At 40.2% G+C, this 57671-nt stretch carries 51 protein-coding genes (2 of these 51 cut by a window edge); 28 read left to right on the top strand and 23 right to left on the bottom strand.

Annotation, left to right across the window (positions count from 1 at the left end; genetic code table 11):
• The 6 genes from ACTHN6_RS03525 to ACTHN6_RS03500 form a co-directional block, all read left to right on the top strand.
• Positions 1 to 702: the 3' portion of an exopolysaccharide biosynthesis polyprenyl glycosylphosphotransferase gene (locus ACTHN6_RS03525; RefSeq protein ID WP_440434330.1), read on the top strand. The gene continues 636 nt to the left of window position 1, outside the view; 702 of the gene's 1338 nt are visible here — the last part of the coding sequence; its start codon lies off the left edge, out of view; its stop codon occupies positions 700 to 702.
• A 195-nt stretch (positions 703 to 897) separates the two neighbouring features.
• Entirely contained in the window at positions 898 to 1362 is a 465-nt protein-coding gene (locus tag ACTHN6_RS03520) for a hypothetical protein (RefSeq protein ID WP_440434329.1), read from the top strand.
• Positions 1363 to 1364: 2 nt separating this feature from the next.
• Positions 1365 to 2171, top strand: coding sequence for a glycosyltransferase (locus tag ACTHN6_RS03515; RefSeq protein ID WP_440434328.1), 807 nt, complete (start codon positions 1365 to 1367; stop codon positions 2169 to 2171).
• Positions 2172 to 2246: 75 nt separating this feature from the next.
• Complete coding sequence (locus ACTHN6_RS03510) at positions 2247 to 3830, top strand: hypothetical protein (RefSeq protein ID WP_440434327.1); 1584 nt, start codon at positions 2247 to 2249, stop codon at positions 3828 to 3830.
• 10 nt (positions 3831 to 3840) lie between these two features.
• Positions 3841 to 5472: a hypothetical protein gene (locus tag ACTHN6_RS03505; protein WP_440434326.1), complete on the top strand. Its 1632-nt coding sequence runs from the start codon at positions 3841 to 3843 to the stop codon at positions 5470 to 5472.
• Between the two features lie 16 nt (positions 5473 to 5488).
• Positions 5489 to 5971: a YcxB family protein gene (locus ACTHN6_RS03500; protein ID WP_440434325.1), complete on the top strand. Its 483-nt coding sequence runs from the start codon at positions 5489 to 5491 to the stop codon at positions 5969 to 5971.
• Here the strand turns inward: ACTHN6_RS03500 and ACTHN6_RS03495 are convergent.
• A complete protein-coding gene (locus ACTHN6_RS03495; protein WP_440434324.1) occupies positions 5966 to 6394 on the bottom strand; it encodes a GNAT family N-acetyltransferase in 429 nt (142 codons plus the stop codon). The genes ACTHN6_RS03500 and ACTHN6_RS03495 overlap by 6 nt on opposite strands.
• A 160-nt stretch (positions 6395 to 6554) precedes the next feature.
• Between ACTHN6_RS03495 and ACTHN6_RS03490 the strand changes: the two genes are divergently transcribed.
• From ACTHN6_RS03490 to ACTHN6_RS03455, 8 genes are all read left to right on the top strand, one after another.
• Positions 6555 to 6791: an acyl carrier protein gene (locus ACTHN6_RS03490; RefSeq protein ID WP_090662606.1), complete on the top strand. Its 237-nt coding sequence runs from the start codon at positions 6555 to 6557 to the stop codon at positions 6789 to 6791.
• Positions 6792 to 6869: 78 nt separating this feature from the next.
• On the top strand, positions 6870 to 8126 hold the full coding sequence (gene fabF / locus ACTHN6_RS03485) for a beta-ketoacyl-ACP synthase II (protein ID WP_440434323.1): 1257 nt from the start codon (positions 6870 to 6872) through the stop codon (positions 8124 to 8126).
• A gap of 15 nt (positions 8127 to 8141) precedes the next feature.
• Positions 8142 to 8831, top strand: a complete 690-nt coding sequence (rnc, locus tag ACTHN6_RS03480; protein ID WP_440434322.1) for a ribonuclease III — start codon at positions 8142 to 8144, stop codon at positions 8829 to 8831.
• Positions 8832 to 8889: 58 nt separating this feature from the next.
• A complete protein-coding gene (locus ACTHN6_RS03475; protein WP_440434321.1) occupies positions 8890 to 9915 on the top strand; it encodes a hypothetical protein in 1026 nt (341 codons plus the stop codon).
• Positions 9916 to 10000: 85 nt separating this feature from the next.
• Positions 10001 to 10741, top strand: a complete 741-nt coding sequence (locus ACTHN6_RS03470) for a 3-keto-disaccharide hydrolase (RefSeq protein ID WP_440434320.1) — start codon at positions 10001 to 10003, stop codon at positions 10739 to 10741.
• Positions 10742 to 10855: 114 nt separating this feature from the next.
• Complete coding sequence (locus tag ACTHN6_RS03465; RefSeq protein WP_440434319.1) at positions 10856 to 11146, top strand: isoamylase early set domain-containing protein; 291 nt, start codon at positions 10856 to 10858, stop codon at positions 11144 to 11146.
• 117 nt (positions 11147 to 11263) lie between these two features.
• Positions 11264 to 12409 carry a glycoside hydrolase family 130 protein gene (locus tag ACTHN6_RS03460; RefSeq protein ID WP_440434318.1) on the top strand — a complete coding sequence of 382 codons (1146 nt, stop codon included), beginning with the start codon at positions 11264 to 11266 and terminating at the stop codon, positions 12407 to 12409.
• A 1-nt stretch (position 12410) separates the two neighbouring features.
• Positions 12411 to 13346 carry an aldose 1-epimerase gene (locus ACTHN6_RS03455; RefSeq protein ID WP_440434317.1) on the top strand — a complete coding sequence of 312 codons (936 nt, stop codon included), beginning with the start codon at positions 12411 to 12413 and terminating at the stop codon, positions 13344 to 13346.
• Here ACTHN6_RS03455 and ACTHN6_RS03450 read toward each other — a convergent pair.
• Positions 13333 to 13719: a RidA family protein gene (locus ACTHN6_RS03450; protein WP_440434316.1), complete on the bottom strand. Its 387-nt coding sequence runs from the start codon at positions 13717 to 13719 to the stop codon at positions 13333 to 13335. The two genes, ACTHN6_RS03455 and ACTHN6_RS03450, sit on opposite strands and share 14 nt — an antisense overlap.
• Positions 13720 to 13826: 107 nt before the next feature.
• Between ACTHN6_RS03450 and ACTHN6_RS03445 the strand changes: the two genes are divergently transcribed.
• The 4 genes from ACTHN6_RS03445 to ACTHN6_RS03430 all read left to right on the top strand — a co-directional run bounded on the left by ACTHN6_RS03445 (position 13827) and on the right by ACTHN6_RS03430 (position 17014).
• Entirely contained in the window at positions 13827 to 14456 is a 630-nt protein-coding gene (locus tag ACTHN6_RS03445; RefSeq protein WP_440434315.1) for a 3-hydroxyacyl-CoA dehydrogenase family protein, read from the top strand.
• Positions 14457 to 14465: 9 nt separating this feature from the next.
• Positions 14466 to 15143: a tRNA (adenosine(37)-N6)-threonylcarbamoyltransferase complex dimerization subunit type 1 TsaB gene (tsaB, locus tag ACTHN6_RS03440; RefSeq protein WP_440434314.1), complete on the top strand. Its 678-nt coding sequence runs from the start codon at positions 14466 to 14468 to the stop codon at positions 15141 to 15143.
• A 67-nt stretch (positions 15144 to 15210) separates the two neighbouring features.
• The gene (locus ACTHN6_RS03435; RefSeq protein WP_440434313.1) at positions 15211 to 15552 is read left to right on the top strand and encodes an ArsR/SmtB family transcription factor; all 342 of its coding nucleotides are present in this window, start codon (positions 15211 to 15213) and stop codon (positions 15550 to 15552) included.
• A 49-nt stretch (positions 15553 to 15601) separates the two neighbouring features.
• On the top strand, positions 15602 to 17014 hold the full coding sequence (locus tag ACTHN6_RS03430) for an MBL fold metallo-hydrolase (RefSeq protein ID WP_440434312.1): 1413 nt from the start codon (positions 15602 to 15604) through the stop codon (positions 17012 to 17014).
• A gap of 10 nt (positions 17015 to 17024) precedes the next feature.
• Here the strand turns inward: ACTHN6_RS03430 and ACTHN6_RS03425 are convergent, their stop codons facing one another.
• The gene (locus ACTHN6_RS03425; protein ID WP_440434311.1) at positions 17025 to 18368 is read right to left on the bottom strand and encodes a sensor histidine kinase; all 1344 of its coding nucleotides are present in this window, start codon (positions 18366 to 18368) and stop codon (positions 17025 to 17027) included.
• A gap of 123 nt (positions 18369 to 18491) precedes the next feature.
• On the opposite strand from ACTHN6_RS03425, the gene ACTHN6_RS03420 reads away from it, so the two are divergent.
• Complete coding sequence (locus ACTHN6_RS03420) at positions 18492 to 19043, top strand: YqgE/AlgH family protein (RefSeq protein ID WP_440434310.1); 552 nt, start codon at positions 18492 to 18494, stop codon at positions 19041 to 19043.
• Positions 19044 to 19125: 82 nt separating this feature from the next.
• Here the strand turns inward: ACTHN6_RS03420 and ACTHN6_RS03415 are convergent, their stop codons facing one another.
• Both ACTHN6_RS03415 and mqnC read right to left on the bottom strand, forming a co-directional pair.
• Complete coding sequence (locus ACTHN6_RS03415) at positions 19126 to 20487, bottom strand: NAD-dependent succinate-semialdehyde dehydrogenase (protein WP_440434309.1); 1362 nt, start codon at positions 20485 to 20487, stop codon at positions 19126 to 19128.
• 93 nt (positions 20488 to 20580) lie between these two features.
• Complete coding sequence (mqnC, locus tag ACTHN6_RS03410) at positions 20581 to 21705, bottom strand: cyclic dehypoxanthinyl futalosine synthase (RefSeq protein ID WP_440434308.1); 1125 nt, start codon at positions 21703 to 21705, stop codon at positions 20581 to 20583.
• 175 nt (positions 21706 to 21880) lie between these two features.
• Between mqnC and ACTHN6_RS03405 the strand changes: the two genes are divergently transcribed.
• Positions 21881 to 23128, top strand: a complete 1248-nt coding sequence (locus tag ACTHN6_RS03405; protein WP_440434307.1) for an aspartyl protease family protein — start codon at positions 21881 to 21883, stop codon at positions 23126 to 23128.
• A gap of 102 nt (positions 23129 to 23230) precedes the next feature.
• The gene (locus ACTHN6_RS03400) at positions 23231 to 24469 is read left to right on the top strand and encodes a M16 family metallopeptidase (RefSeq protein ID WP_440434306.1); all 1239 of its coding nucleotides are present in this window, start codon (positions 23231 to 23233) and stop codon (positions 24467 to 24469) included.
• Between the two features lie 119 nt (positions 24470 to 24588).
• Here the strand turns inward: ACTHN6_RS03400 and ACTHN6_RS03395 are convergent, their stop codons facing one another.
• The 10 genes from ACTHN6_RS03395 to ACTHN6_RS03350 all read right to left on the bottom strand — a co-directional run bounded on the left by ACTHN6_RS03395 (position 24589) and on the right by ACTHN6_RS03350 (position 41600).
• Complete coding sequence (locus ACTHN6_RS03395; RefSeq protein ID WP_440434305.1) at positions 24589 to 26136, bottom strand: magnesium chelatase; 1548 nt, start codon at positions 26134 to 26136, stop codon at positions 24589 to 24591.
• Between the two features lie 217 nt (positions 26137 to 26353).
• Positions 26354 to 27451: a vWA domain-containing protein gene (locus ACTHN6_RS03390; protein WP_440434304.1), complete on the bottom strand. Its 1098-nt coding sequence runs from the start codon at positions 27449 to 27451 to the stop codon at positions 26354 to 26356.
• Between the two features lie 111 nt (positions 27452 to 27562).
• Positions 27563 to 27877 carry a DUF3467 domain-containing protein gene (locus tag ACTHN6_RS03385; protein WP_440434303.1) on the bottom strand — a complete coding sequence of 105 codons (315 nt, stop codon included), beginning with the start codon at positions 27875 to 27877 and terminating at the stop codon, positions 27563 to 27565.
• Positions 27878 to 27888: 11 nt separating this feature from the next.
• Positions 27889 to 28740, bottom strand: a complete 852-nt coding sequence (locus tag ACTHN6_RS03380; RefSeq protein WP_440434302.1) for a DUF1735 domain-containing protein — start codon at positions 28738 to 28740, stop codon at positions 27889 to 27891.
• Between the two features lie 160 nt (positions 28741 to 28900).
• Positions 28901 to 29914, bottom strand: a complete 1014-nt coding sequence (locus ACTHN6_RS03375; protein ID WP_440434301.1) for a DUF1735 domain-containing protein — start codon at positions 29912 to 29914, stop codon at positions 28901 to 28903.
• Positions 29915 to 29960: 46 nt separating this feature from the next.
• Positions 29961 to 31538 carry a SusD/RagB family nutrient-binding outer membrane lipoprotein gene (locus tag ACTHN6_RS03370; protein WP_440434300.1) on the bottom strand — a complete coding sequence of 526 codons (1578 nt, stop codon included), beginning with the start codon at positions 31536 to 31538 and terminating at the stop codon, positions 29961 to 29963.
• Positions 31539 to 31586: 48 nt separating this feature from the next.
• On the bottom strand, positions 31587 to 34727 hold the full coding sequence (locus ACTHN6_RS03365; protein ID WP_440434299.1) for a SusC/RagA family TonB-linked outer membrane protein: 3141 nt from the start codon (positions 34725 to 34727) through the stop codon (positions 31587 to 31589).
• Between the two features lie 156 nt (positions 34728 to 34883).
• Entirely contained in the window at positions 34884 to 36839 is a 1956-nt protein-coding gene (locus ACTHN6_RS03360) for a T9SS type B sorting domain-containing protein (protein WP_440434298.1), read from the bottom strand.
• Positions 36840 to 36936: 97 nt separating this feature from the next.
• A complete protein-coding gene (locus ACTHN6_RS03355; RefSeq protein WP_440434297.1) occupies positions 36937 to 38355 on the bottom strand; it encodes a SusD/RagB family nutrient-binding outer membrane lipoprotein in 1419 nt (472 codons plus the stop codon).
• 23 nt (positions 38356 to 38378) lie between these two features.
• A complete protein-coding gene (locus tag ACTHN6_RS03350) occupies positions 38379 to 41600 on the bottom strand; it encodes a SusC/RagA family TonB-linked outer membrane protein (RefSeq protein WP_440434296.1) in 3222 nt (1073 codons plus the stop codon).
• Between the two features lie 989 nt (positions 41601 to 42589).
• On the opposite strand from ACTHN6_RS03350, the gene ACTHN6_RS03345 reads away from it, so the two are divergent.
• Both ACTHN6_RS03345 and ACTHN6_RS03340 read left to right on the top strand, forming a co-directional pair.
• Positions 42590 to 43027 (top strand): MauE/DoxX family redox-associated membrane protein, encoded by a 438-nt coding sequence (locus ACTHN6_RS03345; protein ID WP_440434295.1) that lies wholly within the window; start codon positions 42590 to 42592, stop codon positions 43025 to 43027.
• Positions 43028 to 43117: 90 nt separating this feature from the next.
• On the top strand, positions 43118 to 43381 hold the full coding sequence (locus tag ACTHN6_RS03340; protein WP_440434294.1) for a hypothetical protein: 264 nt from the start codon (positions 43118 to 43120) through the stop codon (positions 43379 to 43381).
• A 27-nt stretch (positions 43382 to 43408) separates the two neighbouring features.
• Here the strand turns inward: ACTHN6_RS03340 and ACTHN6_RS03335 are convergent, their stop codons facing one another.
• The 4 genes from ACTHN6_RS03335 to ACTHN6_RS03320 form a co-directional block, all read right to left on the bottom strand.
• Positions 43409 to 44782 (bottom strand): RagB/SusD family nutrient uptake outer membrane protein, encoded by a 1374-nt coding sequence (locus ACTHN6_RS03335; RefSeq protein WP_440434293.1) that lies wholly within the window; start codon positions 44780 to 44782, stop codon positions 43409 to 43411.
• Between the two features lie 15 nt (positions 44783 to 44797).
• Positions 44798 to 48022 (bottom strand): SusC/RagA family TonB-linked outer membrane protein, encoded by a 3225-nt coding sequence (locus ACTHN6_RS03330; protein WP_440434292.1) that lies wholly within the window; start codon positions 48020 to 48022, stop codon positions 44798 to 44800.
• Positions 48023 to 48080: 58 nt separating this feature from the next.
• On the bottom strand, positions 48081 to 49361 hold the full coding sequence (locus ACTHN6_RS03325) for a hypothetical protein (protein WP_440434291.1): 1281 nt from the start codon (positions 49359 to 49361) through the stop codon (positions 48081 to 48083).
• Positions 49362 to 50037: 676 nt separating this feature from the next.
• A complete protein-coding gene (locus tag ACTHN6_RS03320) occupies positions 50038 to 50358 on the bottom strand; it encodes a hypothetical protein (RefSeq protein WP_440434290.1) in 321 nt (106 codons plus the stop codon).
• A gap of 444 nt (positions 50359 to 50802) precedes the next feature.
• Between ACTHN6_RS03320 and ACTHN6_RS03315 the strand changes: the two genes are divergently transcribed.
• On the top strand, positions 50803 to 51072 hold the full coding sequence (locus tag ACTHN6_RS03315) for a hypothetical protein (RefSeq protein ID WP_440434289.1): 270 nt from the start codon (positions 50803 to 50805) through the stop codon (positions 51070 to 51072).
• 113 nt (positions 51073 to 51185) lie between these two features.
• Positions 51186 to 52727: an anti-phage dCTP deaminase gene (locus ACTHN6_RS03310; protein WP_440434288.1), complete on the top strand. Its 1542-nt coding sequence runs from the start codon at positions 51186 to 51188 to the stop codon at positions 52725 to 52727.
• Between the two features lie 176 nt (positions 52728 to 52903).
• Here ACTHN6_RS03310 and ACTHN6_RS03305 read toward each other — a convergent pair whose 3' ends face one another.
• The 4 genes from ACTHN6_RS03305 to ACTHN6_RS03290 are packed head-to-tail and all read right to left on the bottom strand — an operon-like array spanning position 52904 to position 55752.
• Complete coding sequence (locus ACTHN6_RS03305; RefSeq protein ID WP_440434287.1) at positions 52904 to 53230, bottom strand: DUF6527 family protein; 327 nt, start codon at positions 53228 to 53230, stop codon at positions 52904 to 52906.
• A complete protein-coding gene (locus ACTHN6_RS03300; RefSeq protein WP_440434286.1) occupies positions 53223 to 54608 on the bottom strand; it encodes a ThiF family adenylyltransferase in 1386 nt (461 codons plus the stop codon). The genes ACTHN6_RS03305 and ACTHN6_RS03300 overlap by 8 nt, the downstream gene beginning before the upstream one ends.
• A gap of 3 nt (positions 54609 to 54611) precedes the next feature.
• Positions 54612 to 55013, bottom strand: a complete 402-nt coding sequence (locus ACTHN6_RS03295; RefSeq protein WP_440434285.1) for an E2/UBC family protein — start codon at positions 55011 to 55013, stop codon at positions 54612 to 54614.
• Positions 55003 to 55752 (bottom strand): multiubiquitin domain-containing protein, encoded by a 750-nt coding sequence (locus ACTHN6_RS03290; protein WP_440434284.1) that lies wholly within the window; start codon positions 55750 to 55752, stop codon positions 55003 to 55005. The genes ACTHN6_RS03295 and ACTHN6_RS03290 overlap by 11 nt, the downstream gene beginning before the upstream one ends.
• Positions 55753 to 55838: 86 nt before the next feature.
• On the opposite strand from ACTHN6_RS03290, the gene ACTHN6_RS03285 reads away from it, so the two are divergent.
• From ACTHN6_RS03285 to ACTHN6_RS03275, 3 genes are all read left to right on the top strand, one after another.
• On the top strand, positions 55839 to 56516 hold the full coding sequence (locus tag ACTHN6_RS03285) for an RNA polymerase sigma factor (protein WP_440434283.1): 678 nt from the start codon (positions 55839 to 55841) through the stop codon (positions 56514 to 56516).
• Between the two features lie 25 nt (positions 56517 to 56541).
• The gene (locus ACTHN6_RS03280; protein WP_440434282.1) at positions 56542 to 57348 is read left to right on the top strand and encodes a hypothetical protein; all 807 of its coding nucleotides are present in this window, start codon (positions 56542 to 56544) and stop codon (positions 57346 to 57348) included.
• Between the two features lie 66 nt (positions 57349 to 57414).
• A protein-coding gene (locus ACTHN6_RS03275) for a hypothetical protein (protein ID WP_440434281.1) crosses the window boundary here: on the top strand, positions 57415 to 57671 show its start. The gene runs 553 nt beyond the window's last position; only the first 257 of its 810 coding nucleotides appear in the window; it begins with the start codon at positions 57415 to 57417; its stop codon lies off the right edge, out of view.

Here is a 57671-nt window from a genome sequence, read left to right as displayed (position 1 = left end):
GTTAATTTTATTGCGCCTGATAAAAGTTTTGAAAAGGGCGTTTATCATGTTAACTACATAGGCGGAATGCCTGTATTGGAACAATATAAAGAGCCCCTGAAATCTTTTTACAAACGGCTGCTTAAACGAACTTTTGATTTGCTTGTAAGTTCGCTCGTTATTGTTTTTGTGCTTTCATGGCTTATACCGCTGGTAAGCCTGTTAATTAAACTTGACAGTAAAGGGCCTGTTTTCTTTGCTCAGGTTCGGTCGGGGCGGGATAATCATCCTTTTACATGCCTTAAGTTCAGAAGCATGCATATAAATGAAGCTTCCAACTTTTGCCAGGCCACTAAAGAAGATAGCAGAGTAACAAGGATTGGCAGGTTTTTAAGAAAGACAAGCCTTGATGAATTCCCTCAATTCTTAAATGTATTTATGGACGATATGAGCATTGCAGGGCCCAGGCCGCACATGCTTTATCACACCGAACAATACAGCAACGCGGTAAATCATTATATGGTAAGACTTTATTTAAAACCCGGCTTAACGGGCTGGGCGCAGGTGAATGGATTCAGGGGTGAAATAAAAAATATACAATGCATGGAACAGCGTGTTGCACATGATATATGGTATATGGAAAACTGGAGCCTTTTGCTTGATATTAAAATTATGATTTTTACATTTATTGCTATTTTAAGAGGAGATAAAATGGCTTATTAAAATGCTTTCCAAAAAGCTTTTATCGTTGCCGGGAAAATATATTTCATACACCAACAATTTTTATACAGCCTTATAAGTTCTTAAAAAATTTTTATTCATTTGTATTCGTACCCATAGCAGAAACCGGCTAAAGAAATTACGGCAACCACAACGATTTCAACAAAGCCCTTGCTTGCTATAAAAGATTGCTTATCCATGAACTCAAAACTACTGCTCATTACAGGAAACTATTACCCTGAACCTACCGGCATTGGCCGTTATAACAGCGAAATGATTGACTGGTTAGCTGATAACGGCTTTGACTGCACCGTAATTTCTACCTATCCATATTATCCTTATTGGAAAGTGCAGGCCCCGTACAATAAGCGTAATAAAAGATTTACCAGGGAAATAAAAATTACAGCAGGTAATAATAAAATAACGGTTTATCGCTGCCCTCATTACACGCCGGCAAACCCCACCGGTGCAAAAAGAATGTTGTTTGATTTCACATTTTTTATTTCCGTCTTTTTTAAACTTATCGGCCTTGCCGGCAAAAAGTTTGAGTATGTAATGACGGTAGCCCCGCCGTTACCATTACTGCTTTGTATAAATCCATATCAAAAGCGAAATTGTTATACCATATACAGGACTTACAGGTGGATGCCGCAAAAGAGTTAGATATGATTTCGTCTAAAAAACTGCTCGGCATATTGTTTAAAATTGAAAGTTTCATTTTAAGGAAAGCCGACAGAATAAGCACCATCTCCTCCGGCATCCGTGAAAAGCTGCAAACAAAAACAAATAAAAAAATATACCTGTTTCCTAATTGGACTAATACAAACCATTTCTTTCCCATAAAAAATAATATAGTCTTAAAAAAAGCTTTTGGTTTAAAGGCTCATCTGCCCGTTATCCTGTATTCAGGTGCTATTGGAGAGAAACAAGGCCTCGAAAATGTATTATTGGTAGCAGAGAAGTTTAAGCAGGAACAAAAGGCGGCCCAGTTCATTATTTGCGGCACAGGCCCCTATAAAATGGAGCTGGAAGAGAAGGCTGCTGCAATAAAACTTGATAATATACTTTTCCTGCCACTGCAGCCGGAAGAAAAACTGAACGAATTTTTAAATATGGCAGATGTGCATCTTATAATACAAAAAGCCGGTGTGGCCAACCTTGTTATGCCGTCAAAGCTTGGTAACATTTGTTCTGTGGGCGGGCTTGTTGCGGTAACTGCGGAAGCAGGCTCAGCTTTATATAATACGGTTGTGAATAATAATCTTGGTCTTGTATGTTTGCCTGAAGACGTAACGGAATTAAAGAAATGCATTGAAAAAGCACTTGCAACAAATGATAATACGCTGCAAATAAATGCAAGAAGCTATGCAGAAAAACATCTCTGCCTTGATAAAATAATGCAGCAATATATAACCGAAGTTTTGGCCGTTACCCAATCCGTTTCTCAATTACAGTTATTGCTGGTAAAATAATTCAGCCTAAAATCACGTTTAAGTATTTATCATTTTTATAAGTACTTTTACCGCTTCAGCAAATCAGCCTTCTGAATGAGCAACACACAAAATGCTAACAAGCTGTTACTTTTATTCTGCCTTTTTTTGCTTTTGTCTGCTTTAAACTTAAACGCCCAGGCGCCGGTTTTACGCGTTACCAATGATTTTAACCAGCAATCTGTTTTATACAATACCGACACCTTTGCCCATACAGCCTGGAAGCCGGTTCTTTATACAGATTCCATGTATCAAAAAAGTAATCGCACATGGTTATACCGCAAGTTTTTTGAAGAGCATTTACTACAGGTACAACAGCCTGATTTTAATATTTTCGGCGATATCATTTTTGATGAGTTTGCAGGCGCTACCCAGCGTAAAATTCCAACATCAACCAGGAATGCCGATAAATCAGGATTTATCTATACCAATACAAGAGGCTTTCAATTAAGCGGGAATGTTGGTGATAAATTTTATTTCCAGACAGAGATTTATGAAAACCAGGCTAACTTTCCGGGCTACGTAGATAGCTTTATAAGAAAAAGCCGGGTGGTGCCGTTTGAAAACAGCTACAAAGGGTTTAACGATAAAGGTTTTGATTTCAGTTATTCATCTGCAAAACTTATTTACACGCCCGGCAAGCATGTGCTGTTTGATCTTGGCTATGGCAGAAATTTTATAGGCGATGGCTATCGCTCTTTATTGCTCAGTGATTATAATATTAATTATCCTTATTTCCGAACAGCTTTAACTTTTGGCAATTTTCAATATTCTGTGATGTACTCAGAATATATGGTTAATAAGGATAAGAACATTTATGCAGCCGGTTATCCACGTAAATGGGGGCAAACTTATTTGCTCGACTGGCATGCCACCAAAAATTTAAACATTGGCATTTTCAATGTAGTAGTTTCTTCAATGGAAAATGCAAACCGTGAAACTAAATTAGGTTTAACGCATTTTAGCCCTATTATTTTCGCCCATGCATCTGAATCGCCTTCAGGCTTAAAAAATAATGATATATATGGGTTGAACGTAAAATATACAATCGTGCCCACCGTTACAGCTTATGCCCAGTTTATGCTGGATAAAAGCGGCAGTGAAGACTGGGAGAAACGAAACGGTTTCCAGATAGGCGTTCGCGCAGGCAACCTGTTTAAGGTAGATAATTTAAATGCGCAAGTTGAATTTAATACCGTAAGGCCATACAGCTATGCATCAGACACAATTACCACAGCCTATACTCACAACGGCCAGTCACTCGCCCATCCGCTTGGCGCCAATTTTAAAGAAGGCCTTTTAGTGGCTGATTATACTTATAACAGATGGTATGCAAGACTTGAAACTATGGTGGCGCGTTACGGCAACGATTCATCTGCTTTAATTAATTATGGCCGCGATATTTTTAAGCCGCTTTACACACATACAACAAGCGATAACATTAAAACAGGCCAGGGCTTAAACACGAAACTTTTTTATGGCGACGTTCGGCTGGCTTATATTTTAAACAAAAAAACGAACCTTAGATTGGAAACCGGTGCTGTTTACAGGAAGGAATCCAATAAATTAAACAATTACAAAGACGTGTATTTTTATTTAGGCGTTCGTTTTACTTTCCGCAAGCTTATTTATGATTTTTAAATACAATGCTTTGAAAAAACTGCGGTATTTATCAATATGCTTTTTCGCTTTTTTGGGCACAGGCAGTTTATTGCATGCGCAGCAAATACCCTTGAATCAAAACGTTCAAAACAGGTTAAGCGAATTATTGATGGATGCAGATTCTTCTGTTTTCACAGGTTTCCGTTCTCAAAACTGGCTGGAGCTTGACCAGTTGAATATCATACATAAATCAACATTGCAGGACAGTGTTTTTGGCCTGGGATCAGCTTTAAAAGGAGATCTGCTGAATACCAACATGGTAAGAGCAGTTGGCCAAAACAGTGTTTTTACACTCGACCCATACCTGGATGCAGGCCTTGGTAAATCAAATGAAAAAAACGGCGTGCTGGTAAACTTTGCAGCCGGAGTAAACATGCAGGCCACCTTCAATAAAAAGCTGTCATTCAACCTTGGTGTAATTACCAATCTAAATGAATATCCTCAATACTTAGATAGCATTATCTATGCAAAATATAACCGGTTTGATCCTGCCTCTGGCAGGTATATTATCCCGGGAGAAAATTCCGCCAAACTTACAAAAGACAACAGGTTTAGCTATACCAATTTCAATTTCAATGTAACCTATACACCTAATAACCACCTTTTAATAGCCGGCGGTTATGGTAAAAATTTTATTGGGGATGGGTATAGAAGTTTATTGCTGTCTGATAACGCAAACAACTACCCTTATGTGCGTTTGCAGGCACGGTTATGGAAATTAACCTATAATGTTCTGTATAACCATTATACCAATAATTTCTGGTATGAAGTAGATGGAAGGCCGCAGCCTAAATACAGCACTATACACTATCTGGGCTTTAATACGAAAAAATTACAGATAGGTGTTTTTGATGAAGTTACCTGGGTTGCAAAGGATACCAATTTCAACAGGGGTTTTGATGTGCAATATCTTAACCCGATTATTTTTTTGCGGCCTGTGGAATTCACGCTTGGCTCTCCCGATAATGCAATGATGGGTTTTAATATAAAATACAAAATATATAAAAAAGGGTTTGTGTATGGCCAGGCGGCTTTGGATGATATTTTTATTAAAAAATCACTGGATAACCATTCTCAGTTCTACGGCAATAAATATGCTTTCCAGTTAGGTATATGGAATAAAGACATTTTTAATGTGCAGGGTTTATCGCACCGGCTGGAATGGAATAATGTAAGGCCTTACATTTACGGCCATGGTGTGGGCAATAATATCAGCTTAAACTACACGCATTTTTATCAATCGCTTACCACGCCTTTTGCAGCCAACTATAACGAAGTTATTTCGCTGTTTAATTATGCCAATAAACGCTGGTATGGCTCACTTGAAAATCTTTATACGGTGCGTGGCGAAAACCCCGGGGTTCCATACAATAATGGCGAAGATTTATGGGGAGGCGAAGAAAATATACCGCAATTCGGTACCAAGACAGGGCAGGGCATTAAAACAAAATATTCCTATAATCAACTTACTGCAGGTTACCTCATAAATCCTGCAAACAGGCTGGGCGTTCAGGCAAGTATTGCTTACCGCAGCAGGAAGTCTTCCATTGTAAACCAGTCCGAACTTTATTTTTCTTTTGGTATTAAAACCAGTCTTTACAATCTTTACCACGATTTCTAATAATCGTTTACAGCTAATGCATTTTAGTTTTTCGTACAACAAAAAGAAAGTGCTCCAGGCGCTGCGCTACCACTTTATTGCACAGCGGGAAATAAAGTTATTGTTCATTGTTATTATTCTGTTCGACATTATTTCCGGTGTATTATACTTTTCGGGGAAAATACATCCACAGCCATTTTTATTAGGTGCTTTTATTTGGTTTTTCTTTCTCATTTCTTTCTGGTTTTTAATGCCGGCTATTGTATATAAACGTTCGCTTACTTTTAAAGAAAGCTTTACCATCTACTTTCAATCCTCCTATATAGCCCTGGAAAATGATAAAGGAAGGGTGGAGTGGGAATGGAACAGGTTTAGCAATTATTTTGAAACACCTTATTTTTTTCATCTTTATTTTTCGCCAAAATCATTTTTTCTTGTTCCGAAGAATAATCTTGGGAGCGATGAAACATCCGGCGTGAGAACACTGCTGCAGGATAATATCAGGAAAGGAAAATCATAGGTTTTTTTCCATCAAATAATGCGGTATTGATACTTCAATAAATTCCTCGCTCATAATTATATATCCTAATTTTTCATAAAAACCAATGGCAGTTTTACGGGCATGCATAACCATCTTTTTATAACCCCTGTCCCGCGCTATGTTTTCAGCAAACTGCAAAATGGCACGGCCCACACCTTTGCCTTGCAATCCTGATAGCACAGCCATCTGGCGCAGGCGTAAAACGTTTGGTGCACTTTCTGTGAGAAGGCAGCAGCCTTCAAGTTTATCTTCATCAAAACATCCTATCAAAATATCACTTTCTTCTTCAGCCAGTTCATCATCACTAAAATTAAGGCCAAGTGGTTTACGTAAAAGTAATTGTCTCAGAGCAATCATTTGTTTATAATCATCAGAGCCATGATCAATCACTTTTATAGCCATACACTTTTTGTTTTAAGAAAGAAAGTTATACAAAATTTAATTTTATAACCTGGTATAAACGGCAGCAAAAGATGTTGAAATAAAACTAAAACAAAAATTATCGAAAAAATTTATTTTTAGGTAAAAATTATATTTTTGCCCCGTAACAAAACTTTTTAAAATGTCAGACATCGCTACCAGAGTTAAAAAGATTATAGTAGATAAATTAGGCGTTGAAGAAGCTGAAGTAACTAATGAAGCTTCATTTACGAATGATCTTGGAGCAGACTCTCTTGATACAGTTGAGTTAATTATGGAATTTGAGAAAGAATTCAATATTTCCATTCCTGATGAGCAGGCAGAGACAATTACAACTGTTGGCCAGGCTGTAACTTATCTGGAAGAACACGCAAAATAATTTTACTCGTTACTAAATTTAATGCGCCTGTTGTGTGTTTGCATAACAGGCGAATTTTTAGTTTTACCCCTCTAACAAATGCCAAAATACGATAGGATTGTAATAACCGGAATGGGCGCCTTAACTTCAATTGGCAATAATGTTAATGAATATTGGCAAGGCCTCATAAATGGTGTTTCAGGCGCTGACTATATTAATACTTTCGATACTTCAAAATTCAAAACGCAGTTTGCCTGCCAGGTTAAGAATTTTGATCCACTGAATTATATCGACAAAAAAGAAGCCCGGAAATTAGATCCTTATGCACAGCTGGCCATAGCCGCAGCAGACGAAGCGATGGCTGATGCCGGCCTTGAAACAGAAAATTACGATCCGGACCGTGGCGGTGTTATTTTCAGTAGCGGCATTGGCGGATTCCTTAGTTTCCAGGAAGAATGTATAAATTATGGCACTAATAACAGAACGCCGAGATTCTCTCCTTTCTTTATCCCCAAAATAATTTGTGATATAGGTGCAGGCCATATATCCATAAGATACAATTTGCGCGGGCCAAATTTTGCCGTAGTGAGTGCCTGCGCGTCTAGCAATAACGCCATGGTTGAGGGCTTATATCATTTACGGCTGAATAAAGCTGATTTCATCTTATGCGGCGGTTCTGAAATGGGTGTTTGCGAAGCGGCCTTGGGCGGTTTTAGCTCTATGAAAGCACTCAGCGAAAGAAACGATGATCCTAAAACCGCAAGCCGGCCCTATGATAAGGACAGGAATGGCTTTGTAATGGGCGAAGGCGCAGGCATCCTCGTGCTTGAACGCCTGGACCATGCCTTGAAAAGAGGCGCCAAAATTTATGCGGAATTAGCCGGGGGCGGCGCTTCTGCAGATGCCTACCACATTACCGCACCGCATCCCGAAGGTTTGGGTGCAAAAAAAGTAATGATATCTACATTGGATGATGCTGATATGTCGCCATCTGAAATTGACTATGTAAATACACATGGCACATCTACGCCGCTCGGCGATCTTGCTGAAGTAAAGGCCATACAAAATGTTTTTGGAGAATATATCAAAAGCATCAACATCAGCTCAACAAAATCTATGACCGGGCATTGCCTTGGCGCAGCCGGCGCCCTTGAAGCCATTGCCTGCATAAAAAGCATAAACGAAAGTATCGTACCGCCAACCATAAATCATTTTACAGACGACCCTGAATTTGATACCAATATAAATTTTACTTTTAACAAGCCGCAACGCAGAAAAATAAGGGCGGCTCTAAGTAATAATTTTGGCTTTGGAGGTCATAACGCCTGCGTTGTTTTTAAAGAATATATACCGTAATATTTGATACAATATTTGTTTAAATCAAGCAAAACAAGCCGCCTTGAAAAGCAGCTTAAAAACGTGCTTGGCATAAAGCCCGGTAACTATTTTTTGTACTACACAGCATTAAGCCACCGTTCTGTAAAGGAAAATGCCGATGAAAACAACGAAAGGCTTGAATTTTTAGGCGACGCTGTTTTAAGCGCCGTTGTTGCAGACTATCTCTTTAAACGTTATCCTTACAAAGGTGAAGGCTTTCTTACTGAAATGAGGAGTAAGATGGTAAACCGGCAGCAGTTAAATGATATTGCACTTAAAATGGGTATAAAAAAACTTACCCTTTATAATAAATTTGACAACTTTCTTAAAGGAAGCCAGATTTTTGGCAACACGCTCGAAGCCCTTGTGGGGGCAGTTTACTTGGATAAAGGCTATAAAAAAACCCAGCGCTGGATTATACGCCAGATTATTTTACCTTATGTTTTTATAGAAGACCTTGAGCAAATAGATATCAATCTTAAAAATAAGCTCATTGGCTGGGCCAGCAAAAACGGCAAAAAACTGGAGTTTGAAACTATACATGAAAAACTGGATGGCAACAGGCGTGTTTTTACCATTGCCGTGGTGCTGGATGGTAATGCTCTTTCCCAGGGAAAAGGTTATAATAAAAAAGACGCCAGCCAGTTGGCGGCCCAGGCAGCGATAGAGAAACTGGGGTTGTAGAACAGGTACTTTCGGGTTTTATGTATCTTCAGCCTCGTTTTTAATCAAAAAATACTCTATGAAAGCAATACTACCCGTATTCATTATATTATTGCTATTTATAACCTGCAACAAAAATTATCAGCCCCGGATAATTGATAATAACCAACCCGGCGGCGAAGATACATCCGGCGTGCCAATTGATACAATGCCCGGCATGTCATACGATACAGCTTCATCTATCCCTTTAAATGATCTTGGCAAAAACCTGTATATGGGTTATGTGGGAGGATTATATCCTAACGGTTTGAATGAACCAACGGGCCAGTATGCGCAGGATTTGCTGGAAGCCAGTAAAGCTATCATTCCCAGGGATGAAAACGGCAATCCTTCCAGCGATGGCTATATTGTATTTATTTCACTGGGCGCGAGCACCGGCGGTAAAAATATGACAGCGCTTATTGATAAAACGAAAGATAACCCCGCTGTAAATCCGAGACTTAAGATGATGAATGGCAATCAACCTGCAGGCAGGGCGCCGCTTTTTATTATTGCCGACAGCACATCAGACTATTGGACGCATGTGCTGGATATAATTAAGTTGCACAATTCAACTCCTAACCAGGTACAGGTAGTGTACCTGGAAACCGACGACAGTGTAACAGTAAGAAAATTTCCTGAAAGGCCTGATCTTATCAAACTTAAAATTGAAACCTGCATGCGCACAATGAAGGCAGTTTTCCCAAACTTAAAGGTTTTGTATGTTTTAGGGAGGCCGAGAACGTTTAATATTGGCCCCGCCTGGAATACCGAGCCTTCACCCTATTATTTTGGATGGGCCTGCAAATGGGCAATTGAAGACCAGATTAATGGGAAAGATAGCCTGAATTATACCGGTGAAAAACCATTAGCACCCATGATTACCTGGGGGTTTTACCAGTGGGCCGATTCGCTTCCCCGAAAAACCGATGGTTTTTATTGGACAAAGACTTTAAGCAGCGATGGCTTGCATGCCAATGGTGAAGGCCAGGATTCACTCTCAAGCCGTTTTCAGCAATTTTTGTTTAGCGATCCCTATGCAAGCTTATGGTATGCCCGCCATTAGCTGATAAAAGAAATGTTTGTTTGGCCTGTGTTATTGCTTTATTACTACTTTTAGGCCCGGCATCATTATCCTTTAAATATTTAACATGAAAAAACTCACCTTATTAATCATTGGCCTTTTTTCTGGCTTGGTTTTTACACAGGCTAAAGCCAATACATTATTCGTGCAAAAAGATACAGTAGCAAATAATGAATTAACCCCGCAGGAAAAGTCTGATGGATGGCAGTTGCTTTTTGATGGTAACACATTAACCGGGTGGAGAACATTTAAAAATAAACCGGGCGGCTGGAAAGCGCAGGATGGTATGCTTTGCAGTTTTACAGCAGATAACGGCAATGCTGACCTGATAACTGATGGCACTTACAAAAACTTTGAGCTGAGCATCGACTGGAAAATATCTCCCCAAGGCAACAGCGGCATCCTGTATCTTGTAACGGAGGATTATGACCAAACATTTTTAAGCGGCCCTGAATACCAGTTAATAGATGATGATAACTTTCCTGAAAAAATAGAAGAATGGCAAAAAACCGGTGCCAACTATGCCATGCAGCCACCTTCCATTAAAGCCGCCAATAAACCCGGCGAATGGAATACAACAAAAATTGTTGTCAAAAATGGTAATGTAGAACATTGGCTTAATGGCAAAAAAGTGGTGTCTTATACTTTGTGGAATGATGACTGGAAAAAAGAAAAAGCCACAGGCAAATGGAAAGATGCACCCGGTTACGGTGCTTCCAAAACGGGGCATATAGGGTTGCAATCGTCACATAGCAGCGTTGAATCCAGCGGCGTTTGTTTTAGAAATATCAAAATCAAACAGTTATAGTTTGGCTTGCTCTTATTAGGGTTTTATCAACAATCGTGTATAAAGTACATATTTTAATTTGGGTTACTTTTTCTTTGCAGCATTATTAACACTGAATCAAAAAAACATTTCAACATGGTACAAAAAACCTATTACAAAACAAAAGATTACTCCAAAGTAAAATTCACCGTAAATTTTGATAATGCAGAAACTGTTGAAATATTAGGTTTAAACGGAGACTGGCAAAATTCAGTTGTGATGAGCAAGAAAAAAGATGGCAGTTTTACCTGCGATGTTACCCTTCCCAAAAACACTTACCACGAATTTAAATACCTCGTAAACGACAATATCTGGTTAAACGAACCTGAGGCTGACGGTGAAAATCAAAACATTTTTGGCGGAAGCAACAGCGTAATCAACATCTAAAAAGAACCTCCGTTTTTTCTGCTTTACATTATTTATAGGTTTTCATACAGCGGCTTACGGCTTGAAAGAAATTTATTTGAATTAAGATTCCATTTCTTATTTCATTAATTTCAGCCTATGATATCTTTTATTAAAAAGCTGGCCTGTTGTTTTGCGCTGCCCGTTGCAATCTTTTTTACAGGCTGTAATTCCAATGAGAAAAAAAGCGGATCCGCTGAAGTAATTGACAGCACATGGCTGCTGCCGTTTAACAAATTAGATTCTGTGAATCCGGTAATGCAGCCCGGTGACCGCGTCTTTAATTGTCCCGTACAGCAAAAAGCAGTTAAATGGGAAGCAAAAAATGTTTTTAACCCGGCAGTTGCGGTTAAAGACGACACATTATTCATGTTATACAGGGCGCAGGACAGCGCCGGGTGTTCCCGCATCGGGCTGGCGAAAAGCATTGATGGCATTCATTTTTTGCGAAACGATGCACCTGTTTTATATCCTGAGAATGATGCTTATAAAAAATACGAATGGCCCGGTGGCTGCGAAGATCCACGCCTGGTGGAAGACAGTTCAGGCACTTATTATCTCACTTATACAGCTTATGATGGCAAAGTAGCCAGGCTGATGATTGCCACTTCAACAGACCTTGTGCACTGGACGAAACATGGCCCGGTTTTCAGCGATAGCGTGTATAAAAATATATGGTCTAAGTCAGGCTCCATCGTATCAGGTTATAGAAGCAATAAAATAACTGCCTCGAAAATTAATGGCTTGTATTATATGTACTGGGGTGATAAATATATATGGACCGCCACTTCAACCGATCTGATTCATTGGACACCTTTACAACAAACGCCTGATAAAAATTTAGATTCCATATATGCAGGCAATAATATTTCCACCTTACAGGTTGCCGTACCTGTGCGTAAACATACATTTGATTGCGACCTTGTTGAAAGCGGGCCGCCGGCCATGCTTACAAGCAAGGGTATATTGCTTATTTATAACAGCAGGAATATTCCCTCTATCGGAGATACCAGCCTGCCGGAAGGTACCTACACTGTTAGCCAGGTGCTGCTGGACAAAAACAATCCTTCCAAAATAATCGACCGGATGAATACGTATTTTTTAAAACCCGAGCAGCCATATGAATTTTCCGGTGAAGTAAATAATGTTTGCTTTGCCGAAGGCCTGGCTCTTTACAAAAACAACTGGTGGCTTTATTACGGAACAGCGGATTCAAAAATTGCAGTTGCACAAAAAAAGAATTGAAATGGCATTTAGTGTTGAGGTAAATAAAAACGGAATTTTCCCTGTTATTCTTTTAGCAAACAATGCAGAAAAAATAAGTGCAGAGATATATGCATTTGGAGCATTGCTTAACTGCTTTTCATTAAACGGCTTCAACGTTATTGATGGTTTTTCTTCGCCTGAAAATGCAAAAGAAGATATTACAAACGGGTTTAAGAGCGCCAGGCTCAGCCCTTTTGTTTGCCGGCTGGCTGGCAGTAAGTATAGTGTGAATGGGGAGCAATATACCATCAACAAATTCTCGTTAGGCGATGAAGCCATTCATGGTTTGCTGTACGATGCTGTTTTTACAATAACCGATTATGGCGCCGATGAAAATGCGGCTATTGTAACACTTCAATATGATTATACAAAAACAAACGAAGGATACCCGTTTAAATATTCCTGCATTGTTATTTACAGGCTTGAAAGCAAGGGCAAACTATCTGTCGAAACAATTGTACAAAACAACGCTGCTGACGCAATGCCGCTTTGCGATGGGTGGCATCCTTACTTTACATTAGGTTGTAAAGCAGATGAACTGCTGATGAAAATAAACAGCAACAGGATGCTTGAATTTAACAGCCGCCTGCTTCCAACAGGAAAAATGATTGCTTACGATAAATTTCAGCAACCTGAATTAATTGCAGGAATAAACCTCGACAATTGTTTCCTGTTAAATGAAAATGATTTACCGGCATGCACCTTGCGCAATAATGCTTCTGGTTTGCAGCTAACTATCCTGCCGGAAAAATCTTATCCTTACCTGCAGTTATACATACCGCCACACCGCAATAGCATTGCTGTAGAAAATTTAAGTGCCGCGCCGGATGCCTTTAATAATAAAATGGGCCTGGCAATGCTGGAGCCCGGGCAAATCACTTCTTATAAAACAACCTTTAAAATTATAATTGAATAACTGCGGTAATACTTATTTCTACATTTACATTTTTGGGCAATGTTTTAACGGCCACGGTTTCCCTTGCCGGGAAATCGCCATTAAAATAACCGGCATATATTTCGTTCACTTCGGAAAACAACCCCATATCGCTTAGAAAAATGCTCGTTTTAACCACATGCTGAAAGGTGAGATTGGCTTCTTTTAAAATAGCATCAATATTTGCTAAAACCTGCCGGGTTTCTTCAGCAATGCTGCCGGTAACCAGTTCGTTTGTTTGCGGATTTATAGCAACCTGTCCGCTTATAAATAAAAATCCGCCTGCCTTTACTGCCTGGCTGTAAGGCCCTATTGGCGCCGGCGCTTTTTCCGTTTGTACAATTTGTTTTGACATGCTTAATTGGTATTTAAGAACAGCAAATTTACCGTCAAAACATTTATGGGTTATATTCTTTAAACATCTCTGTTGGCTGCATAGTATTTTTGTTTTGAAATTAAGTTATGCTTATTGCTATCCGCGCTACTGCTGCACAGCAGAAAGAATTGATGGAAAAAGGCTTTCCGGAAAATATAACCGTGCAATGGATTGAACCAGGCGGCAGTTTTACCGGAGCTGTCGCAGATGCTTTTTTTGACCTGTGTTTTAATGATACAAACATTCCGGCAAATTCATTTACAGATAATACGCTGGTTTTTGTTCACGCCGTTAATTGTACCGGGCAGCAAATAAACAGGCCAAACTATGTAAGGCTGAATGCATGGCCTGGTTTTTTAAACCGTGCTGTTATTGAACTGGCATGCAGCCATGCGGGAATTATGCAGGAAGCGGAAACCGTGCTAAAAAAGCTCAACTGGCAATTTATTTGGGTTGAAGATGATTATGGATTGATTACAGCACGCATAATTGCCATGATTATTAATGAAGCTTATTTTGCCCTGGAAGAAAATGTAAGTACTAAACAACAAATTGATGTTGCTATGCGCCTTGGTACAAATTATCCTTACGGCCCGTTTGAATGGAGTGAAAAAATCGGGTTGAAAAATATTTATAATCTATTAAGCCGGCTTGCAGAAAAAGATGTGCGTTATACAATAGCCGCATCACTCGAACATGAATCTCAACAAACTTAAACATCCATTTTGGCTTTAATTCTAAGTATTAATACCGCATTTGAAACCGCCTCGGTTATCCTGAGCGCCGGAGAAGATATTTTGTTTGAAATACAGCATGCTTCCCAAAAAGACCATGCTTCTTTTTTAGAACCGGCCATTAAATCTGTTGCCAGCCAGGCAGGTATTGCCTTGAAAGACATTGACGCTGTTACGGTGGTAAACGGACCGGGCAGCTATACCGGTTTAAGGGTTGGCCTTTCATCAGCAAAAGCACTGTGTTATGCCCTGCAAAAACCACTTATTTTACTAAATACATTGGATGTAATGGCACTGGCACTAAAACTCCAGGCGCAGGTTACTGAAGAAAATATTTTGTATTGTCCAATGATTGATGCGCGCCGAATGGAGGTTTTTACCGCTTTATACGACAAAGAGCTCTCCTTAATAAAAAATTATTCTTCTGAAGTTTTAAGTGAAGTGTTTCTTACCGAAGAAATAAAAAGTGATTTTTTTCTGGTTATTGGTGGAAATGGAAGCGAAAAATTCAAAAAAATATCAAATTATAAAAAAATAATTGATGTAAATCCGCTTACTATTTCCAAACCATTGATAATTTTGGGTTATAAAGGCTGGTTAAAAAAGGCGTTTTCAAACGTGGCTTACAGCGAACCTTTTTATCTAAAACCTGTTTATTTTAAAAAATAATAACCTATATACGAAACAGGCACAATTTTTATAATAATTTTTCCCATATAATGTAATTAACCTCTTTATGAATGTTACACCCCAATTTCTTGTGATAACTGAAAAATCCACAGGTGAGGAATTAAGGCTGGATTTCCTAAGGCTAAAAAAGGCGGCCACCATTTTGCGCGCCTTAAATCATAAACTAAGACAGTTATTGGTAAAACTGATCGATGAAAATCAAAAAATAACTGTTACAGAAATTTATGTCAATCTGCGGCTTGAGCAGTCAGTTGTATCCCAGCACCTGGCCATTTTGCGCCGGGCAGGAATAGTATTAACGCAGCGGGAAGGAAAATTTATTTTTTATTCGCTTAACTATAAGCGCCTGAAAGAAATAAATGGTTTTATTGAACAACTGGTTAGTTAAACTTAAACGCCCTTTTTAAGACGGTTGTACCTTTGCGCAAATTGTATTTATGTACATTGAGCAATTATATACAAGTTGTTTAAGCGAAGCTGCGTACTATATTGAAAGCCAAGGTGAAGCGGCCATTGTTGATCCCATAAGGGATATCGAAGGTTATATGGCGCTCGCCAAACAAAGAAATGCCACTATAAAATATATTTTTGAAACGCATTTTCATGCAGACTTTGTAAGCGGCCACCTGGATTTAAGCAAAGCCACAGGCGCCCCGGTCATTTACGGCCCGAACACCAAAACAGCATTGCCTGTTCATATAGCAAAAGATGGTGAAACATTTACGCTCGGCAAAATACAGCTTGTAGTACTGCATACGCCTGGCCATACGCTGGAAAGTTCCTGCTATCTTTTAAAAGATGAGAATAATAAAGATTATGCAATTTTTACAGGCGACACTTTGTTTGTTGGCGATGTGGGCCGGCCCGATCTTGCGCAAAAAGATGAAAGCCTTACAGCCGACGACCTGGCCGGCATTATGTACGATAGCCTGCAGCAGAAAATCATGCCGCTGGCCGATGAAGTAATCATATACCCTGCGCATGGTGCAGGCAGCAGTTGCGGGAAGAATATAGGCCCGCAAACATCCAGCACAATTGGTAATGAAAAACAAAACAATTATGCTTTGCAGGCAAGCAATAAGGAGGAATTCATTAAAGCCGTAACTGAAGGCCTTTCCGCCCCGCCCCAATATTTTCCTGTCAATGCCAAAATAAACAAGGAAGGTTATGAAAGCATTGATGCTGTGCTTGAAAAAGCGTTGAAACCCTTGAGCGCTCACGAAGTAAAAACCCTGTTGAATAGTGATGATATACTCTTGCTTGATACCCGGCCAGCAGCTCAGTTTACCGCAGGCTTTATACCCGGTTCAATATTTATTGGCCTCGATGGCCGTTTTGCCGAGTGGGCAGGCAGTATTTTGCCCTTTGATAAAACACTGCTATTAATCACAGAGCCTGGTAAAGAAAAAGAAAGCGTGGTGCGGCTCACCCGCGTTGGTTTTAGCAGGTTTGCCGGTTATATGGATGGCGGTTTTGATGCATGGAAAGCTGCCGGGGAAGACATTGATATGGTGATTAATGTAGAGGCTGATGAACTGGCAATGGATATACCCTTTGATGAAAAGTTAGTGGTAATAGACGTGAGAAGGGAAACCGAATTTGCCGACGGACATGTGAAAGATGCTGTAAACATTCCGCTGGACGGCCTTACCGACCCTGGAAGCATGGCTAATATTGAAGACGATCAAAACCTTTACCTGCATTGTGCAAGTGGTTTCAGGAGCGTTATTGCAGCTTCTTTATTTAAGAGGCAGGGCATTCATAACCTGTATAATGTGCTTGGCGGCTGGAATAAAATAAAGGAAGAAGAAAAAATTCAGACAGAAAAAGAAAAGAGCATATTGAATTAAAAACAGGTCGTTATGCTTCAGCAAGGTTAAGGGGAACTTCTATGGTAAAGATACTGCCTTTTCCAAGCGTGCTTTCCACTCGTATTTTGCCTTTGTGCGCATCTATAACGCTCTTAACATAACTCATTCCCAGGCCAAATCCCTTTACATTATGGATGTTGCCGGTATGTGCACGGTAAAATTTCTCAAATATCCTTTTAACGGTTTCCTTGCTCATTCCAATGCCATTATCCTGTACCTGTATAATAAAATGTTTAGCCGTTCTGTGGGTTACCAATTTAACCACCAGGTTTTCCTTTGAATATTTAATGGCATTATCAATCAGGTTCGAAAGGATATTGGTAAAATGCACTTCATCCACTGTTACCGTGTCATTAGCCGCATTCAGCAGCAGCTCTATTTTACCGTTTTTTTCCTGTAGTTGCAGTTGATAATTATCTGCAATCTGCGCTAATATTTCATGAATATGCACCGGAACAAGGTTAAGCCTGAATTCCTGTTTTTCCATTAAAGCAGCCTGCAGTATGGTTTCAACATGCTTATTCATTCTTTTATTTTCATCTTTTATAATATTGTTGAAATACTGCCATTTGGCTTTATCATTAATAACCTTGTCGTTCTTTAAAGCATCTACGGCAAGCGAAATAGTGGCAAGCGGCGTTTTAAATTCATGCGTCATATTATTAATAAAATCGCTCTTTATTTCACTCATTTTTTTCTGGTTAAGCATGGTTCTTACCGTAATGTAAAAAGCTGCAATTATGATTACCGTAAACAATACAGAAAAAACAATCATCCAGGTGAGCGACTGCCATACCTGCGATTTAAAATCGGGAATAATAATAAAGAGATGTTCGTTTGCCAGCAGGCCATCAAAGTTTGAACCGGATTCGGGTATAATCGGGATAACTCTTCTGCGAAAATGAGTGGTATCGGCAGATTCTTTATCAAAGTGTTCGCTCTGCATTTCGAGCACGAAATCATCTGAATTGGAAGTAACGGCAAATTCAAAACGCAGGTTCTCTAATCCCTCTTTATTAAAAGCCTTAACCAGTTTACTTTGTATATCGCCAATGGTATAGCGGTCAGAAATAGTCGGCATGCGGGAAATACTGAACGATAAATCATTTGGCAATAGCTGGAAGCCTGGCCGCCTGGCACCAAACTTCATACCGCCGCTCATTACATGCTTGCTTAAGTCTTCGGCCACATCAAGCCCTGCTTTATCAACCCTGTCAATAAAGCGTTCCTGCTGAATTAAAAGTTGATTTTTAAACCAGTTAATCTGTATTAAAATTATACCGATAAGCGATAAAGAAATTAATACGATGATGATAGGAAAAACTCTCTTCATTACTAAACAAAGATATTTGCTGTATCAGCCTGCTGAAAGTAGTAAATTATCTTTATCAGCAATTTAACTGATTAATTTTCTGTTTAGAAAACAAAGTTTAGCTTGTTTTAATTACATTCAATTATGGAAAGATTAGAGCCGGGAACAATATTAATAGCTGACCCTTTTTTAAAAGATCCGAATTTTTTACGAACAACAATATTTTTATGTGAGCACAGGGCAGAAGGAAGCTTTGGTTTTGTGCTTAACCGCCAACTGGATTATGTAATAGGCGACCTTATCAACGATCTCGAAGGCTGCAGCTTTCCCGTTTTTTATGGCGGCCCGGTACAGCAGGATACCATTCATTTTTTGCACCGCTGCCCCGGTTTAATTAGTGGCGGCGAAAAAGTTACCGGCGATATATTTTGGGGTGGCGAGTTTGATGAACTGGTGGAAATGCTGCAAATCGGCAGGCTGTCAAGAAATGATGTGCGCTTATTCCTGGGGTATAGCGGCTGGGCAGAAGGGCAATTGCAGGAGGAAATGAATCTAAAAACATGGCTGATAACTTCCGGCAATACCGAACTGGTTTTTGACACCGATGCTGATTCAGCCTGGAAACAGGCCTTAAAACAGTTGGGCGGCCAGTATGAACAACTAATAAATTATCCAATTGATCCGCAGCTTAATTAGTACAGCTTAAGTGCATTGGTTCACCACAAATCTCAGGCTATAAGTTGTGCGATGTTCATTACTCCTTATTCACCACTCACTACTAATCAGACACAGTTATCGTTTTCACATTTACAAACTCTATCATGCCGTGTTTGCTCAGTTCTCTCCCGTAGCCGGATTTTTTTACACCACCAAAAGGCAGTGCCGGCTCAGATTTTACCATTGAATTAATGAACACGGAACCGCTGTTTAATTTCTTTGACAGCATAACACCTCTTTCAAGATCTTGCGTCCAGATATTTCCACCCAGGCCATAGCGGGAACTGTTAGCCAGTGCAATGGCTTCCTCTTCATCCCTTACGCTTATTATGCTGAATAATGGCCCGAAAGTTTCTTCATCAAAAGCAGGCATGCCTGCTTGCACATTCAATAGTAAAGTGGGCTGATAATTGCAGCCGCTTCTCGTTCCGCCCAAAATAACTTCAGCACCTTTTGCAACGGACGCCTGTAATTGAGCCTGCAGCTTTTCGGCCAAATCCAATCTTGCCATAGGCCCGGTGGTAGTTGAAGTATCAAAAGGGTCGCCTTGTTTCAGTTTATTAATCTCCTGCTTCACGGCTTCTGTAAAATCATCTGCCACTTCATTCACCACCAGGAAACGTTTGGCGGCAATGCAGCTCTGACCGGCATTTTGCATGCGTGACGTAACTGCAACTGAGGCTGCCTTTTGCACATCGGCATCGGTCAAAACAATAAAGGCATCCGATCCGCCCAATTCCAAAACCGATTTTTTTATATGTGCAGAAGCAATAGATGCAACGCTGCTGCCGGCCTTTTCGCTGCCGGTTAAAGAAACCGCCTGCACGATATTGCTGGAAAGAATTTTTTCCGTCACATCCGTATCTGCAATTAAAGATTGAAAAACGCCCGGCTCTGCTCCCGCCTCTTCAAACAATTGCTGAATTGCCAGCGAGCAGCCGCAAACATTAGGCGAATGCTTAAGCAAGGCAACATTGCCGGCCATTAACGTGGGCGCAGCAAACCTGAATACCTGCCAAAGCGGAAAATTCCAGGGCATAATGGCGAATATGGCGCCAAGAGGCTGGTAAGTAACAAAGCTTTTTTTATACCCTGTTTTAACTATTTCGTCCTGCAAAAATTGTTGGGCATTTTCTGCATAATAATTACAACCCAAAGCGCATTTCTCCACTTCCGCTACAGCTTCCTTTACAACCTTGCCCATTTCATTGGTCATAAGTGTTGCAAGCTTTTCCTTCCTTTCCAGCAACAGCCCCGCAACATTCTTTAATATTTCGGCATGGTATTCAAATGGCTTGCCGCTCCAGTGCGGGAATATTTTTTCTGAAAGGGCCAATGCATTATCAATGGCTGCCTTATCCATTATTTTATATTCAGCTATTTCCGTTTGATTAAATGGAAAGATGGATTTAAATGATGTCATTTTTGCAAACAATTTTTTAAATCATCAATAATGAAAACAGATACAGTAGCATAGCTGTTATATGCAGTAGTTCATAACCAGACAATAACAATGCTAATAATCTATTACCTGCTCCACGATTGTTTCAGGCAATGCCCGCCATTCATATTGCTGGTTGCGCAACTGGGGTTCAAAACCAGCTTCTTTAATGGCTTCCTGCATGGTTTTGTAAGTAAATCGGTGCGGGGCGCCGGCGGCGCTTACCACATTTTCTTCAATCATGATGCTGCCGAAATCGTTGGCACCGGCGTGCAGGCATAGCTGCGCCGTTTGTTTGCCCACCGTTAACCAGCTTGCCTGTATATTTTTAATATTGGGCAACATAATACGGCTCATGGCAATCATTCTTATATATTCTTCCGCGGTGGTAAGGTTGTGCACACCGCGTATGCGTGCCAGCAGTGTGTCCACATCCTGAAAAGTCCATGGAATAAAGGCAAGAAATCCTTTGGCACTTTCCGGTTTCATGGCCTGCACCTCACGAATACGTGCCAGGTGAATAAACCGTTCTTCTATGGTTTCCACATGCCCAAACATCATGGTGGCGCTGGTGGTAACATTAAGTTCATGCGCCTCGTGCATGATGGCCAGCCATTCGTCTGCACCGCATTTGCCTTTGCTTATTAACCTTCTTACACGGTCAATCAAAATCTCAGCGCCGGCGCCGGGCAGGGAATCAAGTCCTGCATTTTTTAATTCAGTTAAAACTTCCCGGTGTGATTTTTTTGACAGCTTGCATATATGTGCCACTTCAGGCGGCCCCAAAGCATGCAATTTTATGGTGGGAAACTCCTGTTTAATCTGCCTGAAGGTATTTGTGTAAAAATCGAGTGATAAGCCGGGGTGATGGCCACCCTGCAGCAGCAATTGATCGCCGCCGTATTTTAATGTTTCCTGTATCTTTTTACGATACACAGGCATATCGGTTATATAGGCTTCCGCGTGACCGGGTATGCGGTAAAAATTACAGAATTTACAGTTAGCCACACATACATTGGTAGTGTTTACATTACGGTCTATCTGCCAGGTAACTTTACCATGCGGCACCTGCTTTTTACGCAGTTCATTGGCTACCTGCATTAGGTCGGTTAACGGTGCATGTTCAAAGAGGTAAACGCCTTCTTCAACACTTAGAAATTCAAAATCCAGGGCTTTTTGGTACAACGCTGCAACATTCATCTTTAGGAGATTGTCTTTTGTTAAACGATTGCTGTTTTAAATGCAACGGCAAAATTACTGAAGAATATGTTGTGCTGCCTAATGGTTTAAAACTAAACAAAAGCAGCTTTATATTTACATTAGAGGTTTGGATTTACCTTAAAGCTAACGTACTTTCATAACTGCAATAACACCAATGAACCATTATTACAGGAACAATACTAAACGATTGAAAAATGCCACAGGTTTTAAGCACAGCATAAAATTTATTTGTATCCTGATTCTTATTTTTTTAGGTAGCAAGCTCACAGCACAGGAAGAATTTGTACCGCCGCCGGCAAAAATCATCACCTCTTTCCCTTTTACACAATTAACCGGTGGTATTATTATTATACATGGCACATTAGACAGTTTGCAGGACACGCTGAATTTTGTGCTTGATACCGGCAGCGGCGGCATATCGCTCGATTCGGCCACCTGCGCTTATTATAATCTTAAGCTTGAACCAAGCGATCGTATTGTACGCGGCATTGCAGGCATGAAATATGTTTCATTTGCCAAAGATCACTCCCTAAACCTGCCCGGCCTTACAGTAAAAAGTCTTGATTTCCATATAAATGATTATGAAATTCTATCAAGCGCTTATGGTATGCATATAGATGGCATTGTCGGCTACAGTTTTTTCCGCCGCTATATTGTTAATATTGATTATGATGAACAATTGGTAAGAATTTTCACCGTAGGCACTTATAAATATCCCAGGGGCGGCCATCTTTTAAAACCTCAGTTCTCAACCCTGCCTATGCAAATGGCCAGTGTAAAAGATGCCAATAAAGTGTTTGCCAAATTTTATCTTGATACGGGAGCAGGCCTGTGTTTATTAATGAATGATGATTTTGCAAAAGACAGCGTTATTTTTAAGAAGAAAAGAAAGATGTTTTTATCGCAGGCCGAAGGCCTGGGCGGAAAAACAGATATGATGCTCTCCGTAGTAAAAGAAGTTAAAATAGGGCCTTACCGGTTTCGTAAGGTGCCTGCCTATATTTTTTCAGACGATTATAATGTTACCAATTATCCTGTATTAGGTGGCCTTTTGGGAAACGATCTTCTCAGGCGCTTTAATATGTGGATCAATTATCCATTACAGGAAATTTATATCAAGCCCAACAAGCATTATCTTGATTCATTCGATTATTCTTACACCGGTCTTGGCATTTATTTAATAAACGGCGCTATTACGGTTACTGATATTATAAAAAGCTCTCCTGCTGAAACTGCAGGATTTCAAAGCGGGGATATTATAGTGGGCGTGGAAAGCAACTTCAGCAATAACATACAGGCATATAAAATTTTACTGCAAAATGCACGCACAAAATTGAGGATCGTTGTTATGCGCAAGGGTCAACCCCAGATAATTTACCTGAAAGTTAAGAGCATACTGTAAGTTTGCCGGGTTATGGGAAGCTGCAGGTTGTTGGCTTCAGACACAGGTTGAAGCTTCTTAATGTTGGCAGCGTTTTGAAAATTTTAAACTTCCAGGATTTACATGATACACTATAATCGTTTTGTTTTAGATAATGGGTTGCGCGTTCTGGTGCATGAAGATAATACAACGCCAATGGCTGTTGTAAATGTTTTATACGATGTGGGCGCAAGGGATGAAGAACCTTCAAAAACAGGGTTTGCACATTTATTTGAGCACCTGATGTTTGGCGGCAGCATTAATATTCCTGATTATGATGAACCGCTGCAACGCGCCGGCGGCGAGAATAATGCTTATACAACCAACGATCTCACGAATTATTATTGCCAGTTGCCCGCTGAAAATATAGAAACAGCCTTTTGGCTGGAAAGCGACAGGATGTTAAGTCTCGCATTCAGTAAGAAAAGCCTGGATGTGCAACGCAAAGTGGTAAGTGAAGAATTTAAAGAACATTATATTAATAAACCTTATGGCGATGCCTGGCATAAGATGCGGGAGCTGGCGTACACAACGCATCCTTACCGTTGGATGACGATAGGAAAAGAGTTAAGCCATATTGAAGATGCAAAGCTGGAAGACGTAAAAAGTTTTTTCTTTAAACATTACAGGCCCGTTAATGCAATATTGGTGGTTGGGGGGAATGTGAAAACAGATAACATTAAACGCCTCGCGGAAAAATGGTTTGGCCCTATTGAATCCGGCACCAAATACCTGCATCTTTTACCGGCCGAACCAAAACAAACAGTTAAACATGCGGAAGAAATTAAAGCCGACGTTCCATTGGATGCATTTTATGAAACATGGCATATTCCGGGAAGGCTTGATGCCGGGTATCATGCAGCAGATTTAATAACAGAAATTTTAGGCGGCGGTGCTTCATCACGCTTGTACCAATCGCTTGTAAAAGAGAAAAGATTATTCAGCAACATTGAGTGCTACCATTTTGGCAGCATCGATCCGGGTTTACTCACTATTGAAGGAAAGCTTGTAAAAGGCGTATCAATGCAAACTGCTGAAAATGCTATTGCAGAAGAATTGGCCCGGTTAAAAGAATATATTATAAGTGAAGAAGAGCTACAAAAAGTAAAGAATAAAACGGAAAGCATCATTGCATTTGAAGATATCTCGTTGATGAGCCGTGCCAGCAGCCTGGCATATTATGAGTTGCTTGGAAATGCAGATTTAATGAACCAGGAGCTTTCCAAATACCAGGCTATAACGGTGCAGGATATTCAGCATTACAGCCGGGAAATTTTTGAAGATAATAACAGCAACCTGCTGTATTATTATAGCAACAATTAAAGAGCAGGTTGATTATTTGATTAGTTGAAAAGTTGAGAAACCAAAAGTTTTGTAATTGGGTTTAGGGTTGAAAATAAACCCGTAAACAATTGAACCTGCAAACTTTTAAACTTCTACAGCTACCTGAAGTTATCATCATTCAAATCATCTTCATCATCATTATAATTCATCTGGCCCAGGTTCATCATACTGCCGATAAGATCTTTAAACTCTATCTTTCCTTCAATAACTTTTTTGCTGATGAGGGAATAAGCGGCAAGGCCATGTAAAACAAACTCCATTAATAAAGCGTTTTCTTTTTCATTGGCATGCGGAAAATACTTTTTTACAAACCCATATAAGCCATCCACTTTATACAAAGCATTTATTTTATCGGCATCTTTTGCATCCACCATTAAATCTATATGGTTGCCTGCATCAAACCACTTTGTTATAGCTTTATATGGATTATCATTTTCTTTTTCAGCCTGTGAAGCTTTGCCTGTTGTCCTGCGCTTTTTTAATGTTTCAGGATTTGGAAAATAAGTAATGAACTGTGAGCGGATGGCTTTATCAAGCAGGTTTACTGCCACCTGGTAAGGGCCTTCCTGTTCACCTTCATATACGAGCTCTATTTTACCCGTTATTGAAGGAATAATACCTACGAGGTCACTTATCCATATTTGTGTATGCTGTTCATTGTTACGAATGCTTCTTCTTTCCGCACTGCTGTAAGCATTTTCCATAGCAGCAATTGGCAGCCTTGCACTCACTCCGCTTTTCTTATCTACATATTCGTTATTACGCGCTTCAAAAGCCACCTGTTCTATTAAGCGTTTTACCAGGTCGCTTATGGTTATAAGTGATTTTTGCTCTTCAAGAATATTCGCCTCCTGTTCTGTTATTTCCAGCGAAGTCTCAATTGTTTTAGGATAGTGGGTTAATATCTGGCTCTGGATCCTGTCTTTTAAAGGTGTAACAATGCTGCCACGATTTGTATAGTCTTCCGGGTTAGCAGTGAACACAAATAAGATATCTAATGGCATTCTTAATTTAAAGCCACGTATCTGTATATCGCCTTCTTCAAGAATATTAAACAAAGCCACCTGGATGCGGGCCTGTAAATCGGGAATTTCGTTGATTACAAAAATACTGCGGTTACTGCGCGGGATAATCCCATAATGGATTACACGTTCATCAGCAAAGCTAAGGCGAAGGTTGGCTGCTTTGATCGGATCGATGTCTCCAATTAAATCGGCCACACTTACATCGGGTGTGGCCAGTTTTTCGCCGTAACGTTCGCTGCGGTGCAGCCAGGTTACGGGCGTTTCATCTGCATGCTCTGCAATAAGGTCTTTGGCATATTTGCTCAAAGGATTTAACGGGTCATCATTCACCTCGCTGCCTGCAATTACAGGAATATATTCATCCAGCAATTCAGTCATTTGCCTGGCCATGCGTGTTTTGGCCTGGCCGCGTAAACCGAGGAACAGTATATTATGACGGCTTAACAACGCTCTTTCCGTATCGGGAATTACGGAATCTTCATAACCAATAATTCCCTTGAATGTATTCTCTTTATTGCGTATGCTTTCAATAAGGTTTTTTCTTATTTCGTCTTTTACAGAAATGGATTTGTAACCACTTTTTTTTAACTCACCTAATGTTTTAATCTTGTCTATATTCATTATTAAATTTTTTGCTACGAAGGCTAAGTTTAATCGCCTTGTTTTTTTAATTACCTGTTGTCCAATCTTATAACAACATCTAACCTGTATGTACCTAAATACGAATCAACAATTTCTTTAGCTTAATTTTTGCCTGACCTAACAGCATTATTTTAGCAGCTATATTAAGAGTTATATTGTCATGAAAACATTCTTCTTATATGTTTCATTTACCAACTTAATACACGGTTTTTCTTTTGCCGCTTTCAAAATCGCGGAAGATAAACGCACCCAGTTTATCCAGTGATGCAAAGAAAGCTTTACCGTTATTGGTTTCCGTAAACTCTGTAACAAAACGCTGCAAATAGGGATCGCTCGCTATCATGAATGTAGTAATAGGGATCTTTAGCTTTTTGCATTGTGCCGCCAGGTTTAAACAACGGTTCGTGATCTTCCTGTCAAGCCCGAAAGCATTTTTATAATAGCGGCCACCAACTTTTAAACAGGTAGGCTTGCCATCAGTTATCATAAAAATCTGCTTATTCGGGTTTCTTCTGCGGCGCAGAATATCCATTGCCAGCTCAATACCTGCAACGGTATTGGTGTGATAAGGGCCCACCTGCAGGTAAGGCAGATCTTTAATTTCAACGGGCCAGGCATCATTACCAAATACCACAATATCCAGCGTGTCTTTAGGATATTTGGTAGTGATAAGCTCACTCAAGGCCATAGCCACTTTCTTTGCCGGCGTAATCCTGTCTTCGCCGTATAAGATCATGCTGTGTGAAATATCAATCATCAGCACAGTGGATGTTTGCGCCTTAAAATCTGTTTCGCGGATCTGCAGATCATCTTCATGCATCTGAAAACTTTCTACACCATGATTGATCTGGGCGTTGCGGATACTTTCCGTAAAATCAATCTGCTCCAGCATATCGCCAAACTGGAATGGCCGGTAATCAGGACTTATTTCATCACCCTGCCCGGGCTTATTGGTTGCATGATCACCTTGTTTACTTTTTTTGAGCTTGCCAAATATTTCTTCAAGGCTTTTTTTGCGAATGCTTTGTTCACTTTTAGCAGTTATCTGCAAAGCGCCGGTTTCACTATTATCCTTTATATAACCATTGCGTTTCAGGTCATCAATAAAATCACCCATACCATATTCATCATCTGTAAGCTGGTACTTTTTATCCAGCTCATTCATCCATTGCAGCGCTTCATCGGCATCGCCGCTGGTATAGGTAAGCAATTGCATGAAAATATCAAGCAACTGCTCAAATTTGCTTTTACCATTCGCTGCAGGATCAAATTTTACAAACCTGTTTCCAATCATAACGTGTAAGCTACATAAAAAAATGAAAGCCCTCATGCACCGGGCAGGAGAATTTAGTTTTCTTTAATAAGAAAGTGTACCGCCTTTAAACTTTACCGGGAGAAGCAGGTATTATGCCTGAGCGGTAGGGCCGCCAAAATTGAGCGGAATTTCAACCTGTTCAAGGTCCTGTATCTTTCCATGAACATTTTCGTAACGTTCAATATTTTCCTGCATGGCGCGCATAAAGCGTTTGGCATGCATGGGTGTGAGGATAATGCGGGATTTTACTTTGCTTTTGGGCGTGCCGGGCATTACATTTACGAAATCTATTACAAACTCAGCATGGCTGTGTGTTATAATAGCAAGGTTGGCATAAGTTCCTTCCGATACTTCTTCACTTATTTCTATGTTGAGCTGGTTTTGCTGCTGCGGTTGATCTGCCATAACCTGTAAATTTATTTCTGCAATGTTAGCGATTCTTCCACAATACGTTCATCCCCGCTTAAATTTTTATAGCTGCTTTTAATATAAATATCTTTTGTAAGCGGATTGAACGTGGATGTTATAATGGTAAATGACCCGGATTTTACCGAGCTTTTTGCCACGTCATTTACATCAGCTATAAAAGTTCCGTTTGCATAAGTCAACAGGTATTTCCAGCCGTTTGAGCCAAGTTCTGCGTAGTCAAGCTGAGACTGTGTGGAGGACACCGGCGCCAGGTTTTTGGTTAATTGGGTAGTGGCTGTATCGCTGATGATACCGCCGGCGGCATCACCATCATAACTTGTTTTGAAACTGGTGGAAGCATAAATGCCGGCCAGTTTATTGCCTGAAGTATGCAGGTATAAAACCCGCCTGCTTGTATCCAGCTTATACTGGCTTATGGAAGTTATAACTACAGGCAGCATATAGTCTTCGCCACCAAGAAACTGTTTATTGAGTTTTACGGGAATGGTATCGTAAACGCTTTCTGTTGTAGCAGTAATACTGGTTTGAAAACTATAAGCAGTAGAAGGCATTTGCTGGTAATTGGTAAAATGCACGGAATTATAATACTGGCGGGATGAATCTTCCACGCTCAACATAATGGTAACCTCTTTTGAAGGCAGGTAGGTGGAAGATATAATCATATTGAAGGTAAGCGTATCGGCAGAGGGAAACAAGATCAGGTTATCATCAAACCCGGCCGGGCCGCCATTTACAAAATAAAAATTGGGTGTTGTATCTATAGAGTTAGAATCCTTTTTGCAGGAGGCAAACGCAATCATCAAAGCAGCGGCCGCAATAACAGGCTTGGAAAAACGCATGAGGGAATTTTCGGCAAATCTATGGTTTCTTGAATATGGTTGTAAAATCGGGTGATTTAAGATATGTTAAGATGTAGGTCAGTTATGGGAATCTTATAGATAATTATAATAATAAAGCCGTTTCAAAACTGAAACGGCTTTATTTAACGAAGATTCATGGTTATGGCCTTGGCCCAACGTATACAAATTTCTCAGTGAATTTACATCTTATTGTAGTTCCAGGCTGTAACATAAAGTAACTTACATTCAACTCCTCAGGAGTTCCATCTGCGCTAAATGTCATTTTATTTTCGCCCGCCGGATCAAGTTCCGCACTTCTTCCATTGGAACTTGGCTGGCCGTAAGAATTTACAACACCTGTTACATTCCCTTCAGTATCAAAAATAAATTCGGGGGCAAAACTACCATAATATGAGCCGGAATACGAATCATCACTAGGGTCATAAACAAGAAAATCATATCCAAATATTCCGCCGTTCAAGCCAGTATTAAAATACCCGTTTCGGGTAGCACCGGTAGTAACTAAATCTATTGTTTTAGTATAATCTGCAAGGAAATTGCTGTTGGTAAGATCAACAAAACTTCCGTCTACTGTAAATTCTCCGTCATAAATATTTCTTACAGTTATAGAATATAAAGCAGATCCAAAATTACCGCTTACTTCACCAACAGAAGTTGAAGTGATTTTTAAAGGAAGTGCATAAGCAGCATTAAAATCGTAATCATTTGAAAGTTGCGCTTCTATTGTAGCTTGTGCCATTTGCTTACCTTTCGGTATAACCAACGTTATTGGAAAACTTGTTTTAAAAAGAGACATTGGGGGTGCTACATAATTAGCGCCGTCAACACTATGTTCAGCATTATAAGTAGCGAGTAATGATTCGTCTATATCTACAGTCACTGTAATATCCTGTGGTGCCATTTCATCACCTGCGTAATTAACGTTAACTTTAAACGACGCGGTATCACCGGTCTGTAATGATCCTAGATCAATTGCAAACCTGGGTGCAGCAGCTCCACTGGGATTTGTAGCTATGGACCCGGTGTTTCCAAATTCGGTAACATTATCTGACAGGCCGGTATCCAGTGTTAACGAATCATCTTTTAAACATGAAGTAAACATCATGCTCGTTAACAATAATAGCGACCCTCCTATTTTAAATAATCTTTTCATAATATGTATTTTGTATGCATTAAATTTTATCAGTTACTTAAACAAATCAGTTAGGATCCCAGAAGATCATTGAATTAAATTCACTTATATCCTTGGGCAAATTCGCATTGTTATAAGACAATTCGCTGGTAGGATATAAAACCCTTGAAGGCAGTTTATCCGGTCTTGTACTAACAGACTGTAAAGAGGCAAATGTTTTAGTTCCATCTGTAGAGCCATTAACAATTTTTGGGTATCCTGTACGCCTGAAATCATTCCAGCCCTGGTCGGAATTCACCATATTTAATGCAATATATTTTTGGGTAATAATTGCTTCGAGACGTTGATCATTTGAAGATGCATTTTCATAGTGCACCAGATAATTATCACCGTTCAGATCTTCACTAAGATAAGCTTCATAGTCTACTTCAGGATCCCAGCCGTTTAGATCATAAGAACCATCGCGCAGCCTGTAGATGTATTTGTAAGAATCCTGTATGCCTTTGTAAAAAAGAGAGTCAGCCTTAACATTTACACCAAAACCGCCCTTCAATGCTGCTTCCGCTTGTAAAAAGTCCGATTCAGCCAGGGTAATAATTGGCATGGCCATGCCAGATCCTTTCAATACGCCAATGTTGTTTTCTTGTTCTTCATAAGGTGTTATCCAGCTTCCCGCTGCCGGCGCTGAAGGCACACTTGTGCTTTCATAACCCAACTGGTTGGTGCCAAAAGAAGAACCGCCAAAATTATTAAAAATGGCATATCCTCTGTAATCATTCAATTTTGTGCCATCATAGAATGCAGCTATAAACTCTGTTGGCATCCATGCCCTGTTAGCAGTGCTCCCGGTATAGGTATATCCCCAGGTATTCCATTTTGGATTTTGTTTGCCGTCAGCCTTTTGGTAGCCCGGGTTGATAACAGCATCGGTGGTCAGAAAACCAACCGGATCATAGCTGTTGCTAAAACTGAGGCCGCCTGATTGTCCCCTTAAAGCAATACGCAGTTTTACTGTATTGGCAAACTTTTTCCAGTTGTCCATATTGCCCTTAAACATAACATCATTATCAGAAAACTCCTGAATATTACCCACAGAAGCTCCGTCATTGATCAATTGGATCGCCTCATCCAGTAAAGCATAAATGCTTTGGTAAACATCCTGCGCCTTATCATAAGTAGGCGTAAGGTTTTCTGTTTCTTTAAAGGCCTCTGTATAAGGAACGTCATTATAAGTATCCACTAAAAGCTGAAATTCATAGGCTTTCATGATTTTCGCCGCAGCATTATAATAATCGTAATCCTCGTTGCCTTCCGTATTATTAATTATCCACTGGTAATCGGCTAAATTATCGTAAGCCTGGTTCCAGCAATTCTGATAATCATCATTACCCAGGTTATAGGTAACCGAAGAACCAAAGCCGCCGTATCCTCCTGCATTAGCCATGTATCCACCTAACTGGGCGCCCATTGAATTATAAGTGCTTACTACATTCGCTGTAGCGGTTAGTGCCTGAGAAAGCACCAATTCAGGGGTTGAGGTAGTTGCAGAATTTGGATTCTCATTTATATCAAGATATTTTTTACATGAGGTGAGGCCAAACACCAGTACCATGCCCCATACACCTATATTAATAATTCTCTTCATTTGTATTTTTTTTCAATTTTAAATGTCATTTACACTGATAGATTTCTCTTAGAAGTTTATGGCTATTGTTCCACCATAATAGCGTGAAGGCGGCGCTGAGCTTATGCCTGTGATACCAATACCGTTGCTGGTACTGCTAACCTCGCTGTATTCAGGATCAGTGTAAAAGTTTGTTTTCGGAAGCCAGATAAACAGGTTACGGCCCTGCACGCTTACATCAATGCCTTTTATGAAAGAAGCTTTTCTAAACAAGCTTTGCGGAAGGTGGTATGCCAGTGAAAGCTCTCTTAACTTCCAGAAAGCGCCTGAAGAAACATAGTTGGAAGACACATCCCTGTTGTTTTCGCTGGTCCAGAAACCGGCGTTACCGTTTCCGTCAGTAAGTGTAATGTTGGTATTCTTAATATAAGTACCCGGGTGTGCCGGATCTTCATAAACCGAATTAGGGAATACAAAACGGCCACGGTTAAATAAGGTTGTTCTTATACCTGTACCTGCCCAGTCAACATCTGAACCGGAACCAAAATACATGTTATATCCACCCCTGTACTGGAAAAGTCCTGTAAGTTCAAAACCTTTGTACTGAACATTAAAATCGAGGGAAAGCCTTTGTTTAGGCTGGGAATTGCCCAGAATTTTCAGTGTGGCGTCCTTTGTTGGCTCACCGGTTGAGGCATCTACAATTACATGGCCTTCATCGTCTCTTACAAAATCAAAACCCATAATTACCGGGAATGCCTGTCCTGCCACTGCATAGATACCGGAACCATCTGTGTAACCAGCCAATCTTATTTGGTCAACACCATTACCAATTTCAATAACCTTGTTATTCAGGTAGCTGAAGTTACCACCTACGGTTACACGCCAGTTAGCGGTTCTTATAGGAGTAACATGTAATTCCGCTTCCAGGCCTTCACTCATGGTTTCGCCAACATTGGTAAGGTAGCCGCTGCCACCGGAAGTATAGGAAAGACCTGTAGTAACAGTTTGATTGTTTGTAACAGAATGATACCAGGTTACAGCAGAAGTAAGCCTGTCGTGCATTAAGCTGATATCGAAACCAAATTCATATTGTTTAGTGATTTCAGGCTGTAGTGAGGCAGATACGATAGTATTATCCAGGCCGAAACCGGGAAGGCTGCCATAAGGGAAACCGCTCTGCTGAGAAAATGTTCTCTGCAACTGGTAAGCACCAAAGTTGGTGTTGTTTCCAAGGTTTACCTCGCCCACTTTTGATACACCGCCGCGGAGTTTTAAGTAAGTGATTGTGTTACTGTTTTTAATGGCGTCTATAGCCTGGCTGGCTACAAAGGAAAGGTTGGCTGAAGGATAGAAGAATGACCTGTTTGCCGCAGGCAAGATAGAAGACCAGTCATTTCTGCCGGTAAGGTTTAAAAATAAATAATCTTTATAGCCTACCTGTAAAGTACCGTAAACGCCCATGATGCGTGCCAGGTAACTGGCTTCGCTGGCGCCCGGAATACCTACCAGGTTACCCACATTGTAAAGGTCAGGTATTACAAGAGGTGAAGCGGAAACGCCTGTTCCTTTATACGCATTCTGATTCCATTGGCCGCCGCCCACTAAATCAAATGAGAAATCATTTGCCTTTTGCTTTATTTCAAAATAAATATCGCTCAGCAAATTCATGGTGTAATTTTCATTATCAGAAACACCCGCTGCAATATCTGATTTTGAGTTGCTGCTTGACTCCTTCGCATATTCTGTATACTTGAAGGAATTATTCCAGGATTTACCGTACTGGTTGGTTTTGGTAATACCCTGGCGTGCAGTAAGGCTTAACCAGGATAAAGGAGAATATTTTAATTCCACATTTCCTATCAGGTATTCATTTCTTTCATCCCTGCGGTAGTTATCCAGCTGCCAGTAGGGGTTCAGGTACCATGGATTATAATAACCATTAGGATTGGCCAAAGGATCTGTTTGCCAGTTGGCATACCTTGTAATGTCAATATTCGAAGGCATGTTCAGCATATTATTATATATGCCGTTCGTTTGGGTAGTGATGTCATAATTATTCTGCGTATAACCTAAAGAATAATTCACCGCCAGTTTATTACCGTAAATTTTTCTTGAACCGTTTACACGTAAGGATGTCCTGTTAAACTTGTCTTTGGGTGTGGTTCCCTTTACCGATGTATATTGACCTGATACATAAATAGTGGAAACTTCATCACCACTGCTTAAAGAGAAATCTGTCTGGTTGGTGATACCTGTTTTCCAGAACTTTTCACGCGTATCATTTCCTGTATACAACTGTGTTTCCTGTGTGCCGTCTTCAAGCGGTTCACCAAGAGGGCGTGTAGAACCGTCAAAATGCGGCCCGTAACTCTGGTTTTCAATGGAAGAAAAATTAGGCTGGCCATTTTCATCATATCCGTAAGAACTACCACCCTGGCCATATGACATTTGATTTTTTGGGAAAAAGGCAACATGCTCACCGGTAGTTGTATTAGCCACGCGAACGTTCGTGCGGCCGGCAGTTCCTCTTTTTGTAGTAATGATAATGGCACCATTGGAAGCCTGGGAACCATACAAGGCAGCAGCACTTGCACCCTGCAGAATATTGAACGATTGAACGTCTTCAGGGTTGAGGTTGTTTAAAACAGAGTTGGGTACGATTACGTTATCCAGCACTATCAGGGCTTCGTTATTTCCGGTAAGCGACCTGTTACCTCTCAAGATAATACGATAGTTGGGGTTAACGCCGCCGGTAGTTCCCTGGATGTTTAACCCTGCCACTTTATCCTGCAGGCCACCCGCAATATTGATAGCTTTTCCTTTGGTAACGGCTGCACCGGTAATAGCAGTTTGGGCAGAACCAACCTCGCTCTTTCTCCTCGTTATACCACCTGCAGTTACCACAACTTCGCTTAATTCCTGGTTAGTTCTGGTTACAGCAACATTAATATTGCGGGAATTACCAACCGTTACTTCCTGGTTGGCAATGCCAACTGCCGAAATAACCAGTATATCGCCCGGTTTAGCCGCAATACTAAAATTAGCATTGGCATCTGCCGCAACGGAAGAGCTGGTTCCTTTTACATTTACTGTAGCGAAGGGAACGGGGTCGCCATTTTGGTCTCTCACTGTTCCGCTTATTCTTTCCTGCGACCAGGCCGCAAGCGTAATAAGCATAAAACCAAGTACACTTAGAATTCTTCTCATTTTAGACAATTTTTGATTTTAAACGTGTGATTATAAAAGAATGATGAAAGCAGTTAAAAAACTTATTTGATAATCAATTAAATTTTCTCATTTACGATTTCAACAAAAATCAAAAAAAATATGTAGAAACAGCACTTTTTGTTAAAATAATTTTTTTTACCTTATTAAAGTAACTGTTCCCCTCAACTGGTGAACCTTTTTATCATTCGGATTTTGATAAATAGTCCTCCACACATAAACGCCCGGCTGACCGGGATACGCTTTTATATAGCCATCCCAGCCTTCCTGGATTTTGGAAGTCCGGAACTGAACCTGTCCGAATTTGTCATACACAAAAAATTCATACCGGAGAGGATTACAATCTATAATGGGTTTAAACCTGTCATTCAACCCGTCTTTATTGGGGGTAAATGAATTTGGAACAAACACCTTACAGTTACATGCTTCAATGGCCACTGTAAAAGTTTTATTATCAACAGAACATTCATTGTAAGCAGTTATGGAATAAGTTCCGGAATCAGTCATTTTCCTTACAGGATAAATTAGCCCCGTGCTCCACAAATAACCTGTTGCATTGGGTGTTGTAACGTCGTAGGTGAAATCCTGGCCTTTACAAATGGTTGTGTCTTTAATATTGTCTGCAATATGTACAGCAGCAATATTATTAATATTTACAATAGCAGTTGCAGTATCAGCCTGGCATCTCGTATAAATAATGGCTGTTGCCGTGTAAGTTCCCACTCCGGGATAAGTATGTTGCGGGTTTAATAATGTAGAAAAATTGTTTTCATCCGATGCTGCATCCCCAAAATTCCATTTTACAGAATCCACTTTCTTATATAATAAGGAAAACTCAACAGGTTTATCCATGCAGTTTGACTTTTGAATCTGAATACCGTTCTTTTCCGGCGTATAAGTAAACGATCGTATGTAATTGTAGTTGATAATCGAAAATTTTTGCTTCAAATCCAGTCCGTTATACTTATAAAAACAATTCTTGCCCGCCTTATTGGGAAATTCAATTACTGTTGCCGCATGGTCAAGATCTATACTGGCCGTACGCTGGCTTATATAAATTTTTTCATCAGGACCAAGCTGCAAAGTTTTGTAGACAAAAAAACATACGCGGGGGCTGCATGCTTCATGTTCAGAATAGGAAATTTTAAGTTTTGTAGCCTGGATAGACGAAATATTACCCGCATTCAGGTCAAATTGATAAACGTCATGAAACGAGCCCGGTATTTCTGCATTGGCAGATTGTATTTCAGAAGCATAATACAGTTTTGTGCCATCAGGTGATAATTCGGCATCTTCAAATTCTTCTGCATCGCCGGTTGTAATTTTTAAGGGCGAACTGAATTTGCCGGTTTGGTTATCAAAATCAAACACAAATATGGCATGGTCCGGCGCTGAAGGTAGTATCATTCGTTCCCCGCTGGCGGAAAATTTCATGTTACCATATCCCGCATTTATAAACCCTGCAGGTAAAATATCCGGAAAAGAAGAAACAACCGGCATTGGATTAACGCCCTTATCTGTTACTAAAAAACTGTATAAACTGCCATTTGCTTCTGCAACAATCCAAACATCCTTTCCGTTACAGGCATGCGTGCCCGCTACAAGCCCAGAAGCATTGTCTAATAACCTTGTATAATAATTATCTATGGTTGATGGTTCAGGGTAAACGATCTCTACATCCGAGCCGGTTTTTGCCCTTATCGTGAGATATTGAAGCTTGTTGGCATAGCTATGATCGGAAACGCCAAAAAGATAATATAAAGAATCATGCCCTGGATACGGCAAAATCAAGGGCATCATCAGGCCAGACCACGGCCATCTGCCCAAATATCTTTTTACTTCTTTTTTATTCTTATTCCATAAAGTAATGCCATCCGTATAAAATAAAAGATTGCCGCTGGAATCGCAGATAGATGAAATATAGTATGGAAGGATGAAAGGAGAAGGGGCTGGCGGTGGAAAAGAGGTAATGCTTTTTACCGGTTTTGGCGGGCTGGTATTAAAATCAAGACCCGATTGCGCTCCAAAAATCCACACATTATTAAATGGCTGGGCATGGCTCCTTTCACCAGAAAGCAATGCTAAAATCAGCATTTTCCAAAAAAATATAGGTGGAGAAAACTTCATCAGGTATCAAAAATAAAAAAGCAGGAAACGCTACATTCCTGCTTTTTTAGAAGGCATTGTTTATTTAAAATTTATCCCAGAAAAGCTTTGTGGTAACCTCATCCCCGCCAATGGCAGAAGAGGCTGCTTTCCAGTTAGGGCCATTTAAGTTTTGTTCATTAACCGGGTAAGTATAACGCACCGGGTAATCAGATAAGGCGGTTTCAGGGGCAACCAGAACAGGATAATCCAGTCTCCGCTGCTCAGTCCAGGCATCAAAACCCCGGTTATAAAGCGCTATCCATTTCTGAACACCAATTTTCTGCTTCCATGTGCCGGCTGCAGTTGCATAGTTTACGGAAGGCTGGGCTAAATAAGTTGCGGCATCCCCGCTTGAACCACCCCAGAATTCAATAGAAGCTGTAATGGCTGCATTGTAATGCCCGGCAGCCGTTCCACCCACACTCATTCCTCTTTCAACCGCCTCTGCCAGTAAAAACTCCACTTCGGCATAATCCAGCAGGTCATTGGGATAGTCCGGCGCTGTAATAGCTTCAGCAGGTTTTGAGAAGGTGGCATAATTGCTTGAAGCGCCCGCATCACCGCCGGAGTAACCCCCGTTTGCATCTACTGTGAAATAGGCATCCAGTCTCGGATCTTTTAAAGCTTTCAATGCATCAATTAAAGTGGCGCAGGCAACAAAGTCCTTTCTGCCACTTTGTACAAGATCAGTCCAAACGGGATTAACATTCGGTGTGGCGGTAGTATAATAAAAGAGCGCATTATCGTCATTGGAATCAAATACACCGGCAGTTACAGCGGACTCAACAGTAGATTTTGCAGTAGCAGCATCAGAATCTGCCAGCAACATGCCCATTTTTAATTTGATGGAATTGGCAAACTTCAGCCAGGCAGTAACATCGCCGCTATAAAGCAGGTCTGCAGAACCGAACGCATCCACATCTGGGTTCAAAGCGGCTATATCATTATTTAATCTTGATAACAAATCAGCATACACCGTAGCTGCATCATCATACTTTGGAAAAGGATTATTAATATCCTGCGCTTCTGTATATGGAATATTACCAAACGTAGAAACAAGTATGTAATAAGCATATACCTGCAGTATATCGGCGGTAGCTATTTGGTTTTTTTGAACATCAGGATCAGCTACATCTGTAGGAATAAGCGCTTTGGAAGCTGTCAAATCCTGTATAACTGTCAGGTAATAGGTCGCCCACCAGTTCTGCGGAATATTTCTTGTACCTAAATCATAATTACTCTCATCTGTATAAGTTGTTTCCTGCCATTGCTGGGTAATTAAACGAAAAATACCCGAGTTTACATTGGCAGAAGCCAACTGGTCAGACAACGCTTTTTGGGCATTTGTAAAAAGCGAATAGGAAGGTACTACAGATGGGGCCTTGGGATCCTTATTGGAGAAATCTTTTGCACAGGAACCGAGGAGCACCAACCCAAAAGCGGCTATAATAATTTTTTTCATTTCAGTATTTTTTACGTGTTTGTTTAGAACCTTGCTTTAATGTTGAAGGTAAATGTGCGCACAGTGGGATAAGCGCCACCCTGGTAACCAAGGTAGTTGCCCGCACTGATGATCTCTTCCGGATCGGCATAAGGCAAATTCTTATGTATGATCCAAAGGTTTCTACCCACAACGGAAAGATCAATTCCTTTAATAAACTTACCATCGTTAAGCCATGCACTTGGAAGGGAATAAGAAATAGCTGCCTCCCTTAACTTAACGAAACTGGCATCATAAACAAAAGTCTTTGCCGGGTTTCTTGCATAACCAAATGTGCCGTAGTTAGAAGCAGAAACCCTTGTCGTATTCTCTTTCCCGTCCGCCGTAACGCCTGGTAAAATCAAACCACCGCCATCGCTTAAAAGATTTCTAACCGGGTTGCCAAGATCGTTCATACCGGCTGTTTCAGGATATAAGCCGGTAGCTAAACCATAGTACAGGTCAAGTGAGAAAATGTCACCCCCCTGCTTTGTATCGATCAAAAAGCTGAAAGAAAGGTTCTTGTAACGCAGGCTGCTGGACACTGAACCCATCCAGTCCGGGTTAGGATCACCGATTAAATTATTGGAAGCAGATGTAATTGAATAATAGCCATTGGAACCAACGGTTTTCTGACCGTTTGTATAAATATAATCAGAACCGCGGATAGTGCCATAAGGCTTGCCAAGAGTTGCATTAATAGAAACACCACCCTGGAAAGAAGCCAGTTGCAGGTTATCTGCTGAATCATGCAGTACAAGCACCTTGTTGCGGTTTTGGGTAAAGTTGAAAGTAAGGTCCCAGGTAAGGTCTTTTGTTTTCACCGGGGTTACCATTAATGTAGCTTCAATACCCTTGTTGCGCACAGTGCCTGAATTATAGTACTTGAAAGAATAACCGGTAGCAGTTGAAACGGCTACAGGAACAAGTTGGTCAATTGACTTTGCATAATAGTAGGTCAGGTCTGCAGTAATTCGATTCTTAAGAAATCCCAATTCTATACCTATTTCTTTGCTTTGTATTTTTTCCGGAACCAGGTCTTCATTACTCTTGGTTGAAGGAACTGATGCCAGGGGCTGGCCATTAAATGGCGAACCAAGCACGTATGTATCAAACACATTGTAAGGCCCCATATCATTACCTACAACAGCATAATTTGCCCTTAATTTACCATAGTTGAGCCATGATTTTGCACCCGGCAGCAGGTTGGAGAATATAAACCCTGCTGATACGGATGGATAATAAAAAATATCGTTACCCCTTGGCAAGGTAGAATATTGGTCTCTTCTGAGCGTTCCATCCAACGTAAACACTTCCTTATAGGTAAAAGTTGCCCCGCCAAAATAGGAATCAGTGCCATAGCGAAGATCTGTTTCAGTAGGCGCCAAAGGTGTACTTACGGAGTTACTCAGTGAATATACCCCCGGTACAATCAAACCGCCATTGGTGGAAGAAAAAATGGAATTGCTGTAATCCCTCCTGATATTCATACCCAGTAACCCGTTAAACTTCAGGTCTGTAGTAATGCTTTTGATAAAAGTTGCAAGGATATCATAGTTATATTCACTGTAGTTTTGGAGATACCGGCTATACAGAGAAGGATCTACACTTCCAACAGCTATGCGTTCTTCCTGCTGCTGGTTAAAATGGTCTAATGAAACCCTGCCTAAAATATTTACCCATTCTGCTGGTTTATAATTTAAGGAGGCATACCCGAAATAGCGGGAACGGGAATCATTTTCATAATTCTCATACCTCACCCAGTAAGGATTGTCCCAATAAATGGGGGTTAGATCCGTAGGATCAGCCCAGTTCCAGGTTATATTCTGGCGATTACGGAAATAGGCCTGTTTTAATTCCTGTAAATCATTATTTACCTGGAACCATTGCCTGAAAGTGGTCATCAGGTTTTTTGAGTCATAACCCGTGCCGTACCGGCCCAACCCTTTAACCCTGCTGTAATCTATGTTGGCGCTGGCTGTCAATTTATCTGTAAGCTTCAGATCGCCGCCTAAATTAAGACCATCCTTAGTTACACGGCTGTTTGGCAAAACTCCCTGATCATCATTTTTTGTATAGCCTAATTTAAAAGTGGCTTTATCATCGCCACCGTCTACAAATACACTGGTATTATAGGAAAAAGGTGTTTGGAAAAAAGTTTCAGGACCGTTTTTAGCGGCAACCCATGGTTTTGCTTTTCCGTAAAAAGCTGAGGAAGTATCAAAAGCATCCCATTGGTAAACCATTAAATTCGGGTCAAAAGCTGCACCATAAGAAGCATCTTCGCTGGTTGGATCTACTAAATCCGGTTCACCATCACCGTTAATATCACGGTATAGAAAGTTATAGGCATTGGGGCCGCTGTCTGGCCCTTCATAATAATGTCCGTAGCCGCCACCATAAGACTTCTGGTATTTTGCAAAAGTCGATTTTAAAATACCTCCGGTTGTAACGCCTGCATTAACAGTTACACCTAAACCCTTTCTGCCTTTCTTGGTTGTAATCAGGATAACGCCATTAAAACCCCGGCTACCATATAACGCGCTTGCAGCGGCACCCTTTAACACAGTAATGGAGGCTATGTCGTCAGGATTAATGTCTGCAGCCGCATTTCCGTAATCGTAACCGCCGCGACCTGTAGTTTGGTTCCCTGAGTTGGTGATATTGTTACTTACAGGCACCCCGTCAATAACAAATAATGCCTGATTGCTGCCAGCGAGGGACTTATTACCACGCAATACAGCATTTGTAGAACCACCCAAACTATTTGACTGGTTAATTTGCAAACCTGCCACCTTACCATTAAGGTTATTGATAAAATTACCTGAACGTTGCATGCTCACTTCATCTCCCAAAACCTGCTGTGCGGCATAAGGCAATTCATTCTTGCTTCTCCTGATACCCAGCGCCGTAGTTACAACCACGTCTGTTATAGTACCGGAAGTCCTGTTAACGGTTGCCGTTATTACAGGGTCATTTCCCACTGTAACCTCCAAAGGATCAATCCCAACCGCCGTAATTACCAGCACATCGCCGCTTTTGGCAGGAATGGTAAAATTTGCATTCACATCTGCTGCAACTGTAACTTTTGTGCCTTTTACATTAACTGTTGCAAAGGGAACGGGATCCCCGTTCTGGTCTTTCACCGTACCGCTTATTTTACCCTGCGACCACGCCGCAACGCTCGTAAGCAGCACCATGATAAACATACTTACTGTCTTTCTCATTTTGGACAATTTAATTTATGTATGTGATTATAAGGATTAAGAAAAAGCGTTATTGTAAGTAAAAACTTATTAACCACGAATAATAACTCCCTGCATAAAAAACTGCAACGAAAAAGCATTCGTTGCGTTCCCGGATATTACGATCTCATTTTATACCGTTCTCATTTTGTCTTTTCAGGATATCCTGAAGAAATATAAGCGTATGAACAAATGGTTAAGAAAATTTCAATGTTCCGTTAAATTATAATGCTTTAAAGACAAACCCGAAACCCTAAGCGCTGCATAATCAATACGGAGACATAAGTTATATACGTTTTGATTGTCAAAGCAAAATATATAATTATTGAAAAAATATATAAATTAGATATAAATAATACAAACGCTTGTTAGCCATTGATAAGATATTTACAAGATTGCATTGTAAAAATATCAGAAAATAAACAAACGGTTAAAAAAAATAAAAAGTATTGTTAATTTTTTTAGGACTGTGCCGTGCGCCCCAAATCTGAACATAACTCATAAATTTATCATGGATCAACAATATGCTGATTCATAACATTTTTTATATATACTAAACACATATGTATTTATCCCGGCAAAGCAAACTATCAGCTGTTAGCAAAATGTTAAAGATTTCAAAATAAGGATGAATGGTATTCGCTTTCTCCCATATTGAGGGAAACGGTCTCACTTTAAGCGCAGGGCAAAGAAAATCCAAACGCTGCCCGTGAAGTTTTTTAAAATTTACGATATCCGGCGCACCGGTGCATAAAAGGGCAATAACCTTCGCACTTCCTTGCACCCTCCTCCATATCTCCTTGTACCTTCCTCCATACCTGAAGCATGGTTCGCGCTTCCTGCCGGAAGAAAGAACCGGGTTTATGCAGTTTTCCGGGAAAGAAATGGGATCAGTACCCTTAAATTCTGGCATCAATACCCATAATTGCAGGCTTCCATACACCTACCTTACACGCATTTTATAAAACTGCATGAAAGCAAAACGGGTGCATCATATAGCCATTCAGGTCATCAGTGGCATGCTCATGCTGTTATTTGGCTATACGGCTATAAGCAAACTGGCAGAACATGCTGTTTTTTATGCGCAGTTGCGGCAGTTTCCGTGGCTGGCGCCGGCAGCGGTATTCATATCATGGGCAGTGCCGCTTGCTGAAATCACCGTGGTGACATTACTGTTCTTTCCTGCCTCAGCCCGGCATGGCTTATATGCAGCGGCTGCGTTGCTGGCTGTGTTTACACTCTACCTGCTGGCGATGGTACTATTAAAAACCAGCCTGCCCTGCAGCTGCGGGGGCCTGATTGCAAAAATGGGATGGAAGCAACATATTCTCTTCAACATAGGTTTCATCGCTCTGGATATAGCGGCCCTTCGGCTAAGCAGGCAAAGCCGCCGGTATAAAAAAGTATGAATAAAAACATTATCGCGATAAGCAGGTTGGAAGCCGAAAATCCTGTAAAAAAAGAAGTAGGCGCTCATTTCTTAACACAATTGTTATATCATGAAAAAAATGCTTACAGGCATGGTTGCCATCGTTCTTGCGGTATCTGCATTTGCATTCCCGGCTTTAAACAAGGCCCAGGAATATCATTGGTACACGAGAAATGCCAATGGTACATATAGTGAAGATGTAGTGGGTGAGAACCCGTCGTCAGGATGTTTAAACGGTCAGGATATCTGTGCAAAAGGGTTTCTTTCCGCCCGCACCCCATCAACTATAAGTGATGCCACACCCGCAGATACGCCGGACAGAAAATTCCATTAACAAAACGGGAGGTACACCCTCCCGTTTTTACCTTTTATTTTGTTCTATTACCGGGTTTAAGCTGATAACCGGTGATGGAACCGGGTAAACATACCGGCTGTCATTTGGAGGCAGCGTATACAATGCATTACCCACACGCCGGTACAGAACGATATGCCCGTCTTTCAGGTTAAGCCTTCTTAAATCAGTCCAGCGTAATCCGCGGAAGCAGAGTTCTTTTCTTCTTTCATCCAGCACCAACTGCAAAACATCGGGTGTATTGGCAATTGTATAGGGTACAAAATTTCCGGCTATATACCGTTTTTCCAATAAAGTATTTATATCCTCCAGTGCTTGTTTTTGCCTGCCCGTTCTCGCGTAGCATTCAGCACGCATGAGATAAATTTCATCTGTTGCAATACCGGAAAACATACCATAATAGCCGGAATAACTGCCTTTAAAATAATGATATCCGCTTTTTGGATTGAAGAAAACAACTTTCCTGAGGTCATTGGATTGATACATATCAAACAAAGCAGTATCCACGTAACAATAGTTGGCATTTACCGGCACCACATCAGTCCCTCTTATCATCTCACACTGGAAAATCACCTCACTGTTAAGAATAGTAAACGGGTAATTGCCTGTTGTATCAAGATCATTATAATCCATCAGGTCATGCTGCAGTTGCAGGCACGAATCCGCATAGGCCAGGGCCTGGGTATAGTCCTGCATGCTTAAATACAACCTGGCCAGTAAACCATAGCCGGCCGCCTTACCCGGCTGTGTTGCATATACAGGCCGTGCAGGCATAAGCCCTATTGCTGTTTTTGTATCTGTTATTATTTGTTGATAAGTTGCTTCAAGCGAACTCCGCTTGAGATTTTCTGTTAGGGAACTTGTAAGCCGTAAAGGCAACCCCGGGTCATTGGCTGCCGTGGCTTTATCATACGGTTTGGCAAATACCTGTGAAAGCTGGTAAAAAGCATGTGCTCTGAAAAAAAGTGCGCAGCCAATGGTTTCATTATATCTTATGGTTTCATCTGCATCCGGATGTAATTCCTGCAAACCATCCAAAACAACGTTGGCTATATAAATACTCTGGTAAGGAAGGTTCCAGTCACTAACCTGTTCATCCTGGAAAACATCTTTTTCCCATGTATAGGACTTACGGTAAAGAGGCTTTAAAACTGCACTATAAACATCATCCGGAAGGAAATAATTGTCTGCACCCGTTTCTCCGAGCACAGGAACAATGCCGTATGTTTCGCCGTTCATGGTGGCGTCATTGTTCAATAATGCCTCGTAATCTGAAAGGGTGGATGGCACAACAACCGAAGGATTGGGCTTCGCATCAAGAAAATCATTTTTCCGGCAACCCATCATGAAAAGAAGCATTATGGCGGTATAGTAATATTTCATAATAGTATTTTTTATTTAAAAACTGATAGTAATACCGGTAGAAAAGCTGCGGCCTTCACGGGCGATATTGTTGTAATATGGGTCTACATTAAACCGGTTTGCTTTCCAGAGTATTCCAACGTTCGATACATAAATAAATAACCGCAGGCTTTGTATCGCGGACTTGTTATTTGTTTTTCGGGGAAACATGTAACTCAGGTTTATATCTTCAAGCCTCACATTACCGGCATTGGCTACAAGCGCCGCCGAATATTGGTAAAAAAAATCCCTGTAATAGTTGGCAGGATAAGACATAGAGGGTACATGCGTGATTTTTTCATCACCCGGTTTTTGCCATCGTTTTGCAAAATCACCATTGCCATTCCAGGCTGCATAAAGACTGCCGTAGTTCACCGATGCCGTCCTGAAATAATAATCCAGCTTATAACTGATATTAAAAGACAGGCTGAATCCTTTATAACCGATATCATTTCTCAATGCACCATAAAAAACCGGTTGCGCCGGGCCGTTATAAACCATACTGTCAACCGGCGTACCGCTATAAATGCTGCTGTAATCTTCGTTGATCTTACCGTTCAGATAACCCTGGGGATTTCCGTTGGATGCATCCAGCCCGCCCCAGGCATAGCTGTACAGGCTAAACAGCGGCCTGTTCAATACAGGGTTAATGGAGTTGGCATATACATAGTTGGCACCGGTGTTACTTTCCGGAACATAATAGTGCGTAACTTTTGTTGCCGCCCAGCTAAAAATAAAGCCGGTACGCCAGGTAAGCCCGTGATCAATATTTACAGTATTTAATTGTATATCTGCCCCTTTACCTTTCATGGCAGCAACATTTCCATAATAAGAAGGGTCAATAAATGATCCGATGCCTGATGTTGGATCTAAGGGTGCGGAACCCAGCAAACCCGATGAATTTTTCGAGTAAAATTCTATGCTGCCGCTAAACCGGTCATTCCTTGTGGCGAAGTCTGTCCCGGCATTGAAAGTGCTTGTCCTTTCCCAATGAAGTGCGGGATTAGCCGGGTTGGTAATAATGGCAACAGGTGTATTCGTTACTACAGCAGTATTGTATAAAATGGTGGCATAGGCCGAAGCTACCCTTGATATGTTACCGTTGCAGCCGTACGTTACCCGCAGTTTCAGGTAGGGTAACCAGTGATTATGATAAAATGGTTCATTGCTTAACTTCCAGGCAGCACCTGCACTCCACAAAGGTGTCCCTTTTTGGTTGGCCTCTGCACCAAACAGGTTGGCTTCGTCAATGCGGATACTGCCGGTCAGGTCGTACAATTGCCGGAAACTGTATCCGGCATTGGCGTAATAGGAAATAAAATGGTCCGTTGCGCCATCAAGATAACTATTGTTCGGTATTCTTCGTGAACCCGGGTTCGAATACTGGGGATAGTAATTTTTATAATCGATGGAGCCGTTTATCGTATTATGTTCTTTATCATAACCGTATATGCGGTTGGCACTGCCCTCACTCACAGTGCTTTTGATCTCAAACCCTGCAATGGCATTAAGCTGATGCCTGCCTGCAGCCCGGCCCTTGCTGAAGTTTAGCTGGGCCCTTCCCTGGTGCGAGGCTAAAGAACCGGTGTAGGCATCCTGCACTGCGCCTTTCGGAATAACGTAGTTTGTGGCATTTGTCGTAAAATTCAGCTGGGTGAAATTATTAATGAGGTTCCTGGAATAGAAAGCATCTGGCCCGTAATAGGTTTTATTCGTCGTTTGCTGGTATTCAAACTGGTATTTTATATCAATTTGCAGGTGTTGGGTGATTGCATAACTAAGCCGGGAGAATACCGTATAGTCTGCAATTTTTACAGTATTTACCTGCGCATCAATATCATCAAGCGGCCGGGTGGTCCAGTCAGGCAACCTGCCGCCCCCCGCCGTATCTGTAAACGTTTTACTGTAATCTATATATACCGGCAGGGCATTACCCTTGTCATCTGCAAGTTTTGCATAAGGATAATAAAACCTGCCCTGCAGGGGGCTCGAATAATCATAGCCGTCATTTTTACACAGGCGGTTTGCCGAGAGCGTTATATTGACGCCTTCTTCCAGTTCAAGCCCTTTAAAGGGTTTGAAGCTATTCATGCTGCGCAGGCTTACCCGCTCTGAACCTTTGCCTTTTAAGGCAGCCATTGCCTTATCATATCCTGCAGAAAAATAATAGCTTGTTTTTTCGGTTTTACCGCTCACATTCAGCGCATATTGCTGGTTCAGGCTGTTCCTGTAAAAATATTTTTTAAGGTCGTTCCGCACATCATGCTGTTGCATAGCGGCAATGGCGGCTTCCGCTTCTTCGCCGGTTATCTCGCCGGATGCTGCAGCATGCAGCAACGTAGCTGCCGGTGGTGCTGCCGTATGATAACTGTCTGTAAACATCCAGTTGTAGTAGCCATTGTCAAAAAGAAACTTCTCAATTAAAACATAATCGCTGCCACTAACCTGGCTGATATTAAAAAGGTCCGGCCTGCCGGCAATGGTTGTATTGGCGCTGAATTCAACAACAGGTTTGGCCGTTTTCCCTTTTTTAGTGGTGATTACAATAACGCCGTTACCTGCCCTTGCACCCCAGATAGACGCCGCCGCAGCATCCTTTAACAGGGTTATACTCTCTACATCATTCGGGTTAATGTTATTGATATCGCCGTCATAAGGAAAATTATCCAGCACAATCAGCGGGCTGGCATTGGCATAAATAGTGCTCCGCCCCCTTATGGTAAACGCATCGCCCTTTGCTGCATCCCCGTGATTGAAAAGCAAACCCGGTGTAAGGTTTTCGATTCTTGTAAGTATGCCCGGCGAAACGCTCCTGCTGATAAGCTGCTTATCAATATAGTTATAGGAGCCTGTTCCCCTTTCCCGGGAAATGTGCTGATACCCGGTATTTACCACCACTGTTTGCAGGTTGCCCGGGCTCATCGTAAGGAAAATTGTAAGCGGATTATCGTTGCGGCCCACCTGCTGCATCAGCTTTTTATACCCTGTGCAGGCAAAAGATAATACACCCGTTTCCCTGGTTAAGGGCAGGCTGAAACTTCCGTCATCTTTACTGAGGGTTTTTATATCGGATTGCAGCAGGCCTACCGTTACGCCTGCAAGCGGCTGCATGCTCAGCGAATCGTATACATAACCGAAAACCATAAAATTCCCCGTTTCCTGTGCAGCAAGTTGCGTCGCATACAAAACACAGCAACAAAAAAGAAAAAGTATATTTCTCATAATGAATGAAGTTTAAATGTGAATTGAATTGATTATAAACTGCGGCATCATACAGCCGCTACTTTGTGCAGCCGGTGGCAGCGCTTAACACAAACATTTCTACCGGCCGCGGAGCCTTCGTTAATAACAACCCCTGCTTGCTGAGCATGGCATTGACAGCGGCAACATCCAGGAGATCATTGGGCAGCCGGAGGTCAATATTGGCAGCCAGGTGTGTTTCATCCAGTACAGGTAGCTTATATAAGCGGTTCAGCCTTTGCACAAGCACAGAAACAGGCTGGTTATACATTACCCTGTCGCCGGTGATAGGTTCATACAAGCTGTTGCCTTCTATGTTTCCCGAAGTTTTCAGCAGGCTGGTATCGGTAACGGTTAATACATAACTGTTCACCACCTGCTTTTCAACAGAGGCCCTTATTTTAAAATAATGACACAGGTCGTATTGCATCTGCTTCCTTAAAGCAGCAAAACCTGCGTTTCCGGTAAATTCATAGTTATAGAAAGGGCCGTTAAATGTGCTGTCTGAAAAAACCAGGTCATCAAATAAACGCGCTTCTCCTGTTTGGTTAATAATCCGGTTACTGTACAATGGCACAGGAGCATCGAATGCCAGGGCAAAGAGCCCACCGGCACTACTGTTAACAGCAACAATCCGGTTGCCGTTTATAGTATCTTTCACAAAGCCTGTTGCCGGGTACAACTCCCTGATCTCACCTTTAAACAAATGGTACGCCGTTGCAGCGTTCATCGCACCGGCAGTAAAATCCTCAAGGCGGGTGTCGATGTTATAATACGTTCTTGTAGGTGCCGTCTTAATGTCACTGGTTTTATCATGGAGTACATCCTGTATATACTGTGTCGTTACATCATCGGTGCGCAGTTTAAATATCCCGTTCCGGATCCAGATAAACTGGGGTACTCCGGCAAAAGGAAAAAGCTTTGACAAAATGCTGTCTTCAACAACCGAAGGAAGGCTAAAACCGCCCGGTATCCGTTGTTTATATCCTTTGATAAACTGTTTTATATCGGAGGCCGATAGTGTTGTCTGTATGGAACTCACCGGTAAAATGCGGATACGCGTATCAAATTGCTGCTGCAGGCTGTCAAGCAAAGCCACCATATGAGCACAGGCCAAACAATGCGGGCTCCAGAACTCCAGTATCACCAGCTCGTCCGTGAAATAAGAAAGTCTTTCCTGCTGCTGCGGGAAGTTTACCAGTTGCAATGGCACATCCGGCACTATATCACCGGGATTCAAAGGCTGGGTGTCGGTTTGCCCCTGCAGCCTGCCGCATGCGCATAGCATTAGCAGCACCGCAACGGTTGTAATTTTTTTCATTGCAGTTTAAAATTTTAAAATGAGATAATAGGTTTGGTTGCGATGCCATCGCTTATTGCAGGGTAGAATGGTATAGTATACCGCCTGCAACCTTCCGTTAGCCTATTTCAATAGAATGAGGTGTATGGCGTAAGGTATAAGGGGGAAGGCCGGCCACCGTCGACAGTCAACCGTCAACAGTCAACCGTCCACCGTCAACGGCTCCTCACTATGGACTATCATCTATCGATCATGGACTTCCTCCCGGTCAACGGTCAACGGTTAACAAACCATGGACTATCGTCTATCGACTATGGACTTTTCTCTCGGTCGACAGTCAACCGTCAACGGTCCACCGCTCCCTGCTATGGTCTATCATCTATGGACTATGGGCTTCCTCTCGGTCAACGGTCAACAGTTAACGACTCCTCACTATGGACTATCGTCTATCGACCATGGACTTCCTCCCGGTCAACGGTCAACGGTTAACGGTCAACAAACCATCGTCTATGGACTATGGACTTTCCTCCCTCGCCGCTCACAGCTTGTAGCCTTCTTCCTGTCATCTGCCACCTGTCATCATTCAACGCTTCTTCCTTGCAGCTTGAAGCTTGAGGCTTGCAGCTTCTTCCCTACACCTTCCACCCTATCCCTTATACCTTTCTTCATCCTTATAAATCACACCCTGGCTACAAGCTCATATGGGATTCTTCGGTTTCTTGGCCCACTGCGTTTTAAGCAGCATCAGGCCTTTTGCCGTGAGGCGTTTACAAAAGCGGGTTGCCTGCCGCGAATAGTGTTGTATATGGTATTGTATTTTGCCGGCAAGGGATAGTTGCTGGTAAGCTTTTCTACACGCTATCTCGTGCAGGATGCGCTTGTAGATAACGCTGTGTATCTCCTGCTTGGTGAAGCCCGCTGCGAGGAGCTGTTCGTAGAGGTGGGTTTTGGATATACCCATACCACCCCCCGGTGATGCAGCAGGTGGTTGGTGTTTGAATATTACATAGCGGTGCATGGCATGGGGTTTTAAACATGCTGCGATTCTTATTAAAGCACCGTCATTTCGACGGCAGGAGAAATCTCCGTTTTATTCCGCTATAGCCCTATAAGTTGAAGTAAAAAAGCGTGGAACTCAACTTACCGCCTCTGAGGTACTGGTATACCCGTGAACGAATAAGTGAGCCCACGCCCTTAGACGTGAGCTTTCACTTATCATCTCGTTCACTTTGAAAGTTACCAGTTTTCAGAAGCGAGACTCAAAGCGAATGCTTCAATATTTTGAAGTATCGCAAATATTTATCTTAAAATAACATTTTAGATAAAATATTACAAATCGTATGTTTTAAAGTTCAAATTTAGCATTTTTATTTACAAATTGTAATTTTTTATTTACTTATAATAAATTTTTCGAGTAAATTTTAATACCAGTCAACAGCTTTGCCATCGGAATTAAAATACAATGCCAAAGGCTGTAAAAAAAACATATTTATCAATTAAGTCCATGTTTGAAGCTGGCAACGTGCTGCAGATGAAAGACATTGAGGAGTTGTTTCCAACAAGCTTGTCTAAGGATTTAAATATGAATCATGGAAGATACATTGATCGCTTGCACAACCCTGATAAATTTTCTTACAAGCAAATATTTAGACTCTCCGCATTAATTAATGTTGATCCTAAGATAATCTCTGATGTCATAGTTTCTGAATTAAAAAGAAAACTAAAAAGTTGAATTGTAATTAACTAAGCTAAACCATAAATATCTTTAAATCATAACTTATACACAACTAACTATTTCTTCAATTTACCAACTATTCTTTTAACAATAAACCATCACTTACTATCATGCCAGAATTAGCTTTAAAGATATCTTCCGAGAATGATATAGAACCTTTAATTCAGATAGAAAAAAGAATTAAAGAAACATATACTGATGAGTTAATTATCGGATTGTGCGGACCAATAGGAACAGATATCCACTTTGTTGCAGATACAATTAAAAATTGCATTGAAGAAAAGTATAACTATATATGTATAAAAATTACCCTTAGCGATCTTATAAAAAGGCATTCTTCTAGCTTAACACTCAATGGAAATGAAAAAAAATTTAACTATTATGATAAATTAATTGATGCGGGAAACGAATTAAGAAGCACCCATGGGCCAAGCATTTTAGCTGAACTTGTAGTAAATGAAATAGCCGTAAGGCGTGAATTAGAAAGAAAATCTGAAGATGAGGAATTCAAATCACTAAGAATATGCTATATAGTTGATTCGATAAAAAATATTGAAGAGTTACATCTTTTAAAGCTAGTGTATCGTGATATATTTTATTTCATAGGTGTTTTTTCTAATCTCGAAAAACGGATATCATACCTCAACAAGAAATATCAAATGGACGAAAGCGATATTTATAAGCTTATCAATAGAGATTCAGGGGAGGATAAAGATTTTGGTCAAAAGGTTACAAACACTTTTGTAGAAGCAGATTTTTTTTTAAGGGTTGAAGAATCTTCAACCGCTATTTTGGAGCCTAAGATTTACAGATATCTTGGTTTAATATTTGCTTCTGAAGTGATTACTCCGACCTCTAATGAAACGGCTATGTATTTAGCCTCAGCTGCTGCGGGAAATTCTGCATGTTTAAGTAGACAAGTTGGGGCTTCTATAACAAATTCAAACGGGGATTTACTTTCTGTTGGATGGAACGATGTTCCAAAAGCAGGAGGTAGTGTGTATCAAATTTTACAAGACGAAACTTTAGCTATAAAAGATTATCGATGCTATAATCTGGATGGTGGGATTTGTTTCAATGATCAAGAGAAGAATTTAATATCTGAACTATTAGTACAAACATTATTAAAAGAAAAAATAATTGAAAGTTCGAAAAAAGATAAGGTAATTGAAATAATAAAAAAATCAAGAATAAAAGAGTTAATTGAATTTTCTAGAGCCGTTCATGCTGAAATGCTAGCAATTATTTTGGCTGGTCAAAAAGCAGGTTCACAGATAGTCAATGGAAAATTATTTTGTACAACATATCCATGTCATAATTGTGCAAGACATATTGTAGCCGCAGGGATTAAAGAGGTTTACTATATTGAGCCATATAGAAAAAGTTTAGCAATTAAGTTACATTATGATGCTATTACCGAAGATGAGTCAAAGCAAAAGTTAGTTAGAATTTTAATGTATGATGGAGTTTCACCTAATAGATATTTAGAATTTTTTAAAATGAATCCTAATTCAAGAAAGATAAATGGGAAAAAAATTAATATTAGGAAGAAAGAGGTTCCTCCAAAAATCACTATATCTTTACAGGCGATTCCCATTTTAGAAAAACAGATAACTCAAGATTTAGAGGCTAAAAAATTAATTAATACATAGTATGAAATCTAGCATTAAAAAAGATTCTACTCAACTACAAATTAATTTTTCGCAAAAGGAAAATATAAACACTCCCATAAATCTTTTTCCCAAATCTAGTGGGAAAGTTATTCATTTAGATAATCGTGCTTCTATTTATCAACGAATCTTAAATAGAAAAATGAAATAGTCTTTTCTTATGCCCAAATTACTTTTCCTTTCCTAATAAAGAAATGACTTTTGCATCCAACAGTTCTGCTTATTGAAGGATGTAATGTGACTATTTTGTTTTTGTAAACCTCCAATTTCCACGATGGCTTATATTCCTTTATTAAATTCATGTGCAAAATATTTTTACAACCGCAAGGGCAAACCATTACAGCCTGCCATGAATAGCCTTCGTTTTGAATTATGTAAACTCTATTTTCAGCAAAGGTGTCCGGCATATCATCAGTAGTTTTTGCTTTATAAACTTTTTGTTGGCAGAATATTTGGCTCAGCCAGCTAAATAATTTTTTAATCATTTTTAATTTCTGACAGGTTAAGCAATGGTTCTATATCTCCTTTGCCAGTGTACTTGTTGAAAAAGGAACAAGGAGTTTCATCGTATTCCCTGAATATTGATAACTCATTGAACAATATTCTTATTAAAGAAACTTCTTCATTAGTTATATTCCTAAATGGATGTATGCGGTTAAGAAAATCATTAACGGCAGTTGCTGCAACCTGCATGTTTATGCTGATAACTGCGGGACTGGATTCATTTACCTCTTTAAGATAACCATTTCTGCACCGTTCTTCATATTCTTTAGGATTAGTTCTTTTAATGCCTTCCGTTTCCAGCGCCTGAAGGCTGTATTGCTTTCTGCTTAAAAGACTTGAACCACCCGGCTGAATATAGTGTACACTTCCGAAAATGTTTTCAATGCCACCTTTGCCATCAGCATCAAGCTTAACGCCTAAGTCAAAAAGCGGTAATAAATAGAAGGAAGAAATGAGGTTTGAAACATGGCGGGCTTCTGCACTATCGGGACAGCAAAATAAAACATCGCATTCAGCAAGTTGCTTTATTACTTCAAAGCTTGTGACGTATTTGTCGAATACAATTGTTTCAGTGCAGAAACCTGCTTCCTTAATTGACCGCTGCATAACATTTACTTTGGCAACCTTATTTTCTGCATCGAGAAGGGTAGAGTTGATAATTCGATTGAGATTTAATTTATCTACATAATCTGGATCAACCAAAACCAGTGAACCAACGCCCAGGCGTTTTAATTGTTCAATTAAAGGGCTTCCCGTTCCTGAGCATCCAATAACACCAGCTTTCATATTGCTTAACATTGATATAGTTTTCCTGCCAAATGTTTGCAGGTTCCTTAATTGAATACTTTCATCAATAAAATCTTTGTTATTGTATTGCCAGTTATAAATTGTGCTGCCTGATATTAATATTTGATCTACCTCTTCAAATTCAATTTGCTCATTAATAAAGCGGCCAAAAATTCTTCCATCCGGCAACATAATACAACTTGCATGAGGCAGCCCATCATCTAACCACGAATGAATGCCGGTGAAAAGATTAATGTCTGACTCGGTATCGATGGCTGAAAAGAATTCACCTCCTCTCGGGTGGCAATGGATTTTTAAAATTGCAAGCCCTTTCTTTTTTGCCTTTTCAATCAGGTGTATGATAATATCTGTAGGCCAGTGAACATAATCTCCCCTGCGTTCATAACATTTATCATAATGAATCAAAAAAACTTCCTGCACCAATAGGGTAGTATTCTCTTTCCAGCTACTGCGGCCACATAATGCAACTGCAACCGCTTCTTTAAAATCACCGGGAAATAAGTGCTCCCGTAGTTGTTTATAATGATCACCTGATATTCTTATTCTGTTCATTGTTTATCTTTTTAAATCTTTTTCAAGCCAATTATTTACCAGTAAAAGATGAGTCATAACATTGTCTTCCCCGGGCCTCCATTCATTAGGCTGCCTGTGCCTTGACCATCGCTGAAAGTTCCTGTTGTCAATTACCTGTGGTGAAGTAGCGGAAATTCCTTTACCATTCAATTTCTGTAAATGGGGATGGAAATAAGCCATATCAATCTGCGCCGCCGGGTAATTGGGTGGTATCATCAGCGCAACCTGCACCGATGATACATTGTACCCCGCTGGAATTGGATAATTATGTATAACCAGCCAATTGCCTCCGTGAATAATTGCTTCCCATTGAAATTTATTGTTGTCAAGGAATTCAGAATCTTCTTCAGGCAGCTTAAATTGTTTTCTATAATTATTCTCCATCCTGCTGTTCTTTTGGAAGTGTAACAAATCGAACCAGACATTTTTCCCTTAGATTTATCGGTGCATGCAGGTCAGGAATTTTTTGCGGCTGCGGGTTACTGCTTGTTATTTTAAACAGATCATATTTTTCTACCGGCAGCTTATTGGCTTTAGTGAGTAGTTGCACGCCGGTCTTTACCGGTAAACGAAAATTGATGTATGATTTATCAACCCTTACTTTATAAGTCAATGCAGGAGTAACCGGTCTGCATGTTTTACCATACTCTTCAATATTTACTTCATGCAGCCAATGCCTCGTTATGAATTTCAGACCAGTGCAAAGCATTTTTATTTTTTCTTCCGGTTGATATGCCAATTCTGTTTCTGAACCGTCTTCATTTATTTGAATCAGATATGAATGTTCAGAATTAATACCTGCCTGCTTTAAAATTTCAAGCGGTGTAAGATGTTTTCTGTCGGTGGTTTCCGGCTCCTTATTTATCTGATAATTGAATACTTCCGGCTCTTTGGTAACAAAATGTTCAATGCCGGGATTCGAGAGATCTACCTCTTCGTCAAGGCCGATTTTAGTAAAATCGCAGCCTTTGAGTTTTTGATAAAGTGTGTAGCACTGAACTGGTGTAAGTCCGGATTTTTCGAGAATTTGTTTTCCGGTAACATTAGGTTTAGGAAAATCAACTTCTTTTCCATTCAATGTAATTGGAAAACTAACACGTTTTTCATTTGATGTATTTGTCATAAAATTCATTTGATTAAACAACTTGCAACCGTTACAACCAAATTTGTAACGCTTAGGGGTTGTATATTTACAAATACTTCTGCCGCATGGAACTTGAGGCTACAAAATCCAAAAGACGTCTACATAAGCTTAAGAATTCAGAATTGATTTCTAAGCTTAACGTCTGTACCAATGAACTTGAAACAAATGAATTAAAAACGGAATTCTATTATCGCTTTGCCAAATACGTATATAAGGTTTGTGTTATTCTTGTAAATAATCGTGGATGGAAACAAGATATTGCTGAAGATATTTTTCAAGAGACTATTAAAAAGATTCTTTGTAATGTTCAAAAGAAATTTCATATTCAAAAGGAATGGAATGAAGAAGTTATCAATAAAAAGATTTTGGGCTGGTTAGGTAGGATAGCGAACAACGAGCTAAGTAATTTTTTTAAAAAGCATCATGTATTAGATGAATGGGATGAAGATATTAACAATATTGAAGATGAAATAGATGATGAGCCTGCTCAAATACCAATAAGTTTGGAAAGGGCAAAACTTCAAGAGGCTTATTCAGCACTCAAGCCAAGGGAACAATATTTAATTGATATGTGCGCTATTCATAATTGTTTAAATTTTAATAAAGATGAACCTGAAAAGCATTTTCTTGAAGAAACCATAATAGAAATATGTGACAAACTAAACATTAGCCGCAATAATTTAAGAGCAATAAAAAAACGAACAATAGAAAAACTTCTTAAACACCTCAATCAAATCGAATAATTACTTGTACTGTAAAAAATCGTTTATGGAAAAAAACAGCAACAAAAAAAACTTAGGTTTATATGATGCTGAAATTTTAAATGCTGCTTTAAAAAAATATGGTTTTTTATTTCCTGAAACTGAAAAAGAAATAGAGCAATTTGAAAATTGTTTTGGCAAAACAGACATTGAACTTCCAGAGCATTTAAAGGAGCCTGATTTCATGTTTTCTTCTAATGAAAACCATAATCAAGTTAAGGTGATAAACATGCCAAAAGAAATTTCGCATGTGGATTATTATCGTAGAACCGTTTTGGCTGCAGAAATAGTATATGAATTGCATAATGAAATGACTCTCGGGCATTTGAAATTACAGAAGCTTATTTATCTAACTCAACGGACTGAAAAGATTGACTTACCCGTAAACTTTCTAAAACAAGCAATGGGTCCGTATGACCCTAAATTAATGCGATCAATTGATAAGCAACTTTCGATTAAAAAATGGTTTGTATTTCAAATTTCTGAAAAATTAAAATATAAGCCATTAGAAAAAGCCGGTTCGCATAAAGATGATTTCAATAAATATTATAAGCAAGAAAAAGAAAAAATACACTGGCTTATAGATACTTTTCGAAAGGTAAAATCTCCAAGAGTTGAAATTATTGCAACGCTTTTTGCATGCTGGGAAGAATTATTAAAGAGGCAGTTAGAAGTTAATGATAGAAACCTATTAACTTATTTTTTTAATTGGTCTGAAGCAAAGCAGAAATTTACAGAAGGTGAAGTACTGAAAGAAATTCCGTGGATGAGAGAAAACAATTTATTTCCAAAAGAAATTGTTCTTAATAAATAGATAAACTGAATAATTTATGGATAGTAATTATAGAAATATGATTATCTATGTAGGCTGTTTATAATTATGGATAAAGATTTTATAAAGGTTATTAAAGACCCCACTGATAATATTTTCATCATTGAAATCTATTTTTCGGTTATCAATTCAACTATAAGGGTTGACTTAAAAGAAAGTGAGTTTTTAAATTTTATTCTTCAATCTTCTAAGCTATATAACAGAGAGACGTCTACTATTAAACTTAATTTTTCTGAAGATGCAATGAATAATTTGATTGCAAAAAAAAGAGAAGAGGAACTTAGGGATGTATCACAAAAATTTAA

This window comes from Parafilimonas sp. (assembly GCF_051953455.1).
Classification (GTDB): domain Bacteria; phylum Bacteroidota; class Bacteroidia; order Chitinophagales; family Chitinophagaceae; genus Parafilimonas.
Note: the sequence above shows the minus strand (reverse complement) of the source record. Positions and strands in the feature narration are given on the sequence as shown.

Bases quoted from the DNA above. Each gene is read 5' to 3' on its own strand.
- ACTHN6_RS03350 (WP_440434296.1), bottom strand. From the start codon at position 41,600: ATGAGAAAGACAGTAAGTATGTTTATCATGGTGCTGCTTACGAGCGTT.
- ACTHN6_RS03515 (WP_440434328.1), top strand. From the start codon at position 1,365: ATGATTTCGTCTAAAAAACTGCTCGGCATATTGTTTAAAATTGAAAGT.
- ACTHN6_RS03415 (WP_440434309.1), bottom strand. From the start codon at position 20,487: ATGACATCATTTAAATCCATCTTTCCATTTAATCAAACGGAAATAGCT.
- ACTHN6_RS03520 (WP_440434329.1), top strand. From the start codon at position 898: ATGAACTCAAAACTACTGCTCATTACAGGAAACTATTACCCTGAACCT.
- ACTHN6_RS03400 (WP_440434306.1), top strand. From the start codon at position 23,231: ATGATACACTATAATCGTTTTGTTTTAGATAATGGGTTGCGCGTTCTG.
- ACTHN6_RS03405 (WP_440434307.1), top strand. From the start codon at position 21,881: ATGAACCATTATTACAGGAACAATACTAAACGATTGAAAAATGCCACA.
- ACTHN6_RS03295 (WP_440434285.1), bottom strand. From the start codon at position 55,013: ATGGAGAATAATTATAGAAAACAATTTAAGCTGCCTGAAGAAGATTCT.
- ACTHN6_RS03460 (WP_440434318.1), top strand. From the start codon at position 11,264: ATGATATCTTTTATTAAAAAGCTGGCCTGTTGTTTTGCGCTGCCCGTT.
- ACTHN6_RS03455 (WP_440434317.1), top strand. From the start codon at position 12,411: ATGGCATTTAGTGTTGAGGTAAATAAAAACGGAATTTTCCCTGTTATT.
- ACTHN6_RS03355 (WP_440434297.1), bottom strand. From the start codon at position 38,355: ATGAAAAAAATTATTATAGCCGCTTTTGGGTTGGTGCTCCTCGGTTCC.
- ACTHN6_RS03490 (WP_090662606.1), top strand. From the start codon at position 6,555: ATGTCAGACATCGCTACCAGAGTTAAAAAGATTATAGTAGATAAATTA.
- ACTHN6_RS03495 (WP_440434324.1), bottom strand. From the start codon at position 6,394: ATGGCTATAAAAGTGATTGATCATGGCTCTGATGATTATAAACAAATG.
- ACTHN6_RS03345 (WP_440434295.1), top strand. From the start codon at position 42,590: ATGAAAGCAAAACGGGTGCATCATATAGCCATTCAGGTCATCAGTGGC.
- ACTHN6_RS03395 (WP_440434305.1), bottom strand. From the start codon at position 26,136: ATGAATATAGACAAGATTAAAACATTAGGTGAGTTAAAAAAAAGTGGT.
- ACTHN6_RS03425 (WP_440434311.1), bottom strand. From the start codon at position 18,368: ATGAAGAGAGTTTTTCCTATCATCATCGTATTAATTTCTTTATCGCTT.
- ACTHN6_RS03375 (WP_440434301.1), bottom strand. From the start codon at position 29,914: ATGAAAAGATTATTTAAAATAGGAGGGTCGCTATTATTGTTAACGAGC.
- ACTHN6_RS03450 (WP_440434316.1), bottom strand. From the start codon at position 13,719: ATGTCAAAACAAATTGTACAAACGGAAAAAGCGCCGGCGCCAATAGGG.
- ACTHN6_RS03280 (WP_440434282.1), top strand. From the start codon at position 56,542: ATGGAAAAAAACAGCAACAAAAAAAACTTAGGTTTATATGATGCTGAA.
- ACTHN6_RS03380 (WP_440434302.1), bottom strand. From the start codon at position 28,740: ATGCGTTTTTCCAAGCCTGTTATTGCGGCCGCTGCTTTGATGATTGCG.
- ACTHN6_RS03420 (WP_440434310.1), top strand. From the start codon at position 18,492: ATGGAAAGATTAGAGCCGGGAACAATATTAATAGCTGACCCTTTTTTA.
- ACTHN6_RS03430 (WP_440434312.1), top strand. From the start codon at position 15,602: ATGTACATTGAGCAATTATATACAAGTTGTTTAAGCGAAGCTGCGTAC.
- fabF (WP_440434323.1), top strand. From the start codon at position 6,870: ATGCCAAAATACGATAGGATTGTAATAACCGGAATGGGCGCCTTAACT.
- ACTHN6_RS03310 (WP_440434288.1), top strand. From the start codon at position 51,186: ATGCCAGAATTAGCTTTAAAGATATCTTCCGAGAATGATATAGAACCT.
- ACTHN6_RS03465 (WP_440434319.1), top strand. From the start codon at position 10,856: ATGGTACAAAAAACCTATTACAAAACAAAAGATTACTCCAAAGTAAAA.
- ACTHN6_RS03320 (WP_440434290.1), bottom strand. From the start codon at position 50,358: ATGCACCGCTATGTAATATTCAAACACCAACCACCTGCTGCATCACCG.
- mqnC (WP_440434308.1), bottom strand. From the start codon at position 21,705: ATGAATGTTGCAGCGTTGTACCAAAAAGCCCTGGATTTTGAATTTCTA.
- ACTHN6_RS03335 (WP_440434293.1), bottom strand. From the start codon at position 44,782: ATGAAATATTACTATACCGCCATAATGCTTCTTTTCATGATGGGTTGC.
- ACTHN6_RS03285 (WP_440434283.1), top strand. From the start codon at position 55,839: ATGGAACTTGAGGCTACAAAATCCAAAAGACGTCTACATAAGCTTAAG.
- ACTHN6_RS03360 (WP_440434298.1), bottom strand. From the start codon at position 36,839: ATGCTGATTTTAGCATTGCTTTCTGGTGAAAGGAGCCATGCCCAGCCA.
- ACTHN6_RS03475 (WP_440434321.1), top strand. From the start codon at position 8,890: ATGAAAGCAATACTACCCGTATTCATTATATTATTGCTATTTATAACC.
- ACTHN6_RS03290 (WP_440434284.1), bottom strand. From the start codon at position 55,752: ATGACAAATACATCAAATGAAAAACGTGTTAGTTTTCCAATTACATTG.
- ACTHN6_RS03470 (WP_440434320.1), top strand. From the start codon at position 10,001: ATGAAAAAACTCACCTTATTAATCATTGGCCTTTTTTCTGGCTTGGTT.
- ACTHN6_RS03435 (WP_440434313.1), top strand. From the start codon at position 15,211: ATGAATGTTACACCCCAATTTCTTGTGATAACTGAAAAATCCACAGGT.
- ACTHN6_RS03365 (WP_440434299.1), bottom strand. From the start codon at position 34,727: ATGAGAAGAATTCTAAGTGTACTTGGTTTTATGCTTATTACGCTTGCG.
- ACTHN6_RS03385 (WP_440434303.1), bottom strand. From the start codon at position 27,877: ATGGCAGATCAACCGCAGCAGCAAAACCAGCTCAACATAGAAATAAGT.
- ACTHN6_RS03305 (WP_440434287.1), bottom strand. From the start codon at position 53,230: ATGATTAAAAAATTATTTAGCTGGCTGAGCCAAATATTCTGCCAACAA.
- ACTHN6_RS03325 (WP_440434291.1), bottom strand. From the start codon at position 49,361: ATGAAAAAAATTACAACCGTTGCGGTGCTGCTAATGCTATGCGCATGC.
- ACTHN6_RS03390 (WP_440434304.1), bottom strand. From the start codon at position 27,451: ATGATTGGAAACAGGTTTGTAAAATTTGATCCTGCAGCGAATGGTAAA.
- ACTHN6_RS03330 (WP_440434292.1), bottom strand. From the start codon at position 48,022: ATGAGAAATATACTTTTTCTTTTTTGTTGCTGTGTTTTGTATGCGACG.
- ACTHN6_RS03445 (WP_440434315.1), top strand. From the start codon at position 13,827: ATGCTTATTGCTATCCGCGCTACTGCTGCACAGCAGAAAGAATTGATG.
- ACTHN6_RS03500 (WP_440434325.1), top strand. From the start codon at position 5,489: ATGCATTTTAGTTTTTCGTACAACAAAAAGAAAGTGCTCCAGGCGCTG.
- ACTHN6_RS03300 (WP_440434286.1), bottom strand. From the start codon at position 54,608: ATGAACAGAATAAGAATATCAGGTGATCATTATAAACAACTACGGGAG.
- ACTHN6_RS03510 (WP_440434327.1), top strand. From the start codon at position 2,247: ATGAGCAACACACAAAATGCTAACAAGCTGTTACTTTTATTCTGCCTT.
- ACTHN6_RS03370 (WP_440434300.1), bottom strand. From the start codon at position 31,538: ATGAAGAGAATTATTAATATAGGTGTATGGGGCATGGTACTGGTGTTT.
- ACTHN6_RS03340 (WP_440434294.1), top strand. From the start codon at position 43,118: ATGAAAAAAATGCTTACAGGCATGGTTGCCATCGTTCTTGCGGTATCT.
- ACTHN6_RS03315 (WP_440434289.1), top strand. From the start codon at position 50,803: ATGCCAAAGGCTGTAAAAAAAACATATTTATCAATTAAGTCCATGTTT.